The sequence below is a fragment of the Streptomyces sp. NPDC057424 genome, from assembly GCF_042803315.1.
GTDB lineage: Bacteria > Actinomycetota > Actinomycetes > Streptomycetales > Streptomycetaceae > Streptomyces.
On record NZ_JBHVCP010000055.1, the window covers coordinates 1 to 50,294 of the forward strand.

At 70.8% G+C, this 50,294-nt stretch carries 37 protein-coding genes and 5 pseudogenes; 14 read left to right on the forward strand and 28 right to left on the reverse strand.

What is annotated here, in order from left to right; genetic code table 11:
• Nucleotides 1–55: 55 nt before the first annotated feature.
• From ACFU3E_RS31085 to betA, 5 genes are all read right to left on the reverse strand, one after another.
• Nucleotides 56–1,027 carry an ABC transporter substrate-binding protein gene (locus ACFU3E_RS31085; RefSeq protein ID WP_384165666.1) on the reverse strand — a complete coding sequence of 324 codons (972 nt, stop codon included), beginning with the start codon at nt 1,025–1,027 and terminating at the stop codon, nt 56–58.
• Nucleotides 1,028–1,040: 13 nt separating this feature from the next.
• Nucleotides 1,041–3,050 (reverse strand): ABC transporter permease, encoded by a 2,010-nt coding sequence (locus ACFU3E_RS31090; protein ID WP_384165669.1) that lies wholly within the window; start codon nt 3,048–3,050, stop codon nt 1,041–1,043.
• Entirely contained in the window at nt 3,050–4,135 is a 1,086-nt protein-coding gene (locus tag ACFU3E_RS31095) for a glycine betaine/L-proline ABC transporter ATP-binding protein (protein WP_384165671.1), read from the reverse strand. The genes ACFU3E_RS31090 and ACFU3E_RS31095 overlap by 1 nt, the downstream gene beginning before the upstream one ends.
• Before the next feature lie 19 nt (nt 4,136–4,154).
• Complete coding sequence (locus tag ACFU3E_RS31100; RefSeq protein WP_384165674.1) at nt 4,155–5,624, reverse strand: aldehyde dehydrogenase family protein; 1,470 nt, start codon at nt 5,622–5,624, stop codon at nt 4,155–4,157.
• Between the two features lie 210 nt (nt 5,625–5,834).
• Nucleotides 5,835–7,505 (reverse strand): choline dehydrogenase, encoded by a 1,671-nt coding sequence (gene betA, locus ACFU3E_RS31105; RefSeq protein ID WP_384165677.1) that lies wholly within the window; start codon nt 7,503–7,505, stop codon nt 5,835–5,837.
• Nucleotides 7,506–7,714: 209 nt separating this feature from the next.
• Between betA and ACFU3E_RS31110 the strand changes: the two genes are divergently transcribed.
• Nucleotides 7,715–8,461: an IclR family transcriptional regulator gene (locus ACFU3E_RS31110; protein WP_384165759.1), complete on the forward strand. Its 747-nt coding sequence runs from the start codon at nt 7,715–7,717 to the stop codon at nt 8,459–8,461.
• A 64-nt stretch (nt 8,462–8,525) separates the two neighbouring features.
• Here the strand turns inward: ACFU3E_RS31110 and ACFU3E_RS31115 are convergent.
• The 9 genes and pseudogenes from ACFU3E_RS31115 to ACFU3E_RS31155 form a co-directional block, all read right to left on the reverse strand.
• A pseudogene (locus tag ACFU3E_RS31115) lies at nt 8,526–9,655 on the reverse strand (aromatic ring-hydroxylating dioxygenase subunit alpha).
• A gap of 170 nt (nt 9,656–9,825) precedes the next feature.
• Nucleotides 9,826–10,989 carry an NAD(P)/FAD-dependent oxidoreductase gene (locus tag ACFU3E_RS31120; protein WP_384165680.1) on the reverse strand — a complete coding sequence of 388 codons (1,164 nt, stop codon included), beginning with the start codon at nt 10,987–10,989 and terminating at the stop codon, nt 9,826–9,828.
• Nucleotides 10,986–11,348: a bifunctional 3-phenylpropionate/cinnamic acid dioxygenase ferredoxin subunit gene (locus tag ACFU3E_RS31125; RefSeq protein WP_384165682.1), complete on the reverse strand. Its 363-nt coding sequence runs from the start codon at nt 11,346–11,348 to the stop codon at nt 10,986–10,988. The genes ACFU3E_RS31120 and ACFU3E_RS31125 overlap by 4 nt, the downstream gene beginning before the upstream one ends.
• A 169-nt stretch (nt 11,349–11,517) precedes the next feature.
• On the reverse strand, nt 11,518–12,429 hold the full coding sequence (gene folP, locus ACFU3E_RS31130; RefSeq protein ID WP_384165685.1) for a dihydropteroate synthase: 912 nt from the start codon (nt 12,427–12,429) through the stop codon (nt 11,518–11,520).
• A gap of 122 nt (nt 12,430–12,551) precedes the next feature.
• Nucleotides 12,552–13,593: pseudogene (locus ACFU3E_RS31135) on the reverse strand (chorismate-binding protein).
• Between the two features lie 295 nt (nt 13,594–13,888).
• On the reverse strand, nt 13,889–14,524 hold the full coding sequence (locus tag ACFU3E_RS31140; RefSeq protein ID WP_384165688.1) for an MBL fold metallo-hydrolase: 636 nt from the start codon (nt 14,522–14,524) through the stop codon (nt 13,889–13,891).
• Complete coding sequence (locus ACFU3E_RS31145; RefSeq protein WP_384165691.1) at nt 14,524–15,609, reverse strand: S-(hydroxymethyl)mycothiol dehydrogenase; 1,086 nt, start codon at nt 15,607–15,609, stop codon at nt 14,524–14,526. Before ACFU3E_RS31145 ends, ACFU3E_RS31140 begins: the two co-directional genes overlap by 1 nt.
• A gap of 240 nt (nt 15,610–15,849) precedes the next feature.
• Nucleotides 15,850–17,346, reverse strand: coding sequence for a SulP family inorganic anion transporter (locus ACFU3E_RS31150; protein ID WP_384165694.1), 1,497 nt, complete (start codon nt 17,344–17,346; stop codon nt 15,850–15,852).
• A gap of 158 nt (nt 17,347–17,504) precedes the next feature.
• A pseudogene (locus ACFU3E_RS31155) lies at nt 17,505–17,681 on the reverse strand (carbonic anhydrase); the annotation flags it as partial.
• A 1,259-nt stretch (nt 17,682–18,940) separates the two neighbouring features.
• On the opposite strand from ACFU3E_RS31155, the gene ACFU3E_RS31160 reads away from it, so the two are divergent.
• From ACFU3E_RS31160 to yicI, 6 genes are all read left to right on the forward strand, one after another.
• The gene (locus ACFU3E_RS31160) at nt 18,941–20,068 is read left to right on the forward strand and encodes a LacI family DNA-binding transcriptional regulator (protein WP_384165697.1); all 1,128 of its coding nucleotides are present in this window, start codon (nt 18,941–18,943) and stop codon (nt 20,066–20,068) included.
• Nucleotides 20,069–20,443: 375 nt separating this feature from the next.
• Nucleotides 20,444–21,607, forward strand: coding sequence for an extracellular solute-binding protein (locus ACFU3E_RS31165; protein WP_384165762.1), 1,164 nt, complete (start codon nt 20,444–20,446; stop codon nt 21,605–21,607).
• A 14-nt stretch (nt 21,608–21,621) separates the two neighbouring features.
• Nucleotides 21,622–22,581 carry a carbohydrate ABC transporter permease gene (locus tag ACFU3E_RS31170; RefSeq protein WP_384165765.1) on the forward strand — a complete coding sequence of 320 codons (960 nt, stop codon included), beginning with the start codon at nt 21,622–21,624 and terminating at the stop codon, nt 22,579–22,581.
• A 6-nt stretch (nt 22,582–22,587) separates the two neighbouring features.
• Complete coding sequence (locus tag ACFU3E_RS31175; RefSeq protein ID WP_384165700.1) at nt 22,588–23,427, forward strand: carbohydrate ABC transporter permease; 840 nt, start codon at nt 22,588–22,590, stop codon at nt 23,425–23,427.
• A 14-nt stretch (nt 23,428–23,441) separates the two neighbouring features.
• On the forward strand, nt 23,442–24,884 hold the full coding sequence (locus ACFU3E_RS31180) for a GH1 family beta-glucosidase (RefSeq protein WP_384165702.1): 1,443 nt from the start codon (nt 23,442–23,444) through the stop codon (nt 24,882–24,884).
• The gene (gene yicI / locus ACFU3E_RS31185) at nt 24,881–27,226 is read left to right on the forward strand and encodes an alpha-xylosidase (RefSeq protein WP_384165705.1); all 2,346 of its coding nucleotides are present in this window, start codon (nt 24,881–24,883) and stop codon (nt 27,224–27,226) included. The genes ACFU3E_RS31180 and yicI overlap by 4 nt, the downstream gene beginning before the upstream one ends.
• 186 nt (nt 27,227–27,412) lie before the next feature.
• Here yicI and ACFU3E_RS31190 read toward each other — a convergent pair whose 3' ends face one another.
• Nucleotides 27,413–28,348, reverse strand: a complete 936-nt coding sequence (locus ACFU3E_RS31190) for a MerR family transcriptional regulator (RefSeq protein WP_384165708.1) — start codon at nt 28,346–28,348, stop codon at nt 27,413–27,415.
• A 128-nt stretch (nt 28,349–28,476) separates the two neighbouring features.
• On the opposite strand from ACFU3E_RS31190, the gene ACFU3E_RS31195 reads away from it, so the two are divergent.
• Nucleotides 28,477–30,000: an alpha/beta hydrolase gene (locus ACFU3E_RS31195; protein WP_384165711.1), complete on the forward strand. Its 1,524-nt coding sequence runs from the start codon at nt 28,477–28,479 to the stop codon at nt 29,998–30,000.
• Between the two features lie 207 nt (nt 30,001–30,207).
• Here the strand turns inward: ACFU3E_RS31195 and ACFU3E_RS31200 are convergent.
• Together ACFU3E_RS31200 and ACFU3E_RS31205 are read right to left on the reverse strand one after the other, a co-directional pair.
• Nucleotides 30,208–30,444, reverse strand: a pseudogene (locus ACFU3E_RS31200) (response regulator transcription factor); the annotation flags it as partial.
• Nucleotides 30,392–30,610, reverse strand: coding sequence for a hypothetical protein (locus ACFU3E_RS31205; protein ID WP_384165714.1), 219 nt, complete (start codon nt 30,608–30,610; stop codon nt 30,392–30,394). The gene ACFU3E_RS31205 and the pseudogene ACFU3E_RS31200, both read right to left, overlap by 53 nt.
• A 324-nt stretch (nt 30,611–30,934) precedes the next feature.
• On the opposite strand from ACFU3E_RS31205, the gene ACFU3E_RS31210 reads away from it, so the two are divergent.
• A complete protein-coding gene (locus tag ACFU3E_RS31210) occupies nt 30,935–31,306 on the forward strand; it encodes a hypothetical protein (protein ID WP_384165717.1) in 372 nt (123 codons plus the stop codon).
• Between the two features lie 177 nt (nt 31,307–31,483).
• Here the strand turns inward: ACFU3E_RS31210 and ACFU3E_RS31215 are convergent, their stop codons facing one another.
• The gene (locus ACFU3E_RS31215) at nt 31,484–31,924 is read right to left on the reverse strand and encodes a MarR family winged helix-turn-helix transcriptional regulator (RefSeq protein WP_384165720.1); all 441 of its coding nucleotides are present in this window, start codon (nt 31,922–31,924) and stop codon (nt 31,484–31,486) included.
• Between the two features lie 92 nt (nt 31,925–32,016).
• Between ACFU3E_RS31215 and ACFU3E_RS31220 the strand changes: the two genes are divergently transcribed.
• Nucleotides 32,017–32,556, forward strand: a complete 540-nt coding sequence (locus ACFU3E_RS31220) for a phenolic acid decarboxylase (RefSeq protein WP_384165723.1) — start codon at nt 32,017–32,019, stop codon at nt 32,554–32,556.
• Between the two features lie 229 nt (nt 32,557–32,785).
• Entirely contained in the window at nt 32,786–33,826 is a 1,041-nt protein-coding gene (locus ACFU3E_RS31225) for a vWA domain-containing protein (protein ID WP_384165726.1), read from the forward strand.
• Nucleotides 33,827–33,993: 167 nt separating this feature from the next.
• Here the strand turns inward: ACFU3E_RS31225 and ACFU3E_RS31230 are convergent, their stop codons facing one another.
• Nucleotides 33,994–35,058, reverse strand: coding sequence for an enoyl-CoA hydratase/isomerase family protein (locus ACFU3E_RS31230; RefSeq protein WP_384165729.1), 1,065 nt, complete (start codon nt 35,056–35,058; stop codon nt 33,994–33,996).
• Nucleotides 35,059–35,477: 419 nt separating this feature from the next.
• Nucleotides 35,478–36,179: a 2-phosphosulfolactate phosphatase gene (locus ACFU3E_RS31235; protein WP_384165768.1), complete on the reverse strand. Its 702-nt coding sequence runs from the start codon at nt 36,177–36,179 to the stop codon at nt 35,478–35,480.
• A 174-nt stretch (nt 36,180–36,353) separates the two neighbouring features.
• Here ACFU3E_RS31235 and ACFU3E_RS31240 point away from each other — a divergent pair, with 174 nt between their 5' ends.
• From ACFU3E_RS31240 to ACFU3E_RS31250, 3 genes are all read left to right on the forward strand, one after another.
• A complete protein-coding gene (locus ACFU3E_RS31240) occupies nt 36,354–36,776 on the forward strand; it encodes a DUF350 domain-containing protein (RefSeq protein ID WP_384165732.1) in 423 nt (140 codons plus the stop codon).
• A gap of 304 nt (nt 36,777–37,080) precedes the next feature.
• Complete coding sequence (locus ACFU3E_RS31245; protein WP_384165735.1) at nt 37,081–39,003, forward strand: protein-arginine deiminase domain-containing protein; 1,923 nt, start codon at nt 37,081–37,083, stop codon at nt 39,001–39,003.
• Nucleotides 39,004–39,244: 241 nt separating this feature from the next.
• Nucleotides 39,245–40,396, forward strand: a complete 1,152-nt coding sequence (locus ACFU3E_RS31250; RefSeq protein WP_384165738.1) for a S1 family peptidase — start codon at nt 39,245–39,247, stop codon at nt 40,394–40,396.
• A 411-nt stretch (nt 40,397–40,807) separates the two neighbouring features.
• On the opposite strand, the gene ACFU3E_RS31255 is transcribed toward ACFU3E_RS31250, so the two are convergent.
• From ACFU3E_RS31255 to ACFU3E_RS31290, 8 genes and pseudogenes are all read right to left on the reverse strand, one after another.
• The gene (locus tag ACFU3E_RS31255) at nt 40,808–42,100 is read right to left on the reverse strand and encodes an ABC transporter substrate-binding protein (RefSeq protein ID WP_384165741.1); all 1,293 of its coding nucleotides are present in this window, start codon (nt 42,098–42,100) and stop codon (nt 40,808–40,810) included.
• Nucleotides 42,097–43,236, reverse strand: a complete 1,140-nt coding sequence (locus tag ACFU3E_RS31260; protein ID WP_384165744.1) for a branched-chain amino acid ABC transporter permease — start codon at nt 43,234–43,236, stop codon at nt 42,097–42,099. The genes ACFU3E_RS31255 and ACFU3E_RS31260 overlap by 4 nt, the downstream gene beginning before the upstream one ends.
• On the reverse strand, nt 43,229–44,125 hold the full coding sequence (locus ACFU3E_RS31265) for a branched-chain amino acid ABC transporter permease (RefSeq protein WP_384165747.1): 897 nt from the start codon (nt 44,123–44,125) through the stop codon (nt 43,229–43,231). The genes ACFU3E_RS31260 and ACFU3E_RS31265 overlap by 8 nt, the downstream gene beginning before the upstream one ends.
• Nucleotides 44,122–44,922: an ABC transporter ATP-binding protein gene (locus ACFU3E_RS31270; RefSeq protein ID WP_384165750.1), complete on the reverse strand. Its 801-nt coding sequence runs from the start codon at nt 44,920–44,922 to the stop codon at nt 44,122–44,124. The genes ACFU3E_RS31265 and ACFU3E_RS31270 overlap by 4 nt, the downstream gene beginning before the upstream one ends.
• Nucleotides 44,919–45,740 (reverse strand): ABC transporter ATP-binding protein, encoded by an 822-nt coding sequence (locus ACFU3E_RS31275; protein WP_384165752.1) that lies wholly within the window; start codon nt 45,738–45,740, stop codon nt 44,919–44,921. The genes ACFU3E_RS31270 and ACFU3E_RS31275 overlap by 4 nt, the downstream gene beginning before the upstream one ends.
• Before the next feature lie 284 nt (nt 45,741–46,024).
• Nucleotides 46,025–47,302: a PucR family transcriptional regulator gene (locus tag ACFU3E_RS31280; RefSeq protein WP_384165755.1), complete on the reverse strand. Its 1,278-nt coding sequence runs from the start codon at nt 47,300–47,302 to the stop codon at nt 46,025–46,027.
• A gap of 192 nt (nt 47,303–47,494) precedes the next feature.
• Nucleotides 47,495–49,144: pseudogene (locus tag ACFU3E_RS31285) on the reverse strand (LuxR C-terminal-related transcriptional regulator); the annotation flags it as partial.
• Between the two features lie 325 nt (nt 49,145–49,469).
• Nucleotides 49,470–50,291, reverse strand: a complete 822-nt coding sequence (locus ACFU3E_RS31290) for an alpha/beta hydrolase (RefSeq protein ID WP_384165771.1) — start codon at nt 50,289–50,291, stop codon at nt 49,470–49,472.
• Nucleotides 50,292–50,294: the final 3 nt, after the last annotated feature.

Sequence of the window (50,294 nt, forward strand, 5' to 3'; positions counted from 1 at the left end):
GAATCCTCAGCCTGCCGGGCCTTGCCGGCGGGGTTCACCAGGGCGGTCGTGCGCCCTACTTGATCCAGGCGTCGACCTTGTCGCGGTTGGCCTCGACCCACTTCTTCGCCGCCGCCTCGGGCGACATCTTGTCCACCGCGATGTACTTGGCGACGGTGTTCTGGTCGTCGTTCGTCCAGGTGAAGTTCTTCACCAGGTCATAGGCCGGGCTGCCCGACTTGGCGAACTTCGCGCTGACGATCTTGTCGAGTTCGTACACCGGGTAGTCGCACGCGACCTTCTCGGTGTCGGCGTCGCAACCTTCCTTGTACTCGGGAAGGCTGACCTTCTTCAGCGGCACCTCGGACAGGAACCACTGCGGCTCGTAGAAGTAGCCGATCACCCATTCCTTGTTCTTCTCGGCGTTGCGGAACGCCTGGATGAGCGCGGTCTCACTGCCCGCGTACACCACCTTGAAGTCGAGCTTGAGGTTCTTCACCAGCGCCCCGTCGTTGGTGACGAACGACGGGTCGCCGTCGAGGAGCTGCCCCTTGCCACCGGACTCCGAGGTCTTGAACTTCGACGCGTACTTGTTCAGGTTCTTCCAGTCGGTGATGTCCGGGTGCGCCTTCGCCAGCCACGGCGGCACGTACCAGCCGATGAGGCCCTTGTTGCCGGTCGGCCCCGCGTTGACGGCGGTCTTCTGCTCGTCGATGTACTTCTTCTTCAGATCGTCGTGGCCCCAGTTCTCGACGACGGCGTCGACCTCGCCCGTCCCGAAGCCCTGCCAGGCGATCTCCTCCTTCAGGTTCTTCTTCTCGACCTTGCAGCCGAGGTCGTGCTCGGCGACGTAGGCGAGGACCGCAGCGTTCGCCTCGTAGCCCACCCACGGGTTGATCGCGAGATTGAAGGTGCTGCACTTGCCCGAGCTGCCCGAGCTGCTTGAACCGCCCGCGCTGTCGTCGCCGACCTTGGCGCCGCCGCAGGCCGTGAGGGTGAGGCCGAGAACGGCCAGGCCGGCCGCGCCGGCTCTCCAGTGTCGTGCCATGGTGTGGTGCTCCTTATGTACCGGCGCGGCGAGCCGCTGCCTGTGTGATCCGGTCGAACATGACTCCGAGCAGGACGATGGCGAGTCCGGCCGCGAGTCCCTTGCCGTACAGCTGGCCCTGCGAGAACCCGGCCACGACGTCGTAGCCGAGGGCACCCGCGCCCACCAGGCCGCCCACGACCACCATCGACAGCACGTAGATCAGGCCCTGGTTGGTCGCGAGCGTCAGCGCGCCGCGCGACATGGGCAGCTGGACCTTGGTGATGATCTGCCAGGTGTTGCACCCGGTGGACGTCGCCGCCTCGACGGTGGTCGCGGGCACCGCCCGCACCCCGTCGGCGATGATCTTGATGGCGACCGGCGCCGCGTAGACGACGGCGGCGACGATGGCCGTGAACCGTGTCGCGCCGAACAGCGCGAGGAACGGCACGAGATAGACGAACGGCGGCATGACCTGGGCCGCGTCCAGGGTGGGCCGGACCAGCCGGTCCACCAGCGCGCTGCGTCCCATCCACACCCCGGCGACGACGCCGAGCAGCATCACCAGCACCGTCGCCACGGCGGTGGACGCCAGTGTCGTCATGGCGTCCGACCAGAGACCCGTGCCGACCAGAAGGCCCACGCACACGACGGTGGTGGCACCGGCGCGCCACCCGCCGAGCACCGTGCCGACCGCGACGAGGGCCGCGCCGACGAGCCACCACGGGGAGTCGGTCAGCAGGGTCTGGAACGGATTGAGCAGGCCGTTGGTGAGGGCGTCACGGAAGGCGTTGGTCATGCCCGACAGGTTGTCCTGTGCCCAGGACGTCACATCGGCCGCCGTCCTGGCGATGGCGCTGCCGACCCGGCCCTCGCCGGGGAACTCCGCCGCCCACACGTAGGTGTGCGACAGATACACCAGCACCAGCGCCACCACTCCCCCGGCCGCCAACAGGTGCCGCCGCCACTTGAGTAGGGGACTGCCCGAACGCCTGGCCGCCTCCGCCCGGCCGCTCGCCGCGGTGGTGACGCGGTCCAGGACGATCGCCAGGACGACGATCGCCAGACCCGCGTTGAAGGCCGTGCCGACGCTCAGCGACTGCAGGGCCTGGATGACGGTCGCGCCGAGGCCGGGCGCGTTGATCAGGGCCGCGATGGTCACCATGGCCAGGGCGGCCATGATGGTCTGGTTGATGCCCATCACCACGGTCCGCTTGGACATCGGCAGCAGGACCTTCAGCAGCGCCTGCCGCCGCGTCGCTCCCATCGAGTCCGCCGCCTCGACCGTGGCCTGTGGCACGGAGCGGATGGCGTGCGCGGTGATGCGGATCGCCGGTGGTGCCGCGTAGATCGTGGTGGCGATCGTGGCGGAGGCGGGACCGATCAGGAAGAACAGCGTCAGTGGCGCCAGATAGACGAAGGTCGGCATCGTCTGCATGAAGTCCAGGAACGGCGTCACGATCCGGTTGACCCGGTCCGACAACCCGGCCCACACGCCGAGGGGAATGGCGAACAGCAGCGCCACGCAGACCGCCGAGAGGGTCAGCGCCAGGGTGTCCATGCTCTCCTGCCAGAGCCCCTGCAGGCCGAGGAAGGTGAAGCCGGCCACGGCCAGCAGCGCCACGCGCCAGTTGCCCACGGCCCAGGAGACGTAGCCGACGACGCCGACGACGCCGAGCCAGCCGACTTGCGGAACCGGGCGGCCCGGGGTCGGCTGCGAGATCAGATCCTGCACGAAGGTCACCAGGGTGTCGATGACCAGGCGGATCTCGTTGAAGAAGTAGAGGAAGAGCGGGTTGGAGTTGCGGTTCGCGCCGATCGAGTCGTTGACGTCGTTGAACCAGCGGTGCAGATCGGTCAGGTCGGCCGCGGCCAGGGTCAGGGTCTGCTTGCCGCGCAGCACGGCGAAGAGCACCAGCCAGACGACCAGGATCGCGGCCACGGCCATGGACCGGCTGATCCTGCGCTCACGCCGGGCGGGAGGGGGTGACTCCTCGGTCCCGGTTCTCTCCGGCTTCTGCGTCTTCCGCACGGCGACGGTCATCACGCGTCGCCTTCCTGCCCGGCGACGATCGTGAGGATCTCCTCGTCACCGACGATGCCGAGCAGCTTGCCGTTCTCGACGACCTTGACCGGTCGGTCGGCCGCGAGCACCGCCCGTGTGGCCTCCTTCACCACGACGTCCGGGCCGAGTTCGGGGCCGTCCAGGGGGTCGTCGGGCTCCGCCGGGCGCATGATCCACCGCAGGGTCAGGACGTCACCGCGGGGCACGTCCCTGACGAAGTCGCGTACGTAGTCGTCGGCGGGGGCCCCGACCAGTTCGTCGCCGGTGCCGCACTGGACCATCCCGCCGTCGCGCATGATGAGGATGCGGTCGCCCAGGCGCAGTGCCTCGGACAGGTCGTGCGTGATGAACACCATCGTCTTGCCGACCTCGCGGTGCAGGCGGACGACCTCGTTCTGCATGTCACGGCGGATCAGCGGGTCGAGCGCGGAGAACGGCTCGTCGAAGAGGAGTACGTCCGGGTCGCCGGCCAGCGCCCGGGCGAGACCGACGCGCTGCTGCATACCGCCGGAGAGCTGGTCGGGGTAGGAGTTCTCGTAGCCGGAGAGCCCGACGAGTTCGACGACCTCCAAGGCCCGTCTGGTGCGCTCGGACCGGCTCATACCGCGGATCTCCAGTCCGAACGCCACGTTGTCGACGACGCGGCGGTGGGGCAGCAGACCGAAGTGCTGGAAGACCATGGAGAACTTGCTGCGGCGCAGTTCGCGCAGGCGCTTCTCGTCGGCGCCTCGGATGTCCTCACCCTCGAAGACGATCTCGCCGGCGGTGGGTTCGATGAGCCGGGTCAGGCAGCGCACCAGGGTGGACTTTCCGGAGCCGGACAAGCCCATGACGACGAAGACCTCGCCGGGCGCGACATCGAAGCTCACGTCGCGCACGGCGGCGGTGCACCCGGTGCGGTCCAGGAGTTCGAGCCGGGTGAGCCCGCGCAGTTCCCCGGAGGCCGGTACCTGGTCCGCTTTGGGCCCGAAGACCTTCCACAGATCGCGTACGGATATGACCGGGGTGGGTGCCGGATCCTGGGGAGTGTTGCGCCGCGGCGCCTCTGTTGTTGCTGGGGTCATGTTCGACCTCTTTCGCCGTTCAGCCGCGGAACCAGTGCTGCGGCCGCGGGTGGATGTTCTGCCAGATGTGTTTCGCCTCGCGGTACTCCTCCAGTCCGGTGGGTCCCAGCTCGCGGCCCACGCCGGAGTGCCCGAACCCGCCCCATTCCGCCTGCGGGACATAGGGGTGGTAGTCGTTGATCCACACCGTGCCGTGGCGCAGCCGGCGGGCGACCCGCTGGGCCTTGCCGGCGTCCTGGGTCCAGACGGCGCCCGCGAGTCCGTACTCGGTGTCGTTGGCGATGCGCACCGCGTCGTCCTCGCCGGTGAAGCGCTCCACGGTGAGCACGGGCCCGAAGGACTCCTCGTGCACCACGCGCATGTCCTGACCGCACTCGTCGAGCACGGTCGGCGGGTAGAAGTGGCCGTTCGCCAGGGCCGGGTCGTCGGGGCGTTCGCCTCCGCAGCGCAGGACGGCACCTTCGGCGAGTCCGGCCGCGACATACGCCTCGACCTTCGCCAGGTGCTGTGCGGAGATCAGCGCTCCGGTGTCCGCCTGCGGGTCGAAGGGGCCGCCGAGGCGGATCAGCCGGGCGCGGCGGACCACCTCGTCGACGAACCGGTCGTGCAGCGAGTCCTCGACGATCAGCCGGGCGCCGGCCGAGCAGACCTGCCCGGAATGCAGAAAGACGGCCGTGAGCGCGAAGTCCACGGCCGTCTCGAAGTCGGCGTCGGCGAAGACGACATTGGGGTTCTTGCCGCCGAGTTCCAGCGCGACCTTCTTCACGGTCGCCGCGGCGGTGGCCATGATGCGTCTGCCGGTGTCCAGGCCGCCTGTGAAGGAGACCAGGTCGACGGCGGGGTCTTCGGCGAGGGGCGCGCCCACCTCGGGCCCGGCCCCCAGGACCAGGTTGGCCGCTCCGTCCGGGAGCCCGGCCTCCTCGAGGGCCCGCATCAGCAGGATCGAGGTGGAGGGGGTGAGCTCACTGGGCTTGAGGACGATCGTGTTGCCCGCGAGGAGAGCGGGGGCGACCTTCCAGCTCGCCTGGAGGAGAGGGTAGTTCCAGGGGGTGATGAGTCCGCACACGCCGATCGGCTCGTATACGACGCGGCTGACGGCGTCCTCCCGGCCGGTGTCGATCACCCGGCCGGCATCGGTGCCGCCGAGCCCTCCGTAGTAGCGGAGGCAGGAGACGACGTCGGCTACGTCGTACTCGCTCTCCACCAGCCGTTTGCCGGTGTCCAGCGATTCGGCGCGGGCGAACGCGTCGGCGTCGCGTTCGAGGATCTCGGCCGTGCGCAGGAGGAGCGCGCCGCGCTCGCGCTCGGGGGTGCGCGGCCAGGGCCCGTGGTCGAAGGCCCGGCGCGCCGCGGTGATGGCCGCTTCGGCGTCGGCGCGTGTCCCCTCGGACACGGTGACGGAGAGTGTTCCGTCGGCCGGGCAGCGGATGTCCCGGTGACCTCCGGCCACGGGATCCCGCCACTTTCCGTCCACGTACAGATCTGCCACTTCGGGGAGTTCCTTCGAGCGTAGTGCGTTGCGTATCACGCACCGAATTGCTTGTGATGGAACACTCTGAAGAAGGCGGGAACCCAACGTCAAGGGGTGACCGATGACAGTTTGGACAAGGTGACGGCCTGGAGCGGCCGCCGAACGCGGGCTTGGTACGTCTCCGTTTCCCTACCAAGCCGCGAACGGAAAACGCCACGTTACCGCCACTCACCCGGTCTGTTTCCGGGCGTCTCGATGGCGGTGGTACGCGGCCGCGGAGGGCGGCAACGGCTCCTTGCCGAGGATGAGGTCGGCCGCCTTCTCCGCGATCATCATCACCGGCGCGTAGATGTTGCCGTTGGTGATGTAGGGCATCACCGACGCGTCGACGACACGAAGTCCCTCGACACCGTACACGCGCATACTGGAGGGGTCCACAACGGCCATCTCGTCGGTGCCCATCTTGCAGGTGCATGACGGATGCAGCGCGGTCTCGCCGTCCTTGGCGACCCAGGCGAGGATCTCCTCGTCGGTCTCGACGGACGGCCCTGGCGAGACCTCCCCGGCGTTGTACGGGGCCATGGCGGGCTGGTTGAGCAACTCGCGGGCGACCCTGACGGCCTCGATCCACTCGCGGCGGTCCTGCTCGGTGGACAGGTAGTTGAAGCGCAGCGCGGGGTGCTCGGCCGGGTCCTTGCTCTTGATCTTCACCGAGCCGATGGCGTCCGAGTACATGGGCCCGACGTGCACCTGGTAGCCGTGTCCGCCGGCGGGCACGGAGCCGTCGTAGCGGACCGCGATGGGCAGGAAGTGGAACATCAGGTTGGGATAGGCCACGTCCTCGTTGCCGCGGACGAAGCCGCCCGCTTCGAAGTGGTTGGTCGCCGCGGGGCCCGTGCGGAAGAGCCACTGCAGGCCGATGAAGGGGGCGCGCCACTTCGCGAGGTACGGCTGCATGGAGACGGGCTGCTTGCAGGCGTACTGGATGTACACCTCCAGGTGGTCCTGGAGGTTCTCGCCGACACCCGGCAGATCGTGTACGACGTCGATGCCGAGTGCGCGCAGTTCCTCGGCGTTGCCGACGCCCGAGAGCTGGAGCAGCTGCGGGGAGTTGACCGCGCCTCCGCAGAGGATGACCTCGCGGGCGCGCACCTGCTGGGGTCTGCCGCGGCCGCGCCGGTACTCGACGCCGACGGCCCGCTTGCCTTCGAAGAGGACGCGAGTGACGAGACTGCGCGTCCTGACCGTGAGGTTGGGGCGCTTTCGCACGGGTTTGAGATAGGCCTTGGAGGCCGACAGGCGGCGGCCTCGGTGGACGTTGCGGTCAAACCTGGCGAAACCTTCCTGCCGGTAGCCGTTCACGTCGTCGGTGGGAGCGTGGCCCGCCTCCTCGGTGGCCTTCAGAAAGGCCTCGAAGAGCGGGTTGGTCCCCGGCCCGCGTTCCAGGACGAGAGGACCGTCGTGACCGCGGAACTCGTCGTCCGGGTCGGCGGCGAGACAGTTCTCCATCCGCCGGAAGTACGGCAGGCAGTGCGCGTAGTCCCAGGTCTTCATACCCGGGTCGGCCGCCCAGCGCTCGTAGTCCATGGGGTTGCCGCGCTGGAAGATCATGCCGTTGATGCTGCTGGAACCGCCCAGCACCTTGCCTCGCGCGTGGTAGACGCGCCGGCCGCCCATGTGGGGCTCCGGTTCGGACTCGTACTTCCAGTCGTAGAAGCGGCTGCCGATCGGGTAGGTCAGTGCCGCGGGCATGTGGATGAAGACGTCCCAGGGGTAGTCGGGCCTGCCCGCCTCCAGGACCAGTACCCGGTTACCGGGGTCCGCGGAGAGCCGGTTGGCCAGTGCGCTGCCGGCCGATCCGCCACCGACGATGACGAAGTCGTACTGCACGTGAGCCATGAGGCCTCGTCTCGCTCGCGCCGTTGAGAATGCGCGGCATGCTAGTACCCGTATCACTATGTGCACCAGGTTGCGAACCGCGCAACTTCTACCAGGTTGATACCAAGCCCGTGACCTGCACCGCTGTCGCCTATGTTTAACGCCCGTATAGTTGCGTTGTGAGCAACTACCATCCGGATACCGAAACGACAACTGCCCCGACCGGTGGGGTGCAGTCCGTCGACCGCGCCATCACCGTGCTGGAGATTTTGGCCCGGCGCGGCGAGGCCGGGGTCAGCGAGGTGGCCGCCGAGATCGATGTCCACAAGTCCACCGCGTTCCGGCTGCTCGGCGCCCTGGAGGTGCGCGGCTTGGTGGAACAGGCAGGCGAGCGCGGCAAGTACCGCCTCGGTTTCGGCCTCGTCCGTCTCGCCGGCTCGGTCACCGGCCGCATCGACATCACCCAGCAGAGCCGCCCGGTCTGCGAGCGTCTCGCCGAGGAGATCGGCGAGACCGTGAACCTCGCCGTGATGCAGGAGCAGTACGCGATCAACCTGTACCAGGTGCGCGGTCCCGGTGCCGTCACAGCGTTCAACTGGGTCGGCCAGCTGACGCCGCTGCACGCCACCTCCAGCGGCAAGATCCTGCTGGCCCACATGCCGACGAAGGAGCGTGCCGCGCTGCTGTCGGCGGCCGGCCTGAAGAAGGTGACCCCCCGCACCCTGTCCGCGAGGACCAAGCTCGAGAAGAACCTCGCCGAGGCGCTCGAGCGTGGCTACTCCTGGACCCTGGAGGAGTTCGAGATCGGACTGCACGCCATGGCAGCCCCGATCCGCAACAGGGACGGGGACGTCGTCGCGGCGATCAGCGCCTCCGGGCCGGCGTACCGGCTCACCGAGGACCGTATGCACGACCTCGCTCCGGTGCTGGTCAAGGGCGCGGACGAGATCAGCCATCGCATGGGCTACCTGGGCTGACCCCGCCGCGCCGCCTTTCGACGGGCGCCCGCACTCCAGGTGCCGCCCCGCCCGTGAACCGCCGCTACTGCGGCCGACCCGCGCCCAGCCGCTCCTGGACGAAGGCGTGGAACTCGCCGATGTGATGCTCGCTGGGGACGAGGACCCCGCCCTTGGCGTACAGCCGGGAGCTCATCGCGGGCTGACAGCGCTCGCACGCGTCGAAGTCCTGCCGGTTGACCCGGTCGAAGAGCTCCACCGACCGGCTGACGTCCTTACCGCTTCCACGACGTGCTTGAGATAGAGCCAGTCGCACTCGACGATGGTGCGATCCACGGCGACCGGGTACATCCGGTGGAAGATCACATGGTCGGGCACGAGGTTGATGAACACCTGCGGCCGGACGGTGATCGCGTAGTAACGGCGATCCTGGTCCTCGGTGACACCCGGAATGCGGTCGAGGCCTTCGGAGCCGTCGACGGTGAAACCCTTGACCTCGTCGCCGAACTCGGCGCCGTGTCCCACGTAGTACTGGGCGGCGTATCCGTCGGCGAACTCGGGGAGCACCTCGGTCAGTTCGGGGTGGATCGTCGCGCAGTGATAGCACTCCAGAAAGTTCTCGACGATGAGTTTCCAGTTCGCCTTCACGTCGTAGACGATGCGTTCACCGACTTCGAGGTGGTCGATGTCGTAGTGCTCGATCGACTCCGTGTCGCCCAGGCGCGCGACCACATCCCCCACGACCTCGTCGAAGGGGGGCGGGTTCTCCGCGAGGCACACCCACACATAGCCGAGCCATTCCCGCGTGGCCACTGCTGCCAGGCCGTACTCGGTGCGGCTGATGTCGGGCATCTTGGTGAGGTTGGGTGCCGCGACGAGTTTGCCCGTCAGGTCGTACGTCCAGGCGTGATAGGGGCATTGGAAGGCGCGTTTGACCTCGCCGGTCTCGGTCGTGCAGAGCTTGGCTCCGCGGTGCCGGCAGACGTTGAAGAAGGCGCGTATGGAGTTGTCCCGTGCCCGGGTGATCAGGATGCTCTCGCGGCCCACCTCGACGGTCCGGAAGGCACCGGGCCTGGCGAGGTCGGCGGAGCGCACGGCGCAGAACCACATCGCCTCGAAGATGTGTTCCTGCTCCTGGGCGAAGATCTCGGGATCCGTGTAGGAGGAGCCGGGGAGGGTGGCGATGAGGCTTTCCGGCAGGCCGGTCGAAGTCACAGTGCACTCCTCGGGATACGTCGTGGATCGGGCATGCACGCGCCGGGAAGAGCGCCACCGGACGGCGTTGGGTAAGGAGCAGCGCCGCCCCCGGTGCAGGAGCGGCTGTGAGAAGGAGCAGCGCCGCTCCCTGTGCAGGAGCGGCAGTGAGCACGAGGCCTGCGCCCCTGTCAGGGCGCCTGGGCCGCGAGATGCTTGCGCCAGCGCATGAACAGCCGCGGCTGGTTCATCCCGAGTACGGCGACCGGATGTCCGGCGCGCCGGTAGACGGCCAGGACGTTGCGATCGTCCGCGGTGCCTTCCTCGATCGTCACGCTGTCGGCGCGAGCCGCGTTGCCGACGAACTGGATCTTCACGCCGTACTGGTCGGACCAGAAGTACGGAGCCCGGGGCAGGCCCGGTTCGGACTCGCCCCAGGACAGCAGGGCGGCCACGGCCGCGTCCGGGCGTTCCCGGGCGCCGGTCCAGTGCTCGACCCGGCGGTGGGCGCCTGCGCGCGGGTCGTACCAGGAGGCGCAGTCACCGACCGCGACCACCCCGGCCAGGCTGGTACGGCCGTCCGCACCGCACTTGACACCGTCGTCGAGTTCGACTCCGGATCCGGCCAGCCACTCGACGCAGGGACGGGCCCCGACCCCCACGACCACGATGTCGGCGGGGATGCTCCGGCCGTCCTCCATCAGGACGGCGTCGACGCGGGTCTCGCCGCTCAGCCCCTTGACGCCCACGCCGCACGACAGGCGGACGCCGTGGTCCGCGTGGAGGGCGGAGACGATGCGCCCCATGGCCGGGCCGAGCGGTCCGGCCAGCGGTGTGGGCGCCGCCTCGACGATGGTCACGTCAAGGCCGAGGGCGCGGGCGGTGGAGGCGACCTCGGCACCGATGAAGCCGCCGCCGATCACGACCAGGCGTCCGCCCCGGGCCAGTTCGTCCCGCAGGGCGCGGGCGTCGTCCAGTGTGCGCAGGGTGTGCACACCGGCCAGTCCGTCCATGCCGGGCAGGGTCCGGGCGGCGGCGCCGGTGGCGATGACGATGCCGTCGGCCCGCACCTCCCTGCCGTCGGTGAGCCGCACCGCGCGGGGCGTGGCGTCGAGTCCGGCGGCGCGGGCTCCGAGCAGCCACTCCGCTTGCAGGTCCTCGCCGTCCGGCTCCAGCGCGAGATCGGCTTCGCCGATGCCGCCGGCCAGGAACTCCTTGGACAGGGGCGGCCGGTCGTACGGGCGGTGGATTTCGTCGCCGATGACGACCAGCCGTCCGTCGTACCCCTGTTTCCGCAGCGAGCGCGCCGCCGACAGACCGGCCAGCGACGCGCCCACCACGGCCACGGTCCTCACGCGACGCCCCCGGCGAGCCGGGCGGCGATGCAGGGAGGCAGGTTCGGGGCTGCCATGGACAGCTGGACGTAGATCATGCCGTCCTCGACGAAGACCTCGTGCGTGCGCACCGGGAGCTTGGCCGGCGGGGCGTCGACAGCTCCGGTCTTGAGGTTGAACTTCGAGGCGTGCAGCGGGCATTCGACCTCGCAGCCCTCCAGCCAGCCGTCGGCGAGCGAGGCGTCCTGGTGGGTGCATGTGTCGTCGATGGCGAAGAGTTCGCCGTCATCGGTGTGGAACACCGAGACCGGCGGGTCGATGTCGAGCCTGTGGGCCTCGCCTCGGGGCAGATCCACGAGACGGCACGCGGCAATCATCATGACACCTCGGTGCGTATAGCGAAACGGATTGCGGTGAACGCAACGCCAGTTTGAGGGCGCCCGCGAATCCTTGTCAAGGAGTTCGATGGACGGTCGACGCCAATATTTTGCGTTGCGTACTGCACAACGCCCTGCATCATAAGAAACGCAGGTCGGAGCGGGCCGCCCCTCAGAACCGGAGCGTGGACTGCTGGGTCGCGGTGGATTCAAGACCCCACCGAGCGGTCACGCGCACCGCGTCGGCCGTCGAGGCGACGTCGTGGACGCGCACACACCAGGCGCCCTGCGCGGCGGCCAGGACCGACACCGCGGAGGTGGCCGCGTCCCGCAGGTGCGCCGGCCGGGGCCGGCCCGTTTCCGGGTCCGCCAGCAGGTGACCCAGAAACGACTTGCGCGCCGCACCCACCAGTACCGGCCGGCCGAGCGCGGCAACCTCCCGGAGGCGGCCGAGCAGCCGCCAGTTGTGCTCGGCGTGCTTGGCGAAGCCGAGCCCCGGGTCGACGATGAGACAGTCCACCGGGATCCCGGCGCGCAGGGCCGCGTCGACTCTCGCCCCCAACTCGTCGACCACGTCGGTGACGACGTCGTCGTACACGGCGTTCGCCTGCATCCCCGTCGCGTGCCCGCGCCAGTGCATGAGCACGTAGGGCGTACCGGCCCGCGCCATCAGCGGGAGCATCGCCGGATCGGCGAGTCCGCCGGAGACGTCGTTGACCAGGGCGGCGCCGGCCTCCATGGCGCGGGCGGCGACCTCGGCCCGCATGGTGTCGACGCTGACCGTCGCACCCGCGGCGGCGAGTTCGCGGACGACCGGCAGCACGCGCCGCAGCTCCTCCTCGACGGCGGGGCGCGCGGCGCCGGGCCGGGTCGACTCGCCCCCCACGTCCAGGATGTCCGCGCCCTCGTCGAGCAGCGCGAGGCCGTGCGCGACGGCCCGTTCCGGGTCGAACCACCGCCCGCCGTCGGAGAACGAGTCGGGTGTGACGTTCACGATGCCCATCACGAGGGCCCGGTCAGGGCGGGGAAGACCTCGCGGATGGAGCGCGGGAGCGGCCTCGCCGGGCCCGGCGGCAGTACTCATGCGACTCGGGCCGGGTCGGCGAGGGGATGTGCGGGAATCATCATGGGGCCGATTGCCTCGTTGCATATAGAGGAACAACGTGCGATTTGAGCAACGAGTCTGAGGACGCCCGTGCGGCACTGTCAAGACAGGTGGGAGGCCCCGGCCGCCCTCTGCGGCCTCGACGCCAGAGCGACCAGCCGAGAGGTCTTCAGCTCGGTCTCGTCCCACTCCCGCCCGGGGTCGGACCCCCAGGTGTTGCCGGCACCCGTGCCGAAGCGCAGCACCGGCCCCGCCGGAGCGGCACGGTCGATCCAGAAGGTGCGGATCGCCACGGCCAGTTCACCGGTCCCCCGGTCGGCGTCGACCCGGCCGACGGCACCGCAGTAGGGGCCGCGGGGCGCGGTCTCCAGGGCGTCGATGACGCGCAGTGCGCTGGATTCGGGCGCGCCGGTCACGGAACCCGGTGGGAAGGTCCCGGCCATCAGCTCGGGCCATCCCGCGCCCTGCGCCTTCCCCGCGCACGGTGGAGACGAGATGCACCAGGCCCGGGTGCCGCTCGACGGCGCACGGGGCCGGAACGGTCACGGATCCGGTGGCGCAGACCCGCCCCAGGTCGTTGCGGACCAGGTCCACGATCATCACGTTCTCGGGATGGTCCTTCTCCGGCAGGTCCCGCGCGGTACGTCCCGTGCCTTTGATCGGTCCGGACTCCACGGTCCGGCCGGTGCGTCTCAGGAAGAGTTCGGGCGACGCGGTGCCCACCTCGACGCCGTACGCGGGAAGCCGGACCGTACCGGCACAGGGGGCGGGGTTGCCGCGGGCGAGCAGCGCGGTCAGCGCGTCGATGTCGGCGGCGGCCGGGTCGGGCAGGGGTGTGGAGAGCACGCGGCAGAGATTGGCCTGGTATACGTCGCCCGCCGCTCTGTGGGCGCGGATGCGGCGCACGCCCGCGGTGCAGGCGGTGCGGTCCAGGGACGAGGTCCAGTCGCCGGAGGCCGGTCTCCGCCAGGCACCGGTCCGCGGAGCGGGCACGTGCGCGCGACGCAGCCGGCCGAACCGCGCGCAGACCAGGTGTCCTTCGAAATCCGCGACAACGGCCCGGAAGCCGGAGGAATCCAGGGCGGCGGGATCGCTGGTCACCTCGCACAGATCAGTGGCGACGAGGCCACCGATGAGGGCCATCGGGGCGGGAGTGTACACGGCGGTTCGTCCAGGGGCCGACGGGGCGGCGGATGGTCCTCAGTCTTGAAGGTCGTTCCTGGCCACGGCGGCCGGAGACACGACCGACACGGCCGAGGCCCCGACCACCACGGCTGGAGTCAAAGCCACCACGGCTGGGGTCATGGGCTTGCCTGCCAGGTACACCGGGGTGCCGACGGGGTCGCGGGCAACCGACCGGGGCGGGCTTCCGTTCGCGGGTCTCGGGCGAGGAGACACACGGGCAAGCGCTCGCCCCTGTCGGCATGGCGGTCCCCTGTCACCAGCCGCGGGCGGCCCACTCCTCCAGGTGCGGTGCCTCCGCCTCGACGGTCGTCGTCCCGCCGTGGCCGGTGTGCACGACCGTCTCGCCCGGGAGGGTCAGCAGCCGGTCACCGATGGAGCCGATGATCGTGCCGAAGTCGCTGTACGAGCGCCCGGTCGCGCCGGGGCCTCCGGCGAACAGCGTGTCACCGCTGAACAGTGCGCCCAGGTCGGGTGCGTACAGGCACACGGCACCCGGAGCGTGTCCGGGCGTGTGGAGGACACGCAGGCCGATGCCCGCCACCCTGAGTTCGTCACCGTCGGCGAGCGGCCTGTCGGGCCGCTGGCCGGGGTGCACCATCTTCCACAGCACCTGGTCGTCGGGGTGCAGGAGGATGGGCGCGCCCGTGGCCAGAGCGAGGTCGGGTGCGGCGCGCACATGGTCGTCGTGGGCGTGGGTGCACACGATGGCCGACAGGCGACGGTCACCGACGGCTTCCAGGACGGCGTCGGAGTCGTGCGCCGCGTCGATGACGACCACCTCGTCGTCGTCACCGATGATCCAGACGTTGTTCTCGACGTCCCAGGTTCCGCCGTCGAGGCTGAAGGTCCCGCTCGTGACGAGGTGTTCGATGCGCGGTACGCCGGCCATCACAGCACCACCACCGAGCGCAGCACGTCGCCGCGGTGCATCTTCTCGAAGGCCTCCTCCACGTCACCGAGGCCGATGGTCTCGGAGACGAACGCGTCCAGGTCGAAACGGCCTCCCAGATACAGGTCGATGAGGGCCGGGAAGTCGCGCGAGGGCAGGCAGTCGCCGTACCAGCTTGACTTCAGCGAGCCGCCCCGTCCGAAGACGTCGAGCAGGGGCAGCTCCACCTTCATCTCCGGGGTCGGCACGCCGACCAGCACGACCGTGCCGGCCAGGTCGCGGGCGTAGAAGGCCTGACGGTACGTCTCGGGGCGGCCGACCGCCTCCACGACGACGTCCGCGCCGAAGCCGCCCGTCAGCTCGCGCACCGCTTCCACGACGTCGCCCTCGGCTCCGTCGACGATGTGGGTGGCCCCCATGGCCATGGCCCGGTCCAGCTTGCGCCGGTCGATGTCGACGGCGATGACCTTGCTCGCTCCGGCCAGCCTCGCCCCCGCGACGGCGGCCATTCCGACGCCGCCGCAGCCGATGACGGCGACGGAGTCGCCCCGGCCGACGGCGCCGGTGTTCACGGCCGCGCCGAAGCCCGCCATGACGCCGCACCCGAGCAGACCGGCTGCCGCCGCCGGGGCCGCGGGGTCCACCTTGGTGCACTGCCCGGCGGCGACGAGCGTCTTCTCCGCGAACGCACCGATGCCGAGGGCCGGCGAGAGCGGGGTGCCGTCGAGCAGCGTCATCGGCTGGGTGGCGTTGTGGGTGGCGAAGCAGTACCAGGGCTTGCCCTTGCTGCAAGCCCGGCACTGGCCGCACACCGCACGCCAGTTGAGGATGACGAAGTCGCCGGGCTCCACGCCGGTGACCCCCTCTCCGACCGCCTCGACGCGACCTGCCGCCTCGTGCCCCAGAAGGAAGGGGAAGTCGTCGTTGATCCCGCCCTCGCGGTAGTGGAGATCGGTATGACAGACGCCGCAGGCCTCGACCTTGACCAGCGCCTCACCCGGACCCGGATCCGGGACGACGATCGTCTCGACGGAGACCGGTGCGCCCTTCTTCCGGGCGACGACGGCACGAACCTCGTGAGCCATGAGCTGCTCCTCAAGCGGGATACCCTCGCGAGTGCGTTGCCTCATTCGACACAAGCACCGCTATACGCAACTGAGCATCGTGGAGGAGCACGCCGAGGGTCAAGGGGTTGGCGCCAACCGTGTCGACTCGGCCGGATCCGCCGGAACGGGGACGGCCACGTGTCAGCATCTTCCGTCCACGCCCTCCGACCGTGGCGCTCACCACCGCGTCTGCGGTGCCCGCCCGGCTGCTCTTGGCGGTCAGGGGTTCGCCGTGGCCTTCTTGGCCGACGCGGCCTTCACCGGCTCAGTGATCTTCACCGGTTCCGTGCCGGCCGCGCTGTGCCGCTCCGCCCACGACTCCAAGGCCGTACGGCAGGCGTGGTCGAGGTGGTGCAGACCAGACAGGTCCAGCTCGACCGGGCGGTCCTGCGGCAGGTTCTCCAGGCTCTCGAGGATCTTCGGCAGCCGCAGGAACGTCGCATTGCCCGACAGGTAGACCTGGACCGGACCGGCGCCCTTGTCTATGACCTCCAGCTTGATGTGCGAAGCCTCCCAGGCCGTCTTGACGACCGCCAGAGCCAGACCGATGAGCACGCCCTCGAACATGTTCACGGCGACGATCGACACGGCCGTGATCACGAGGATCAGCGCCTCGCCCTTGTGATCCCGCCACAGCGCCGCGATCTGACGGAACGGGATCAGCTTCCAGCCCGCGTACATGAGGATGCCGGCCAGGGCGGGAATCGGGATCAGGGCCAGGACCCACGGCATCGCGGCTGCGAACAGCAGCAGCCACACGCCGTGCAGCACCCGGGACGCCTTGGTCTTCGCGCCGGCGTGGACGTTGGCTGAGCTACGCACGATCACCGCCGTCATCGGCAGCGCGCCGAGCAGACCGCACACGGTGTTGCCCGCGCCCTGGGCAACCATCTCCTTGTCGTACCGGGTGGGCGGACCGTCGTGCAGCCGGTCCACGGCCGCCGCGCTGAACAGGCTCTCCGCGGAGGCGATCAGTGCGAACGCGATGATGGTGCCCCAAATGGCCGGGGCGGCCAGCTCGCTGAGGGCTTCGGAGCCGGGCGGCTGGATGACGCCGAGCAGACCTTCGACCCGGACGGTGGCGACCGGGAGGTCGAGGACGATGGTGGCGACTGTGGCCAGGACGACCGCCGCCAGCGCGCCGGGCACGGTCCGCACCGCCTTCGGCATCTTCTTCCAGAGCACGACGACGGCGATGGTGCCGGCGCCGATCGCGAGAGAGGTCAGGGCCTCTCCGCTGCCGAGCGCGTCCGCGAACGCCCCGGGCAGAGCCGCGATCTTTCCGATACCGGTCTCCGGGGCCTTCAGGCCCGCCGCCGCATAGATCTGGCCTGCGATGATCACCAGGCCGATACCGCAGAGCATGCCCTCGACGACGGAGACCGAAATCGCGCGGAACCAGCGGCCCATCTTGAACAGGCCCATGGCGAGCTGGAGCAGACCGGAGAACAGCACGATCAGGCCGAGCGCTCCCGCGCCGAACTCGCTGACGGCCTCGAACACGATCACGGTCAGGCCCGCGGCAGGTCCGGATACCTGAAGACTGCTGCCGGGCAGGAGCCCGGTGACCAGGCCGCCGACGATGCCGGTGATGAGGCCGAGTTCGGCCGGAACGCCGGAGGCGACCGCCACGCCGACGCACAGCGGCACGGCCACCAGGAAGACGACGATGGACGCGAGGAAGTCCTGTCGCAGGTAAGGGAACTTGGACGGCATGGTCACCAACTCCCCTGCAGCAACTCGGAGGTGCCGGGCCGAGTGCGGTCGTGCCCGGTGTACGGGCGGGCGCGCAGCCGGGTCAGCACGTGGCTCTGCACGACGTGTTTGACGCCGGGCACCTGCACGGCGTACTCGGCCGTGGCCGTCTCTCCAAGGGGGATGGTGCGCGGTTCGAAGAGCCGGCCGGGCCGGGTGCCCGTGATCAGAGCCGGTACGTCCCGGGAGTCGGAGCACCTGATGCACGAGGCTTGAGGAGATCCGCCCTCGGCGAGGTGAGCGAACGTCTCAGGGCGCTGTCCTAAAGGGCGGGCGTTTTCGATGAGGGGTTGCATGGTGTGGGACCTCCTGGCGCGCCGTGGGGTGCGCGTCGGACCGGGCAGGGGTGTGGAGCGGTCTGCGGATCAGCAGCGGAGGACCTGCAGGAACGACGAGTGGGCTGCGGCCCGGCTCGACGTGCCGTGGTAGGCGAGGCGGGGCGTGGTCGGCCCGGACACGGCCGAGACGCATGCCTTCGTCAAAGGGCGGTCCGGCACTTCGTGAACGCAGTCGGCGGCGCGGTGCCGGTCACCGATGCACAGGGCACCGGACTTTGGCCTTGGCATGACGGGTTGTGCACGCGCAGGTGAAAGGCGCCGTGAATTCGAACTACCGGAGAGCGGCGAAAAGGGCGGCGAGAGCGGAACCACGGTCCGGGACTTCACACCTCGGAACATGCGCCCCCCTTTAGGCAGCCCAATACCCTTTACGCGCACCAATGGCCGGTCAAATGCCGGTCAAGAACACGTTAACTTGGCAAAGTCGCGAGCGGGGTCAACCGAGCGTTCACAGGGCAAGAGAGCCTGAAAACCGAAGTCGACTTGGCCTGAAGCCGTCATCGCCCCGGGAGGGCATATACATGGCCAGAGGGGCCCACGGCCGACCGAGGACGCGGCACTGGTCAGCAGCGACCGGCGTCCTGGCGCTCGCCCTTCACCCCTACCGCCCTTCCCGCTCCCCATGGATCAACAAGACACGGGCTCGGGCAGGGTGATCATCAGACCGCACTGTCGGGGGTGGTGATCCGGTGCTGTCGCTCTCAGGGGTGACTTCGTCCGGGCTGCCTGCTGGACGAGGGAAGAAGAGGTCCTCGAGGGCGTCTGCAGCGAAGAGGAAGGCCATCATCACGACCGGTAGAAGCAGGGCAAGCAGAATCACAGAACCTCCCGGCAGGTCGGTCCGTGGGCTTCGTGACCCGCTTTCAGGATGGGGCCGAATGGCGGCGAGCGCACGGTGGGCCCCGGGCAGTCGCCACGGCGGGCGGGGCGGGTGGTGCCGTGCACGCCCTGTCCCGCACCCGGCCCAGGCAGGCTCGGTGCGCGGGCCGCAGCCCGATGCCGCGCCGGTGGAACAGGGACGCGGCCGACGCAGCCGCACCCTCTGACCGTGGTGAATCGTCCAGCTCGGCCTCGGCGCCGAAACCCCCGGCGCGGAACCGCCCCGGCGACCGCCGCCCGCGGGCAACCGCCGCCGACCCTCGGCCGCGGCAAAGACCGCCGGGCGTATCGCTCAAGGTATTGCCCTTCCCGACCCGCCATGCTTAAGGTCACCCCGTTTGTCGAATCGATTCGATGGAATCGAGGAAGCCGAGGGCCCCGAGACGGGCCGGGTGGAGGTGGAGATGACCACGATCAAGGACGTCGCGGAGCGGGCAGGCGTCGCGCCGAGCACCGTGTCGTACGTCCTGAGCGGGTCGCGCAAGATCTCCGAGGACACACGGCACGCGGTCCAGACCGCGATCGACGAGCTCGGATACCACCCGCGCGCGAGCGCCCGTACGCTGCGCAGCGCCCGGACCCGGGTGCTCGCGCTGGCCACGCCGCGCGTGCCCGGGGCGTACCGGGCGATCGACGGGCGGTTCGCGATCGACGTCACCGACGCCGCCCGTGTGCAGGGGTACGACGTGCTGCTGATGACGGACAGCGACGGCGTCGGTGGGCTGCGCCGGGTGGCCCGCAGCAGACTCGCGGACGCGGCGGTGCTGATGGCGGTCGAGGACCGCGACCCCCGTGTCGAGGTCCTGCGCGAACTGGGCTTCCCCGGGGCGCTGCTCGGTCGCGACGATCACGCGGCGCTGCCCTGGACCGACCTCGACTGGGAGGCCGCCGTCGCCCTCGCCGTGCGCGAGACCGCCGCAGCCGGCCACCGGCGGATCCTCTTCCTCTCGTCGGCCGAGCACGAGGTCGCCGCACGCCGCGGCTATGCCCTGCACGGCCTCGACGGCGCCCGTCGAGCGGCGGTCGAGACCGGGGCCGATGTCCGCGTGCTCCCGTCCCACCGCGACCCGGACGTCCTGGCGCGGCGGCTGGGCGAGGCGCTGGCCGCGCGGCCCGTACCGACCGCGCTGGTCGTCCAGCACCTGATCCTCCTCCCCCGCCTGCTGGACGCGGTGGCGGCGGCCGGGATGCGGGTGCCTCACGATCTGACCGTCGTACTCGTCGGCAGTCTCCCGGACGAGCTCGGGATCCGGCATCTGCCGCGGATCGATCTGCCCGTCGCGGAGATGTCCACGGCCGTGGCCCGGCTCGCCATCGCCGCGATCGGCCCTGGCCGCGACGACCGGTCGGCGACTTCGCAGGAGTCCGTCGCGGTACCTGCCTCGAGCATGCCCACCGCCGCGCCGCACCACCTGATCCAGCCGCGGATGGCCGGGCCCGTCATCGCCCCGCCGTCGCCCGGCTGACCACTCGGACCGCCCGTAGGACGCGGCCGGCCGGGACCCATCGCCGGACCACCGCTTGTCCGCAGCCGCACAGGTAACGGAGGACCCACCATGCCGTTCATGGCAGGACGCATCGGAGCTGGTGCCGCAGCAGGCAACGTTTGCCCGTCGAGGAGCGGCGTCCGGTGCGTGCTCTCGGCGTGCCGGCCGGAAGTCCTCGGACTGGTTGTACTCGGGCTTTCGGCCGGTGCGGCGAGTGGGGGTCCCCCCTGCTCGAAGAGCTTGGGGGAGCGTGCCGGGCGTCGCGACGGGGCGAACGTTGCCTGTCGCGGCACTAGACGTGGACGCGTTCCCGCGCTCGCCGCCACTCTTGCCTGTGCCGTCGTCGCGCCAGGGCTGACCGGCTGCGCGGCGGAGCCCGACCCGGGCACGGTCACCGTGCTCAACTCGGCGACCGACACCGCCGAGCACACCGCCAACCAGCGGTTCTTCGACCGCTGCGCCAGGCCGCTCGGCCTGAAGGTCGAGCAGATCAGCGTGCCCGCCGACCAGATCGCCTCCAAGGCGCTGCGGATGGCGTCGTCCGACTCGCTCACCGACATCCTGGAGCTCGACGGCTCGGAGCTGCCCCAGTTCGCGCAGACCGAGGGCCTGCGGCCGCTCGACGAGGTGGGGGTCGACACCTCCGGCCTCTCCGCGAGCGCGAAGTCCCTCGGCTCGTACGACGGCACCCAGTACGGCATCGCCCGTTCCGTCAACTCCCTCGCGCTGATCTACAACACCAGGCTCCTGGGGGACGCGGGCATCGCCGTGCCCTCCACCTGGAAGGAGCTGCGGGCCGCCGCGAAGAAGCTCACCGCGGGCGACACGTACGGGATGGCCTTCAGCGCGAGCCCGAACGCGGACGGCGTCTACCAGTTCCTGCCGTTCTTCTGGTCCGCCGGCGGTGACGAGACCAGGATCGGCAACGGCAAGGGTGAGGCCGCGCTCCAGCTCTGGAAGGACCTGGTCACGGACGGCTCCGCCTCCAGGTCCGTCGTCAACTGGAACCAGCAGGACGTCAACGACCAGTTCGTCGCGGGCCGCGCCGCCATGATGATCAACGGGCCGTGGCAGGTGCCGGTCCTCGAGGCCCAGAAGAACGTGGACTGGGCGGTCGCGAGCATTCCGGTGCCCGAGGCGGGCAAGCCGGCGGTGCCGCCCATCGGCGGCACCGTCATGGCCGTACCGAAGAACGACGATGACCCGGCCCGGGAGAAGAACGCGGGCAAGGTCCTGAACTGCCTCAACTCCGAGAAGAACCAGCTCCAGTGGGGCGAGTCGGTCAACAACGTGCCCACCCGCGCCACGGCCGCACAGGCGTACGCGAAGCAGAACCCGAAGCTCGCCGCCTTCGCCGAGCTCGTCACCACCGCCCGCTCCCGTACCGCGAAGGTCGGCACCCGCTGGCCGGTCGTCGGCGACGCGCTCGCGGGCGCCTTCCAGTCCGTGCTGACGGGCCGGACCGGTCCCGAACAGGCCCTGCACCGGGCCCAGCAGCAGGCCTCGGCGGGGAAGTGAGGGAACCGGCCATGATGACCACCATCCCCCAGGCGCCCGGTACGGGCGGCGCCGCCGGAGCGAAGTCCGCAACCAACCGTGCTCCGCAGCGCCGTGGGCTGCTGCGCTGGCTCTTCGTCGCTCCCGCGCTCGCCTATATGGCGCTCTTCTTCGGCTACCCGCTCGTCCGCAACATCGTGATGAGCTTCCAGCACTACACGCCGAAGACGTACTTCACCGGTGAGGCACCGTTCAACGGTCTCGACAACTGGCGCGCCGTCTTCGCCAACGAGCTGTTCACCGACGCCCTGTGGCACACGGCCCTGTTCACGGTGGGCTCGCTGCTCGGCCAGTTCACCGTCGGCCTGGCCCTCGCCGTCTTCTTCTCCCGCCGCTTCCGGCTCTCCGGCTTTGTGCGCGCCATCCTGCTGCTGCCCTGGCTCGTGCCCATGGTCGTCTCCGCCGTCGTCTGGCGGCGCATCCTCGACCAGGACCACGGCATGCTGAACACCGCCCTCCACGCGGTCGGCCTGGTCCCGCAGGACGGCGTGCCGTGGCTGAGCAGCCCCGGCGTGGCACTGCTGTCGGCGGTCCTGGTCAACATCTGGATCGGCATCCCGTTCAACATGGTCATCCTCTACGGCGGTCTCCAGGAGATCCCGCGCGACCTGTACGAGGCCGCGTCGCTCGACGGCTCCGGCCCATGGCGCACGTTTCGCAGCATCACGCTGCCGATGCTGCGCCCGGTGATCACCGTCGTGCTCGTGCTGGGCTTCATGTCGACGGTGAAGATCCTCGACCTGATCCTGGCACTGACCTCGGGCGGGCCCGCGGACTCCACACAGACGCTGGGCACGGTCACCTACCAGCTCTCCTTCCTTCAGCTCGACTTCGGCCAGGGCGCCGTGGTGGGCAACGTCCTGATCGTCATCAGCGCGGTCTTCGCCGTGCTGTACCTGCGGGCCGACCGCGCCGACTTCGGCAAGGGGAAGTGACCGACGATGAACCGATCGACGAAACGACCGGCGAGCGTTCTCCGCATTCGTTCGGTGGGGAACACCGCCGCCGCGCTGCTGGTCCTCGCCGTGCTGCTCTTCCCCGTGTACTGGATGCTCAACACCGCCCTCCAGCCCGAGTCGAGCATCGCCGCCACCGAGTGGTTCCCCGTCTCACCGTCCCTCAAGAACTTCGACACGGCGATCAGCAGCCAGGGCGGCTCGCTGCTCACCAGCTTCGTCGTCGCACTCGGTGCCGTCGTCGTCTGTCTCGCGCTCGCCGCGCCCGCCGCGTACGGACTCGCCCAGTTCGGACTCCGCGGCGGGCAGGGCATCGTCTTCGGCACGCTCATCACGCAGATGGTTCCCGGCATCGTGATCGCCAACGCCCTCTACAGCGCGTACGCGCAGCTCGGCCTCGTCAATTCCTATCTGGGGCTGATCCTGGCGGACGCCTCGCTCGGTCTGCCGTTCGCGGTCGTGCTGCTGCGGGCGTTCATGGTGTCGATCCCGGGCGAGGTCGTCGAGGCCGCGATGGTGGACGGGGCGAACCGCTTCACCGCGTTCGCGCGGATCGTGCTGCCCATGAGCCGCAACGCCCTGATCACGGCGGGACTGTTCACCTTCCTCTTCGCCTGGTCGGACTTCATGTTCGCGCTCACCCTCAACACCACGGACGACGTCAAGCCCATCACGCTCGGCATCTACCAGTTCGTCGGCGCGCATGTCAGCGACTGGGGCGCGGTCATGGCGACCGCGGTGCTCTCCGCCGTACCGGCGGCGATCCTGCTCGTCGTCGCCCAGAAGTACATCGCCGCCGGGATCACCGGCGGATCGGTCAAGTAGGGCGGTTCCTCCCTGTGAGTTTCTCCGAGTCCACCGAATTCCCCGAGTCCCCCGACTTCCCCGACTTCCCGGCCGGCTTCTTCTTCGGTGCCGCCACGGCCGCTTACCAGATCGAAGGCGCATACGACGAGGACGGCAGAGGCCCGTCCATCTGGGACACCTTCTGCCGCGAGCCCGGGCGCGTCGCGGACGGTGCCACCGGTGACGTCGCCTGCGACCACTACCACCGCTACCGCGAGGACATCGCGCTGCTACGCGAGTTGGGCGTGGACGGCTACCGCTTCTCCATCGCCTGGCCCCGAATCCAGCCGACCGGCTCCGGCCGCGCCAACGCGGCCGGTCTCGACTTCTACGACCGGCTCGTCGACGAGCTGCTGGCATCCGGCATCTCGCCCGCCGCCACCCTCTACCACTGGGACCTCCCCCAGGCCCTGGAGGACCGGGGCGGCTGGCGGGTACGGGAGACGGCGGAGCGGTTCGCCGAGTACGCCGAGGTGGTCGCCGCCCGGCTCGGCGACCGGGTGGACCGCTGGATCACGCTCAACGAACCGTTCTGCAGCGCCTTCGTCGGCTACGCGGCGGGCGCCCACGCCCCGGGCGCCCGCGAGGGCCGCGGCGCGCTCGCCGCCGCCCACCATCTGCTCGTCGGCCACGGGCTGGCCGTGCCGGCGCTGCGCGCGGCGGGGGCACGGGCGGTCGGGATCACGCTCAACCCCGACCGGCTGCTGCCGGCCACGGACTCTCCCGCCGATCTGGCCGCCGTACGCCGCGTCGAGACGCTCCACAACGACGTGTGGTTCGAGCCGCTGTTCGCCGGGCGCTACCCGGAGCACGAAGCCGAGACCTGGGGCGAGCTGCTTCCCCCTGGCGACGGCTCGTTCCGCATCGACGGCGACCTCGGTCTCATCGGCGCACCGCTCGACTTCGTCGGCATCAACTACTACCGGCCGATCACCGTCGCCGACGCCCCGTACCGCGCCCCGGACCCGGCCACCCGCACCGCTGTCGACGTCCGGGCCGAGGAGACCTGGCGCGACGATGTCCGCCACACCACCATGGGCTGGCCGGTCGTCCCGCACACCTTCGCGGATCTGCTGGTGGGCCTGACCGAGCGCTATCCCGCGCTGCCGCCGCTCCTGATCACCGAGAACGGCTCGGCCGAGGCGGACACCGTCGACGCCGACGGCCGGGTCCGCGACGTGGAGCGGGTCGACTACCTCCGCAGCCATCTGGACGCACTCGCCGCCGCCCTGCGCGCGGGCGTCGACGTGCGCGGCTACTACGTGTGGTCGCTGCTGGACAACTTCGAGTGGGCCCGTGGCTACGGTCAGCGCTTCGGCATCGTCCGGGTCGACTACGACACGCAGACGCGCACACCCAAGGACAGCTACCGCTGGTACCAGCAGCTGATCGCCGCCCACCGTGCCCGCACCACCCCTGGTGAGGACCCTCGATGAAGTTCACCGACGGCTACTGGCTGATGCGCGAAGGCGTCCAGGCGTCCTACGCCGCCGAGGTCGCCGACGTCCGCGTCGACGAGGGCCGGTGCACGCTCCACGCGCCCGTGCGGCACGTCACGCGCCGCGGCCAGACCCTCAACAGCCCGCTGCTGACCGTCGAGTGCTGGTCCCCCGCCGAGGGCGTGATCGGCATTCGTTCCACGCACCACGCGGGCACTGCCGAGCGCGGCCCGGAGTTCGCGCTGCGCTCCGTGCCCGGCCACGCTGCGAGGGTCACCCGGGAGGGCTCGCTGCTGGAACTGACGGCCGGGGAACTGTCCCTGCGCGTGGACACCGCGGCCCCGTGGCGGCTGGACTTCACGGCGGACGGTCGCGTCCTCACCTCGGCGAAGGCACGCGGCACCGGCTTCGCGGTCATGGATGACGGAAGCCACTACTCGCTGGCGCAACTCACCCTCGAAGTAGGTGAGTTGGTGTACGGGCTCGGCGAACGGTTCACCCCGTTCGTGAAGAACGGCCAGAGCGTGGACATCTGGCAGGCCGACGGCGGCACCGCGAGCGAGCAGGCGTACAAGAACGTCCCCTTCCACCTCACCAACCGCGGCTACGGCGTCTTCGTCAACCATCCCGGCAAGGTGAGCTACGAGGTCGACTCGGAGGCCGTCGGGCAGGTGCAGTTCAGCGTCGAGGACCAGTCACTGGAGTACTTCGTCGTGTACGGACCGACGCCCAAGGCCGTCCTGGACCGCTACACGGCGCTGACCGGCCGCCCGGCACTGCCGCCGGCCTGGTCGTTCGGGCTGTGGCTGTCGACGTCGTTCACGACCTCGTACGACGAGGAGACGGTCAACCGGTTCGTGCGCGGGATGGCAGAGCGCCACATCCCGCTGGGCGTCTTCCACTTCGACTGCTTCTGGATGCGCGAGTACCAGTGGTGCGACTTCACCTGGGACCCGGAGGTGTTCCCGGACCCGGAGGGCATGCTCCGGCGGCTGAAAGAGGAGCACGACCTGCGCGTGTCGGTGTGGATCAACCCGTACATCGCACAGAAGTCCGCGCTGTTCGAGGAGGCCAGGCGGCACGGCCATCTGGTCCGCAAGGCCAACGGAGATGTGTGGCAGTGGGACCTGTGGCAGGCCGGTATGGCCCTGGTCGACTTCACCGATCCGGAGGCGCGCCAGTGGTACGCGAGCAAGCTGCGCACGCTCATCGCGCAGGGCGTCGACTGCTTCAAGACGGACTTCGGCGAGCGGATCCCGACCGATGTGGTCTGGCACGACGGCTCCGACCCGGAGCGCATGCACAACTACTACACACAGCTCTACAACGAGACGGTCTTCGAGGTGCTGCGCGAGGCGCGGGGCGCCGGTGAGGCCGTGCTCTTCGCCCGCTCGGCGACGGCGGGCGGACAGCGGTTCCCGGTGCACTGGGGCGGCGACTGCGAGTCGCACTTCGGCGCGATGGCCGAGTCGCTGCGCGGCGGGCTGTCGCTCGGCCTGTCCGGGTTCGGCTTCTGGAGCCATGACATCGGCGGCTTCGAGGGCACGCCGACGCCCGAAGTGTTCAAGCGGTGGGTGCAGTTCGGGCTGCTGTCGTCGCACAGCCGGCTGCACGGCAGCAAGTCGTACCGGGTGCCGTGGGACTACGACGAGGAGGCAGTCGCGGTCACCCGCGACTTCACCCGCCTCAAGCACCGGCTCATGCCCTACCTGTCCCGTGCGGCGCAGCAGGCCGCCGAGCGCGGCACGCCGATGATGCGGGCGATGGTCCTGGAGTTTCCCGACGACCCGGCCTGCCACACCCTCGACCGGCAGTACATGCTCGGCGACGACCTGCTCGTCGCCCCCGTGTTCTCGGCCGACGGCGTCGTCGACTACTACGTCCCGGAGGGCACCTGGACGCATGTGCTGTCGGGCGAGCAGGTCCAGGGGCCGGGCTGGCGACGCGAGCGGTACGGCTACGACAGCCTGCCCCTGCTTGCCCGGCCCGGTTCGGTCATCCCGTACGGCGTGAGCGACGACGCGGCGGAGTACGACTGGGCGGACGGGGTGACCCTGCGGGTCCACGCACCCGTCGACGGTGCGACGGTCGTGACGCGGATCCCGGCACCCGGCGCCCGGGGCAGCTCGGCAGCCGTCTTCCGGACGACTCGCGACGGCGACACGCTCACGGTCGACGCGGAGGGGGTACAGGGGCCGTGGCAGGTGCTTCTGGTCGGAGCGCAGGCGGATCCCGGCGACACCGGATCGCCGGCGTCGGCCGAGCGGACCGCGCTCGGCACCCTTCTCGCCGTATCCGCGGGCACGGCCCACCTCACGGCACTACTCACCGGGAGCTGACACGGCCTCACAGACGGCTCAGCCGGTATGCCCGCCATCGTCCTTGAGCGGATCCGTGGTGATCGGAGTGGGAGCGGGTTCGTCGTGGACGCCGGCCCCAGCGCGGTGTGGTGGATCCAGGTCGAACCCACCTTGGTGCGCTCGGATTTGTCCGTGCCCGCGTGGACCAGGTCGTAGCTCCGTGACTCACGTTGCCTCGGCGTTGTCCTGCCGCAGTGCGGCGCGCAGCCAGTCGTCCGCGGAGCCCGGGGTCGGCTGCGGGCGGGCGCCCGGCGGAGTCAGGACGATGGCTGCGAGTTGCCAGTACTGGTCCAGGCGCGGCTCGGCGGCCAGAGTGGCGGCCAGCAGACGGCGGAAGTCGCGGGTGTCGCGGCTGCGGTAGGCGCCGGCGTAGGCAGCGACGTAGGCATCCAGGGCCTCGCCGGGATGCGGGTCGCGTGTTCGGCGCACGTGTGCGGCCGCGAGTTCGAACGCCTCGGCGAGGCCCGCGTACAGCAGAGCCGCGCCGCGGGCCCCTGCCACTCGGTGAACCTCCGGTTGGGGCTGCCGGCCGCCCGGGCAGGGGGCGGTCGTCATGGCGTGCAGCCGGGCGAAGGCGAGCACCTGAGCCGGATGCGGTTCGTCGGGCGGGTGTGGGACGGCCACCTCCAGGAATGCCGCGGTCGCCCGGGACGGCATCCGTGGCGGCAGCCAGGTGCGCCAGAACCTGGCCAGTGGGGCGGTGCTCGGTGGGCTGCCCAGCGCGCCGAGCAGCCTCAGCCGGCCGGCCCGCTGAGCCGGCGGGCAGTCCCGCACCAGTTCGAGTGCCGCCTCCCGCCAGCGCAGGGTCCTCATCTCATTGCCGAGCCGGCGCAGACGGCCGTCGACGGCGTTCTCCAGTGCGCGGCCGGCCGGGTCGTCCTGGAGGATGCGGCGTATCTCGGGCAGCGGCAGGTCCAGGGTGCGCAGGGAACGGATCAGCTGCAGCCGTTGCAGTTGCTCGGGGCCGTAGCGGCGGTGTCCGCCACTGCTGCGGGCGGCCTCGGGCAGCAGCCCCTGGTCGGAGTAGAAGCGGACGGTCTTCACGGTGGCACCGGCGCGCTCCGCGAGCTCCCCGATGCTCCACAACAGCTCGTGCGACATGGACAGTTGAACCTCCCTCCAGGGGAGTTCCTACGGTACCGGCGCGCGGACCGGAGCAACGCAGCGGGCCGCGCGCCATGGCGTACGCGACCGGCGCGACGTCAGGTGACGAATCCGGGGAGGGCTTTGTGCAGGTGTTCATCATGGTGGCGGGTGCGTTCACCGGCGCCCAGATCTGGCGGGAAACGGCCGCGCAGCTGGTCGCCGCGGGCAGCCAGGCGCACACCGTGCCGCTGACGGGAGTCGATGCGGCCCGGCCTGCCCCGCCGGCCCAGGTCGGTCTGCAGACGCACATCGACGACGTGATCGCGGCGATCGACGCGGTGGAGGTGACCTCCGGGCAGGAGATCGTCCTCGTCGGTCACGACTACGGGATCCACCCGGTGCTCGGCGCCGCTGATCAACGGGCGGAGCGCATCACCCGCATCGTGTATCTGGACTGCGGGATGCCGCAGAACGGAGTTCCGGCGCTGGCCGCCGTACCGGACCAGGCACTGCGCGTGCAGGTGGCCGAACGCGCCGGGACAGACGGGCGTGGGGGCGTGCTGGCGCCGCCGGACCCTGGCGAGTGGGAGCGCTGGGGCAGTACCGCCGGCGTCGGCGAGGCGGCAATGGAGCGGCTGAACGCCCTGGCAGCGCCTCAGCCGCTGGGCACCCTGCTTCAGCCGCTGAGGCTGACCGGCGCGGTGGCCGCGGTTCCCGTCACCGGCGTGCTCTGCACCCGGAACGGCGCCAGTATCGACCTGGTGCAAAGGCTCGTCGACTTCGGCGACCCTGCGCTGGCCGTCCTGACGGAACCCCAGGTCACCTTCTTCGAGCTTCCGACCGGGCACTGGCCGATGCTGTCCTGCCCAGCCGGACTGGCGGACGTCCTGCTGCAGGCCGCGGCCGGTGAAGGCCGTCGCCTGCGGCCCGCCGGCGACGACGCGCCGGTGCCCGCCCATCTGCGTCCTTTCCCGTTGGACCTGCCCGGGCCGCCCCGCGACCGCCGGGGCCGAGTCGATCTGTACGTCCCTGACGGCGGGGGCCCGCGACCGGCCGTGGTGTTCGTGCACGGCGGCCCGGTGCCCGCCGGAGCGCGGCCACGTCCGCGTGAGTGGCCGACCCTGGTGGGCCATGCCCGCCTGGCCGCCGCAGCGGGCATGGTCGGCGCGGTCCTCGAGCACGGTCTCCACGATGTCGCGGACTACGAACGCGCCGCCGCGGACATCGCGGCCGGAGTGGAACGGGTGCGGGCCGACGCCCGGGTCGACGCCGACCGGATCGCCCTGTGGTTCTTCTCCGGCAGTGGCCTGCTCACCACGGACTGGCTGGCGGAGCCCCCTGCCTGGCTGCGCTGCCTGGCTGCCTCCTACCCCGTCCTGGCCCCCCTGCCCGCCTGGGGGCTGATCGGCAGCCGCTTCCGACCCGCCCGGGCGGTCGTGAGGGCGGGGACGCTGCCCGTCGTCCTCCTGCGCGCCGGGCGAGAGACACCTCAGATCGCCGCGACCGTCGATGCGTTCGTGGCCGCGGCCAACGACAGCGCAGCGCGACTTGAACTGGTCGACGTGCCCAACGGCCACCACGGGTTCGAAACCCTCGACGCACCTGAGGTGACGCGTCCGGCCCTGCACCATGCCATGCGCTCGGTGGTCACCCACCTGACCCGGTGACACCCGGCACCCCGCCGCGCCGCCTTACGTCCGGATCCGGGCACCAAGTCCCAGCACATCACTGACCTCGGCTGCACCGGGGCGCGGATTCTTCAGGCTGGACCGTGAGGCGGGCGGGGTGGCGAGGAGGCGACGTCCCAGCCCCGCCGCGGGGGACAACGCGTCGGGGCGCGATGAGAGGCACCGGCTGACATCCAGACCTGGTTGTCAGGAGCTGCGGGGGTCTGCCAGGCCGGATTCGTAGGCGATGACCACGAGTTGGGCGCGGTCGCGGGCGTGGAGCTTGGCCATGGCCCGGTTGTGAGTCTTCGCCGTCATGGGGCTGATCACCATGCGGCCCGCGATCTCGTCGTTGGACAGGCCCCGTGCGACCAGGGCGACGGCCTCGCGCTCACGACTGGTCAGCAGGTCCAGTTCCTTTCCGGTGCCGGTGGGCAGCGGCTCCCGTCGCGACCAGCCAGGCGATTTCGAGGACGCCTCGGGCCTGGGCGTACGCCTCGCCCGTGGCGTGCAGCCCCGGGGCCAGGGCCGCGAGCGGCAGCAGTGCCAGCACGCCCACGCTCGCCGCCACCGTCACGGTCCGGCGTCCCGCCCGCACGGCCGCGTACACCGCGAACAGGAACGCGACGGCAGGGACATCGAGAAAGGGATCCCGATCCGGACGGTACGTTCCGTCCCTGTTCCTGGTGCGGTCACTGTCGCTGCGGCTGAAGGGAGCGTGCGGAGCCCGGACTCGTATCGTCGCCTCGTGACCGGGTGCGGGCAAAGCCGTGCGCCCGCTTCCTCTGCGGGACGACCTTCAGCACCGGTCGCCGTCCGCTGAGCAGCTCGTGAGACGCCGGGGTCCGGTCGGCTGGGGGCCCGAAGGTCACAGTCGGGCTCCTTCGCCTCCCGGACGGTGCCGGAACGCGCCATTCCGTGGTGCAGTCGGGGCATGGCCTCACCGCCCACGCATCATCAGGACTCCCAGAATCCGGCCCGACGCGAACGGCCCTCCCGGCTGATCGACATCGCCGTCGCCCTACTGCTCCTGGTCGCGGACGCGGTCATCATCGTCGCCGCCGGGCTGCTGCTCGTCGCGGTCGGTATGGGAAGCGCGCCGTCGCCCCATTCCTCGCGACCCGCGCACTCCCGCGACACCCCCCTTCTGACGTGGCTCGTCGTATGGGGCGTACCGGTCGTGGCGGCGACCGGGGCCTTCGTGCACGCCCGGCTGAGAATGCCCGTCACCGCGGTTGTGCAGAGCCTGTTCACGGTCGCCTGCACGTTCCTGGCCGTCGCATGGACGCGCATGCTGCTGTCGTGACTCCGGCCGCTCCAGGGTCTGCGCTTCTCCACCTGCAGAGCGCCTTTCGCGCGGCGCCGAGTCGTACGAGCGGGCCTCCGCCCTGTAGCGCAACGAGGCAGCCTCGCGGCCCCGGCGGAGAGGGCGAGGGCAGGGGCCACTTCGGCCTCCCCACGCCTCAGCCGCAAGGCTGGAGGGTCAGCCGTGCTGCTCCTCCAGGGCACCGATCAACTCGGTGAGCGCCGGCAGCGCCTCCTCGATGGCCTGCCGGCTGTCCGGCGCGAGGGCTGCCAGGGCGCGGCTCAGTGCCTCCGTGCTCACCCGGTCGTACCGGCCGAGCAGATCGAGAGCGCGCGGGGAGGCCACGAGTGTCACCGTGCGCAGGTCGGTCGACGACGGCCTGCGCTCGACGAGACCCGACGCGGTCATGGCGCGAACCAGATTGCTGACTGTCGAAGGGGCTACTCGTAGGCGGGTGGCAACATCGCGCGGGGCAAGGGCTCCGGCGTCGGCCAGGACTCTCAGCAGCTCGATCTGCGCCTCGGGAAGATCCGGCAGGTCCGCCGCGCTGCGGGTGCGCAGCAGTACGGCCCGCCGGAGGGGACCGACGAGGCGGCCGAGACCGGTTGCGGTGTCCATGCGTCGATGATGCCCCGGTTTTCGCTTTGCTGCAAAATAGTTTTGCGACAAAGTTGTCTGGCACCGAAGTGTGCGACAAGGAGGTACCTCGCATGGTCAGCAACGGAGCACACGGGACCACCGTCCGCAACCCCGTGCCCCCGCAGCAGCTCTCCGGAATCGTCGGCCACCGCTTCATCTACACCTACGCCAACGGCTGGCAGTACGAGATGTACGTGAAGAACCCGACCACGATCGACTACCGGATCCACTCCGGCATGGTGGGCGGTCGTTGGGTCAAGAACCAGGAGGTCGACCTGGTCCAACTGGACGACGATCACTACAAGGTCTCCTGGAACGAGCCGACCGGCACGTCGGTCTGTGTGAACGTCATGCCCGGCAAGCGCCGCCTGCACGGCGTGATCTTCTTCCCGCGCTGGGTCGAGGAGCACGGCGAGCTCACCGTCCTCTATCAGAACGACCACCTCGACGAGATGCGCGGGTACCGCGACGAGGGCCCGACGTACCCGATCCATGTGGTCCCGGAATTCGCCAGGATCACCCTTTTCGAGTTCGTCGGCGCCGACGACGACACCATCATCTCCACGGCCCCGGGCGACCTCCCGCCGGGCTGGTCCGACCGCACCGGCTGACGTGGAGCGGGCCGCCCCGGCCGGTGCGTTCCAGTCCTCCTCCGATGCCGGCTCCCGGCGCGGCGGGCCGACGACGGTGAACGGCCTGCCGGCTGAGGCCGCGAGCCCCCTCCCCCGGCGGGCCCGCCTCGCGGAACGTACCGGGGTTCGTCGGCGCCGGCAGTCAAGATCGATTGTCAGTGGTGGGTGAGAAGGTAGGAACATCAAGCCGGAACAAGGGGGAGCTGTGATGTCCGGAAGCCAGAATTACATCAATCACGTCGCTCTAGTGCTGGATGCCAGCTCGTCCATGTCGCACCTGAGCCGCAAGGTCGTCGACGTCGCCGACCAGCAGATCGCCTATCTCGCCCGCCGTTCGAGGGAGCTGGACCAGGAAACGCGCGTCACGGTGTACGTCTTCGCCGACAAGGTGGAGTGCGTCATCTACGACAAGGACGTGCTGCGCATGCCGTCGCTGAAGCAGCTGTACCGGACCGGTGGAATGACGGCCCTCCTGGCGGCCGCTCTGAAGTCGCAGCGGGAGCTGGCTCTGACGGCCCAGCTGTACGGCGACCACAGCTTTCTGACGTTCGTGCTGACCGACGGGCAGGAGAACGCGAGCCACCGCTGCCAGGACTCCCCCACCAAGGATCCGCGTCAACTGGTCCAGGCCGTGGCCCAGATGATCGAGACACAGCAGGACAACTGGACACTGGCCGTCCTGGTGCCCGACCAGATGGGCAAGCGCGAGGCCATGCAGTGCGGTTTCCCCAAGGACAACATCGCCATATGGGACGCCACCAGCACGCAGGGCCTGGAGGAGGCCGGGCAGGTCATCCAGCAGGCCACCGAGAATTTCATGATGGGGCGCGCCCAGGGCATCCGGGGATCGCGCGCGGTGTTCTCCACGGGCGCGGAGGCGGTCAACGAAGACACCATCAAGGCAGCCGGCCTCAGCCCGGTCGATCCAGCGAAGTACCAGCTGATCCCGGTCGCTCGCGACGCGGCCATCAGGGAGTGGGTCATCGAATGCGGGCACGCCTACCAAACCGGTGGGGCGTTCTACCAGCTGAGCAAGTCGGAGAAGATCCAGGCGCGAAAGCAGATCGCGGTGCTCGAGAAGAAGACCGACCGCGTGTACACGGGACCCGAAGCCCGCGTCCTGCTCGGGCTGCCCGACACGGAGGTCCGCGTCAAGCCGGACCACAACGACCACTTCACCATCTTCGTGCAGAGCACCAGCGTCAATCGCAAACTCGTGCCCAACACGCGTCTGCTGCTCATGCTCTGACGTTGCGTAGGGCCAGGGGGGCGGGGGCTTCGCCGCTCCCCCCTGGCCCACCCGAACCGGACCAACGGCGCCGGCGACGGGTCACCGCCGGGAGGCCTGCCTGGACGAAGATGCCAGGATCTCGAACCCAGGCCGAGCGAGTTGCCTCGGCGTGACGCCCCCTTTCTTCAGGACATGCGCGGCCGCAGACCGAGTTCACGCTCGTGGAGCGGGGTGAAGAAGCGCTCGACATCGGTGTCGGTGACCTCGGCCAGTGTCTGCGGCGACCAGCGCGGCCTGCGGTCCTTGTCGACGACCTGGGCACGGATTCCCTCCACCAGGTCGGGTAGGTCCAGGGCGGCGCAGGAGACGCGGTACTCCTGGTTCAGAACCAGCTCCAGCCGGCCGAGCTTCCGGGCGCGACGCAGGGAGGCGAGGGTGACCTTGAGGGCGGTCGGCGACCTGGTCAGCAAGGTCTCCGCGGTCTCTTTGGCGGCAGGGGCACCGTGCGCGAGCAGCCGGCGCACGATGTCCTCGACGGTGTCGGCGGCGTAGCAGGCGTCGATCCAGTCGCGCTGAGCGGCGAGGACGCCCTGCGGGGGCGTCCGCACATGGCCGGCCAGGGCCTCCCTCACGGGCAGCTCGGCCAGTGCGTCGAGGAGATCACCCAGTGATGCCGACGGCACGAAGTGGTCGGCGAGCCCGCACAGCAGCGCGTCAGCAGCGCCGATCTGAGCACCGGTCAGAGCGAGGTGGGTGCCCAGTTCCCCGGGGGCCGAGGCGAGCAGGTGAGTGCCGCCCACGTCCGGCACGAAACCGATGCCGGTTTCCGGCATGGCGACCCGGGTCCGCTCGGTCACGACACGAACGCTGCCGTGCGCCGAGACGCCGACACCACCGCCCATCACGATGCCGTCCATCAGGGCGACGTACGGCTTGGGGTAGCGGGCGATGCGGGCGTTGAGGCGGTACTCGTCGCGCCAGAACGCGGCGGAGGCCGTGCCGTCACCGTCGCGGGCGTCGTCGTGGATGGCACGGATGTCACCGCCGGCGCACAGGCCGCGCTCACCCGCGCCCGTGATGACGACGGTGTGCACGGCGGGGATCCGCTCCCACTGGACGAGAGCCTCGTCGATGCGGCGGACCATGGTGTGTGTGAGAGCGTTGAGAGCCCGAGGCCGGTTCAGCGTGATGCGAGCCGCGCTCCCGCTGGTGTGGAGGAGGACGGGTTCGGGTTCCTCGGCTCCACTCACCGGAACCCCTCCCCCGGGCCGTGGGCCACGATGACGCGCATGTCGTGTCGATTCCTTTCCGTTCGGGACGAGGACGCTTCGTCCGCCGCTGCCGGCAACGAACCACCACGCCGCTGCGGACCCTACGGTGCCTGACGGCCTTCCTGGACGACCGGGCGGGGGAGGGCTGGCGCCGCCGTGGACGATCGACGGCTTCACGCCCCTCCACCAGGGCCCGCGAACCACTGCTGTTCACCGCCCCCGTGCCGGGGGCGGTGAACAGGTGGCCGTCACCCGACGCCGCGAAGCCGCCGTCGGCACACCCGGGCCGGCCGCCACCCGCCGCCTGCCCGGACTGCCGTCGCCGGAATGTGCAGCCGATGCGGCAATCCCGACCAGATTCCGGCTCCGGCGCGGCGAGGGGTGGACCTCGCGGGCGATCAGATGGGAGCGTCGCCGGTCAGCGGAGGCACGGCATACGGACGGAGGACCATGAGTGAGTCTTCCAAGGCCGCCGTCATGGCGAAGGGGAACCGGTCGAGCTCGAGACAGAGTGCGACGTCATCCGGATGGGCTCCTTGACGCACCCCCTCAGCCAACTCGGCGGCGGCGCGCGACTCGCCGGCGCGTCGGAGGAACTCGGCTGCTTCCGTCACAGGCTCGGTCGCCCTCCGGGCGATGTACTGAGCGCACGCCAGATCTTCATCGGCTTGCCCGCCCTCGCCCGTGACCACGAACGTGACACTGTCACACTCCCGTGCCCGCAGGAGCCGAGCCGTGGCCTCCGCCACCACAAAGCCGGCGCACAGCACCAGTGGCGCATCTTTGACTGCGAGGGCACCGACCGTCCCTGCCGTGGTCTTCTGCACTACCGTCCGTCCGCCAAGGTCGACAGACCGCAGCAGACCCGGCGAGTTGACGGAGTCGAACCCGGGCGCGGGCGGACCGTCTTTGATCGCCACCCAGTCCGGGTGGCATGCCTTGAGCGCCAGGGCGTCGTCGAGTGACTCAGCGAGAACGATTCTTTCCGCCCCTTGGGCAAAGGCCCAGGCCGCCACGGTGAAGGCGCGCATGACGTCGACCACGACCGCCACGGGCGGGGCTTTGACCAGCTCGGCGATGCCGAGGAAACGAGCGTCCATCCAGCCATGATCGCCCATGACCGGCACGAGGCCCGACGGCCCGAGCATGTACCCAAGGTCGATGATCCACTTGAAGGACCGGGCGCCGTTCAGTGGGCGGTACACGTGCGCTACATTTTGCCTCTTCTTGACCGCGATCACTCATGATCTCTACGCTTCGGAGTTGGCAACCCCATGAGCGACATCGTCAACGGACTCGGGCGGGCTGCTGCTTACGGTGGTCTGGGACTGGTTCTCCTGGTCCTCGGCATCGTCCTCGTCGACGTGCTGACGCCTGGAAAGCTCGGCCGTCAGATCTGGGAGCAGCGTAATCGCAACGCCGCCACGGTCCTCAGCTCCGCGCTGCTCGGTATCGGCGGCATCGTGTTCACGTCCATCTGGACGACGTACGAGGACTTCGGCAAGGGACTGGTTTCGACCGCGGCGTTCGGGCTGCTGGGACTGGTGATGATGGCCGTGGCGTTCTTGGTGGTGGACCTGGTCACACCGGGGCGCCTGGGCGCGACGCTGGTCGAGGAGGAGCCTCATCCCGCGGTCTGGGTGACAGCCTCCTGCAATCTCGCCGTCTCCGCCCTGATTTCGGCGTCCATCGCCTGAACTCCCCTGGCGCTGTCGACGTCCAGCGCCTGAAGCCGTCCCGCCGGCCCGGATCCGTCGCCCCGAGCCTCGGATCAGCCCGTTCACTCGGCAGCCGCAGGGGCGCAGCGCGACCGTCGCAGAGGCCCGTGCCGATCATGGCGCCGTCGGCGGCTTCGTGCGAAGTAACTCCCGCCGCACAGTGAACGCGCGGCCGCCGTCCTTCCTCTTGCATGGCGGAGTCCCCAACTGAGAGGAACATGCTGTGCGTTCACGGAGACGTAGGCGTTCGCGCCTGTACCAGGCCGGGTCGGTGGTCCTGGCCATGGCTGCCGCGGGATCCGTCCTGGCGGGGCCTGCCGGCTCCGCATTCGCGGCCGGGTCGGGCGGGCGCGCCGATCTGCGGGCGGATGTGAACCGCGACGGGCGGGTCGACGTCACCGGTGGCAGCGACGAGCGCGGAGAGGACAGCTGGTCCGTCGGGCGTGGGGCCGTGTACCTGCCCAACATCGATGACGACGCCAAGCGGTGCCGGGTGACCGGGCCCGGTGGCGCACCTCTGTCCGATGCCGAGCTGGCCGCCTGCAACGACGGCTCCGACACCAAGGTCAACGGAGCTGAGGACGCCGCCGACCTCGCCCGGGTCCGCTCCGTTCCCCTGCCGGGCCTCCCGGCGAACGCCATGGGCAGCCTGAAGATCGCCTCGGGAGGCAAGCACGCGCACCTCTTCCTCAAGCGTTCCGGCAAGTGGATCCTGGTGACGTCCGGGATCCGGCTGACGGCCGCCGAGTTGCGCTCCGGTGTGGAGTTCGGTGTCGAGGCCACCGACGTCGTCCGGGACACTGCCACATGGGACGGCCGTGCGGTGGTCCGGTTGACGGTGACGACCGGGCAGAAGTCCACCTCCGACGCTGTGACCCTGCGTGTCGCACCGCTGCTGACCCAGCATCACCTTCAGGACACCCAGCAGGTGATGGTGTCCAAGGTCCAGGGTGAGGGCCCGGACAGCCGCCTTCAGCGGGAGTTCGTCACCGCCCTGGAGAGGGAAGTCAGGAAGGCGGGAGTCACCACGCCGCTGGTCACCTTCGAGATGTACGCCGACCGTTGGGCCCAGGACTTCGTCGAACCGGCCTACGTCAGCATGACCGGGCCGGGCGGTCAGCGGCAGGTGATGCGTGTGATGCTGCGCTCCGCGCAGCCCCACCGGGACGCGGGCCGGGAGCTGTTCGAGAGGGTGCGCGGCCGGGACGTCGGTGTCGTGCAGGTGACCGACCGGGCGGAGCCCGACGACTGGTCACTCAACTCCATGGGCAACCTGGAGACCATCCCGCCCTACGCGCACGGCGGGCGCTCCTTCCCGGCCGGCCGGATCATCATGGGTGAACGCAAGGACAGCGGTGCGCGCCCGTCGAAGGTGATGCGGACGCTGCTCACGTCGCAGGGTTTGCAGGACCCGCTGCTGCTGGACACCTCCTGGCTGGGCGTGGGGCACGTAGACGAGTTCGTGCAGTTCCTGCCCGCCGACACCCCCCGCGGCTGGCGCATCGGCGTCGCCGACCCGCAGGCGGGGCTGCAACTGCTGCGCGACGCCAAGCGCGACGGTCACGGCAGGACGAAGATGTTCTCCGTCCCGGGGCGCAGTGACACTCCAGCGCCGAAGGAGACCATCGACCAGGCGCTCGCCTCCCGCCACCTGGTGGCCGACAACGAGATGGCGGCGCGGCGCATCGCGGCCAACCTGGAGATCCTCAAGCGCGAGACGGGGGTCACCGACGACGAGATCGTGCGGGTGCCCGCGCTGTACACCCGCGACTCGGAGGCTTTGACCACCGACGGACAGGAGGTTCCTGTGCCGCGTCTGACGCGCATGGGCGCCGGCTCCGACCTCGTGGACGGTCTCCGGGACCACGGCCAGCAGAAGTGGCTCGCCGGGAGCCCCTCCTCGCGTACGGCAGCTCCGGCGACGGTGACGACCAGCGCATACGTTCCCGGTGCGGTCAACGGCGTGCTCCTGGGCCGCGACCGCTACCTCGCGCCGCGCCAGTGGGGACCCGTCATCGCCGGCAAGGACGTGTTCACGGAAGCCGTCACCGCCGTCTACCAGCGGGTCGGCCTGAAGGTGTCGTACATCGACGACTGGTACACGTACCACCTCGGGATGGGGGAAGTGCACTGCGGCACCAACACACTGCGCGACGCGACGGCCGCGTGGTGGCAGCGCCCGGTCGTGAACGGCAACGGGGCGTAGACACAGGGTGATCGGGGCCCGTCCACCCGGCGCTGGATCGATCGCTGATCACTTCGGCCAAGGCGTGGGGCGGGCCATGCCGTCGACGGCCCGCCGCCGAGGCTCCGCTCCGGGCCCGTCGTCCGGAGATAGGCATAGACCTTTTCATGATCACGGGCTAGGCTCTGCCGCGCGTATCCCGAGAGCGCTCTCAAGCTCTGCTGTTCCACCCCACCCTGCTGGAACAACGAAGGGGCATCCCTTGAGACGCACCACCACCCTGCGCACCGGACTGTCCGCACTCCTCCTCCTCGGCACCTGGGCTGCCGCGGGCACCCTGCCGGCCTCCGCCGCGGACACTCCCGCACACTCCGCCGGTGCACCGGCCTCCCCCGAGCTCCTCTCCGCGATGCAGCGCGACCTCGGACTGAGCCGGGACGCCGCCGCAGCGCGCCTGGCCGCGGAGAAGACCGCGACAGCCGTGGAACGCAAGGCGCGACGTGCCGCCGGATCGGCCTACGGCGGCTCCTGGTTCGACGCCCGCACCGGCAAACTCACCGTTGCCGTCACCCGGGCCGCGCGAGCCGACGCCATACGCGCGACCGGTGCGGCCGTGCACCTCGTGCGGTACAACGCGCGGCACCTCGACGCGGCCAGGAAGAGCATCGACGCGCTGCCCGCGCCCACCGGCGTCGGGAGTTGGCACGTGGATCCGAAGGCCAACAAGGTCGTCGTGAACATCGTCGCCGCGCACCGGGACGACAACGATGTCCGTGCCTTTCTCGCCCGGGCCCGTCAGGCCGGTCCCGTCACCGTGCGGCAGACCCCCGCCGCACCGCGTACCTTCGCCGCCGGCACCGTGGGTGGCGATCCCTACTACACCGGCAACGTCCGCTGCTCCATCGGCTTCTCGGTGCACGGCGGCTTCGTCACCGCCGGCCACTGCGGCTCGCCGAGCGGGGCGGTGTACGGCTGGGACCGGTCCTACATCGGCAACTTCCAGGGGTCGTCGTTCCCGGGCAACGACTATGCCTGGGTGAACGTCGGCAGCGGCTGGTGGACCGTACCGGTGGTGCTCGGCTGGGGCACGATCCCGGACCGGCTCGTCCGCGGCTCCGCCGAGGCCCCGGTGGGTGCCTCCGTCTGCCGTTCCGGTTCCACGACCCACTGGCACTGCGGCACCGTACTGGCGAAGAACGAGACGGTGAACTACAGCCAGGGTGCCGTCCACCAGATGACGAAGACGAACGTCTGCGCCGAGCCCGGTGACTCCGGTGGCTCCTTCATCAGCGGCGACCAGGCCCAGGGTGTCACCTCCGGCGGCTGGGGCAACTGTGGCAGCGGCGGTGAGACCTGGCACCAGCCGGTCAACGAGATCCTCAACCGGTACGGGCTGACGCTGCACACAGCCTGACCGCTCATCAGCACGCCGAGCGGGCCCCGGCGCGGAACGGCCGCCGGAGCCCGCTCGGACCGCCCTCCTCCTCGGACCTCGAGGATCACCGGACCAGATGGCCGCCCGGCGCCGGGTGTTGCCGGCTCACGGCTGCGGGGTCGGCTGTACTGCTGGTCGGTGACGGACTCCGACCACCGGGGGCTCGGGGCCCGCTGGTGAGGGACCGGATGGGTTCACCGCTCCGGTGGACGAGTTCACCGGAGCCTCGGCAAGCTCCGGGAACTGCACGCGTCGCAACGGGATCGATCGGCTCGGCCACGGCCACGGGTCACCTGACACCCACGGAGCGGACGGCCTGCCGGAACGGCACGGCTCCGCCAACTCCGGCCGGGTGGAACAGTGTTCAGCTCCGCTGCTCGGGCCCCGGCGTCACCGGGTTCGAGAGGCGAGGTACTGCTCGACGCCTGGCGCGGTGTGGGCGTCTTCCACGTTCACCGCGGCTCCGACCGCCTTGGCGTCCGGCTTGTGCACGTAGGCCGACGTGCTCGCGGGCTGTGACTTGTCGGAGAAGTTCTGTGCGGTGCCGAGGCCGACGTCGACGCCGGACTGGGAGCGGTGGGCTTTGATCACGTCCTCGCGGGCCAGGCTGCCGCTCTCGCAGGCCTTCTCCAGGTCGCGGCCCATCAACCGGGCGGCGTTGTAGCCGGAGAGCACGCCTGAGTCGACGAGGGAGTCCGGGTGCTTCTTCTTGTAGGAGGCGACCATTTTGCGTACGCCGGCCAGGTCGGAGCTGACCGCGGGCGCGGCGCTGACCACGTTCAGCATGGCCGCCAGGGCGGGGGCGGCCGGTGTCTTCATCAGTTGCGGGGCATAGCCGGGGGCACTGCTGACGACGGGCACCTTCAGGCCCCGGGAGGCCGCGACCCCGACCAGTGAGGCCGTCTGGGCCGGTCCGGCGCTGATCAGGATCGCCTTGACGCCCTCCTTGCGCAGCGCCGAGACCTGCGCGGACAAGTCGGTGTCCGTCGCCTTGATCTTCTGGCCGGCGATCTTCAGGCCGGCCTTCTTCGCGGCCCATCGCGAGCCTTCGAACGCGTTCGCGCCGTAGTCGCCCTCGAAGTAGACGTGGCCGATCGTGTCGCCCTTCGCCAGCCCCTTGGTGCGGGTGAGGAAGTCGACGGCCGCGATCATGTCGATGTCGTAGGTGGTCCCCAGGACCTGGACCGCGTCGCGGTCGAGCAGAGAGGCGGCCCATGCCTGCGGGAAGGTGAGCACCTCGTCCCGCTCGATGTCGTCGAGCAGGGCGGCCATCACGGGCGAACCGATGACCTGGGGCAGCGCTACCACGTCCGCGGAGAGGTCGGCGTAGGCGGTGACGGCCTTCTGGACGTCGTAGCCGTGGTCCTTGACGACGATCTCGATGCGCCGGTCGCAGATGCCGCCGCGGGCGTTGACCTCGTCCGCCCACATCTGCTGGGCCTGCACGATGCTCTTGCCGAGGGTCGCGTAGGGGCCGGTGAGGTCCGTCAGGGCGCCCAGCTTGATGGCCTTGTCGGTCACCCCGGGTCCGGTCTTGACGCCGTCGGCGCCGTCGTCGGTGCTCCCCGAGGAGCCGGCCTTGGAGCTGCATCCGGTACCCACGAGCAGCAGGGCCGCGAGGCCCGCGGCCAGGAGCGTCTTGGTGCGTGTGGCGCGGTGCGTGTGGTGGTGCGTGAACTTCACGGGGTGGGCTCCTTGGCTCGTGCGGCCGACGTGGGCGGTCGGGACGGGGAGGTGGTGTTCGTGGGCGGTGGGGCGGCCCGGCGGCTGCGCAGGCGTGCGCGCAGGCGGCGGACCAGGCCGTGCAGGCCGTCGGGGGCGAAGAGGAGGATGAGGACGATCGCCGCGCCGTAGAGGTAGCGGGCGGCCTCGGTGGGGCCGACCGAGCCGTCGGTCGTGCCGGGGGCGGCCACCAGGGGGAGCTGGTCGGCGTAGCGGGTCATCAGCAGGGGCAGGGCGGTGACGAAGACGGCGCCGGCGGTGGCTCCGGCCACCGATCCCAGCCCGCCGATGACGATCATGGCGAGGTAGTCGACCGACAGCACGAGGCCGAAGTAGTCGGGCACCACGCGGCGGAAGGAGAGGGCGAGCATCACCCCGGCCAGGCCCGCGTACATCGACGAGACGACGAAGGCCGCCGAGCGGTAGCGGGAGACGTGCACGCCCATCACCGCGGCCGCGGTCTCGCTGTCACGCAGCGCCACCAGGGCGCGCCCGGGACGGCCCCGGAGCAGCCCGCGGGCGGTGATCCAGGTGACGGCGAACAGCGCGAGTCCCAGGTACCAGAGCCGTTCCTCGGCGCCGAACGGCACGCCCAGCAGGGTCAGTTCGGAGTCCGCGGAGAAGGAGAAGCCGCCCAGGTCCAGCGGCGGCACCGAACGGCCGTTGAATCCGCCCGTGACGGAGTCCGCGGTCAGCAGGACGTGGTGCCCGAGGAAGACCAGGGCCAGGGTGGCGACGCCCAGGTAGATGCCGCGCACCCGGCCGGCGACTGGACTGAACAGCCCGCCGGCCGCCCCGGCGAGCAGGACCGCCAGCACGGCGGCCACGGCGGTGGGCAGGCCGGGGCCGGGCTCGCCTGCCAGCCATACGTAGCCGTAGGCGCCCACGGCCAGGAAGAAGGCGTGACCGAGGGAGAGTTGACCCGCCGTGCCGGACAGCAGGCCGAGGCCCACCGCGCCCACGGCCGCCGCCATCGAGAACAGACCGACGCGCAGCCAGAACGCGTCGAGATAGAAGGGCAGCGCGCACAGGACGAGGACGGCCGCCGAGATCCAGCTCACGCGGACGGCGCGGGTACGGGAGAGTCGCTCAGACACGGACCGCCGCCTTTCCGCCGAACAGCCCGGTGGGCCGCACCAGCAGCACCAGCACCATCACCGCGTAGGGAGCGACGTCGCCGAAGCCCTCGCCCAGGACGTGCAGGTCGGACTGGTAGCCCGCCACGAGTGCCTCGGTCATGCCGATCAGCAGGCTGCCCGCGAGGGCTCCGGGCGGCGAGGCCATCCCGCCGAGGATCGCCGCGGGGAACGCCTTCAGGGCGATCTGCCCGGTGGTGCGCTCCAGGCCGGGTGCGGGGAACGCGGCGAGGAAGACCGCCGCCAGGGCGGCCAGCCCTCCGGCCAGGCACCAGGCCAGCGTGCGGACCCGCACCAGCCGTACGCCCATCAGGGAGGCCGCCTCGACGTCCTCGGCGGAGGCGCGCAGCGACAGGCCCCAGGAGGTGTAGCGGAACAGGGCGAAGACCACGGTGATGACCACGGCGGAGACCACGATCGCGGCGATCCGGCTGTCCGCGACGGTCACCGGACCCAGCCCGCTGACCGCATCGCCCCAGGGGTCGCCGAGCGAGAGCAGGTCGCCGCCGATGCGCCGCGACAGGTCGGTGAGGATGAGGATGTCGACGCCGATGGTGACGATGGTCTGTACATGGGCGGTGTGCGGGTCCGGCCCACCGGCCTGGAGCAGGAAGCGGTCCATGGCTCCGGCCACGGCCGCCGTCACCAGGACGGACACCGCGAGTGCCGCGGCGAAGCCGAGGTCGTCGTGGAGTACGGCGGTGAGGTAGCCGCCGAGCAGGAGCAGGGAGCCGTGGGCGAAGTTCATGACGCCGGAGGCCTTGAAGATGATGACGAAGCCGAGGGCGACGAGGGCGTAGACCGCGCCCAGGGCGAGACCGTTGAAGACGGTGTCCAGGAGGGTGGTCATGCCGCGTCCTCCTGTTCGGCGCCGGTGCCGAGGTAGGCGCGCAGCACCTCGGGGTCGTTGCGGACCTCGTCCGGCGTGCCGTGCGCGATGGCGCGGCCGAAGTCGAGGACGGTGACCTCGTCGGCGAGCCGCATCACCAGTCCCATGTCGTGCTCCACCAGCACGACGGACAGGCCGAGTTCGGCTCGTACGGTGTGCACGACCTCGACCGTGCGGGCCCGTTCGGCCGCGTTCATCCCGGCGACCGGCTCGTCCAGAAGCAGGACGCTGGGCTCCAGGCAGAGGGCACGGGCGAACTCCACGCGCTTGCGGTCGCCGTAGGAGAGCAGGGCGACGGGGTGATCGAAGAGCTGTGCGAGACCGGTGAGTTCGGCGATCTCGCGGGCCCGGGCGAGGTGTGCGCGCTGTTCGCGCCGTACGTGCGGCAGGCGCAGGGCGCTGGCGGCGAATCCGGCCCGGGACAGGGCGTGGCGGCCGAGCATCAGGTTGTCGGCGACCGTGCCCTGGGTGGTGACGATGTTCTGGAAGGTACGGGCAACGCCGAGGGCGGCGATGCGGTGGGACGCCAGCCGGGTCAGGTGGGCGTCGCCGAGCCGTACGGTGCCCGTGGCCGGACGGCACAGGCCCGACAGCACGTTGAAGCAGGTGGACTTGCCCGCTCCGTTGGGTCCGATGAGGGCGTGGACGGAGCCCGGGGCGACGGTGAAGGACACCGCGTCCAGGGCGGTGAGCCCGGCGAACCGGACGGTCACGTCCGTCACGGTGAGTTCGGGCGGTGCGGTGGTGCGGACGGTCACGCGGCTCCCTGCCCCTCGGTGGTCCCGGCTCTCTGCGCGGACTCGGGTCGCTGTTCGGTGCTCTCGCCCAGGTACAGGCGCTTCACGGCGTCCGTGCGGGCGAGTTCGTCGGCGGGCCCGGAGAGCCGGACCTCGCCGACCTCCAGGACGTGGGCGGTGTCGGCGAGCGACAGCGCCATGCCCGCGTTCTGCTCGACGAGCAGGACGGCCGTGCCCTGGGCGTTGATCTCGCGGACGACCTCGGCGATCCGGTGGACCATCTGCGGGGCAAGGCCCAGGGAGGGCTCGTCGAGCAGGAGCAGGCGGGGCGCGGCCATCAGGGCCCGGCCGATGGCGAGCATCTGCTGCTCGCCGCCGGAGAGCAGCCCTGCCGCCTGCCGGGTGCGTTCGGCGAGGCGCGGGAAGAGCGTGAAGACCCGCTCCCGGGCCCCGGCGACCTGGTCCGGGCGGCGCCGCCCGAGGCCGAGGCCGCCTGAGCGCAGGTTCTCGTCGACGGTGAGCCCGGCGAAGACCCGGCGCCCCTCGGGTACCTGGACGACTCCGGCACGCACCGCGGCGACCGGGTCGCGCCCGTCGAGTTCCGTGGCGCCGTAGCGGATACGGCCGGCCGTGACCGCGCCGCGGTGCAGGCGCAGGGTGCCCGACACCGCCCGCAGCAGGGTCGTCTTGCCCGCGCCGTTGGCGCCGAGCAGTGCGACGACCGTGCCGTGCGGGACGGTGAGGGACACGGAGCGAAGGGCGGACAGGGCGCGGCCGTAGGTCACGTCGAGGCCCTCGACGTGCAGGGCGGGCTCTTCGTCCGGTGGTGCTTCGGGCATCACGGCTCCTCGGATCCGTGCCGCCGGGCACGGGTGCTTCGGGGGAAGGGCAGCTCACGACAGCACGGGCACGGGAGGGCGGTACAGGTGTTCGGGCCGGGTGGCTGCGTGGTCCCAATGCGGATCGCCGGGGATTGTGCGGCTGCCCAGGGGCGGGGATGCGGGCGCCGGGGGCCCGGCAGGGGTGCGCGCTGCCACAGGACTCGCCGGGTGGGTGACGGCGCTGCGCCGTGGCACAGCGGCGTACGGGTCGCGCGCCCCGGCCGCGCCGGCGGGAGGTCCGGTCAGCCGCGCAGCAGCCGGCGCGCCGTCAGTGCGAGGCTGATCTCCACCACGTCGTGAGGGCGCGCCAGGGAGCGGCCGATGAGCTGTTCGCAGCGGCGCAGCCGGTTCAGCACGGTGTTGCGGTGGCAGTACAGCCGTTCGCCGGCGCGCTGGGCGGAACCCTCGCAGGCGAACCAGGCGGCCAGGGTGTCCAGCAGTACGTCCCGGTCGGCCGGTTCGAGGCGGAGCAGGGGTCCGAGCACGCATTCGGTGAGGGTCGCGCCGAGTTCCGGGCAGGAGACGACCAGCGCCTCGGGCAGGTGCTCGGTGAGCCGGACCGTGCCGCCCTCGGGCGGGCAGATCCTCAGGGCCAGGTCGGCCAGGCGCCGGGCGTCGCCGACGGCGGCGAGTCCCGTCACGGTGCTGCCGACGCCGATCCGGCATCCGGCCGGGCGGTCGTCGGGCAGGGCGGGCGTCGCTGCGCGGTCATGGTCGTCCTCACCGCTCTCCGGGCCCCCCGCGCCGCGGACCAGGACGATGCCGTAGTCCACCTCCACACCTGAGTGCCAGTAGGTGCTTTCGCCGATCTGGGGGTCCTGCGGCCTGCCGCCGGCGACCGCGACGACGACGTACCGGCCGTGCTCCGGCAGGCACAGCCTCTCGGCGGTCTCGGGCAGGTCGGCGATCCGGCTCGTGCCGTCCAGGAGGGCCGCTGCCAGCAGGCGCACCCTGTTCTCGCGCCGCCAGGCAAGCTGCCGCTCGGCCTGCCGGTAGGCGTCAGCCACGAGGGTGCAGTGCTCGTCGACGAAGTTCCACACGTCGGTGGCCACGTGCACGAGAAGCCGGGTGTCCTCGGGTTCCGAGCGGGTGGTCTCCTCGACCAGCCGCTGCCACACCAGGGACCCGCCCAGCCGGAACGCGTGCAGCAGGGCGTCGAGCGGCAGCCCCTGCTCGGCCCGGGTGACGCCGATCCGCCAGGTGCAGCGGTGGGCGGCCTCGCGGGTGCCGCGCGGGTCGAGCAGGGAGGTCACGCTGTGCCGCAGCGAGCGGTAGACCTCCTGCCAGGTGGCGGCATGGTCGTTCTCCAGCGCGGTCCGGTACGCCGGTTCCTGCTCGCGCAGGACCGCCAGCAGCCGGTCGGTCAGATCCGGCAGGTCGTCGAGCAGGATGCGGGCGGCCCGGTGCAGGACGCGCAGCGCGTCGGCGTCGATCAGCGACCTGATCCGTCGTGACCGTGGCTGCGGAACGGGTGTCGGCCCGGTGCGGAACGTCGTACGTGTGCGTGCGGCAGGATGCATGGCGGTCCTCCCCCGACTTCGGCCTTCCGGCGGCCCCCGGCGCCGTCCGGGCGCAGCGGCGTCCGGCGGGTGCGCTGCCCGTACGGCCGTCGTCACCCGCGTAGTGCTGCTTCGAAGAATGGCATACCGTCCGGTCGGTCCCCAGAGGTGTGCGGCGTCTTCTCCACGCGGCCGCTGGTTTTTTCCGGGGGCTCAGCGGTGTTCTTGGTCGACCATGCGGGCCAGCTCGATCCGGGAGCGCACGCCGAGAGCGGCGAAGACATTGCGCAGGTGGTAGTCGACCGTGCGGGTGCTGACGGCCAGCCGCTGGGCCACCTCCCTGTTGGTGGCGCCCTCGGCCACGTGGCGTGCGATCCGCAGTTGTTGCGGCGTCAGCCGCGAGAGCCCTGCGGCCGGCTCCTTCCCGGGGGCGGCTCCGTTGGCGCGCAGTTCGCCGCGCGTCTGGTCGGCCCAGGCGCCGGCGCCGCAGCGTTCGAAGGCGACCAGAGCGGCTCCGAGCCGGCTGCGGGCCTCCCGCAGCCGACGGCGCCGGCGCAGCCACCGGCCGTACAGGAGCTCGGTGCGGGCCCGCTCGAAGTCGCCGCCCGACTCGTCGTGCCGGGAAAGCGCCCGCAGGTAGAGGGCGTCGGCTTCACGGTCGTCCGCGGCGAGCAGGGCACGGCAGCGCGCGAGCTGGGCCGACGCGTGCGGGTCGGCGCCGAAGGCCGCCCACCGGGCGAGGCCGGCGACGGCCTCCCGGGCTTCCTCCGGCTGCCCGGCGAGCACCGCGGCCTCCACGAAGCAGGGCACGGCGAGCATCCAGACGGCGAAGTGACCGCGCCGGGGGCCGGGTCCGACGAGTGGACCGAGCCGGTCGGCGGCGTCCAGGGGCCGGCCGCGGGCCAGGTCGGCGCGGGCGATGGCCCACTCGGCCAGGGCCGCGGCCTGGGCCAGGCCGTGGCGACGGGCGGTGACCAGGGCGGCCGAGGCGTGTCCGGCGACCGCTGCGGTGTCCCCCTCGATCGAAGCGGCCAGGGCGAGCATCGCGTGGTGGCTCGCCGCGGTGTTGCGATGACCTGCCGTCAGCGCCGCGTGCACGCCCTCCTCCGCGTGGGCGCGTGCCTGCGCGTGGCGGCCGGCGCGCAGTTCGCCGTAGGCCAGGTATTCGAGGGCGCGCGCTTCGGACGCGGCGCACTCCGCGGTGCGGGCGGCCGCCAGGGCACGGGCTCCTGCGGTGCGGGCCGCCTGGACGTCCCCGAGCAGCAGGGCCGCTGCCGCGGCGCGCAGCAGCCGCTCCGGCCGGCCGTCGCGCCGCGCTTGGCACAGTACGCGCCGCAGCGGCTCGGCGGCGTGTTCCGGCCTCCGGGCCAGCAGGGCCCGCATGCCGTCGCGGTAGTCCCGGAAGAAGGGGTCGCGGGCCCACCCCGGCCCGGGGCCGGGCGATCGCGTCCGCGGCTGCCCGCTCTCGGCTGGAGGAACCACGAGGTTCGTGGTGCCGGGCGGTGGCGGGCCGTCGACCTCCCGCACCATCGTCGGGGCTCCGTCCTCGCCGGCCGTCGGGGCGCCGTATGCGTCGGTGGCCGAGGCACCGCCCTCGTCGGCGAAGGCCCTGATCGTGACGGCGTCCGGTGCGGCGTGCCCGTCTGCCGGCCCTGCGGTGTCTGTGCCCTCGAGGGTGGTCAGACAGAGCACGGCGTCGCCCGACGCCCAGGCGGCGTCCACCGCGCAAAGGCGTGCCGCCTCGGCCCTGTCCGGGGCGCCGGCGGCCAGCAGGGACGCGGCCAGCAGCAGGGTCTCGTGCGCGTCGCCGACCGGACCGTCGAACAACTGCCTCGTACCGCGCGCGAGTTCGGCATGACCGCGGCCCTCGGCGGACGACCGGGCGGCGTCCGGGCCGCCGCGGCTCCCTGCGCGAGGGGCCGACCGCCCCTTGCTGCTGTCTCCGGTCATTCCACGGAGGTTACTTGCGCGTAAAGAAGACCGGAAGGCTGACGTCCGCACGCCTCGGCGCGCGAACCCGCGGCCCGCCTGCGCGTTGACCGGCCCGGCCGGTGGACGGATTGTGCCGCGGCCCAACGGCCGCCCGTCTCGTGTGTGCCCCGGCACGACACCGGCGGCGGACGCGTCGCACGCCTCCGCCGCCGGTTCCCGTCGCCGCCGTGGTTTCCGCAGCCCGGGGCGCGGGTTGTCAGGAACCGTGCGGGCAGTTGCCCCGGTACTCCTCGATGGTCAGACTCGGCCGGGGTTGCGGGCACAGGAACTGCTCGTAGCGGGTGTCGTTGTCGATGAACCGCTTGAGCCAGGAAATGCTGTACTTCGCGATCGTCGTGTTCGACGCGTTCGGGGTGAAGTGCGTCGCCGAGTTCAGCTCCAGGTAGCCCCGGTCCAGCGTGGAGGGCAGGCTCGAGTAGAAGGGTTCGGCGTGGGAGGCGACCGGGGCGATGGTGTCTCCGTCGGCTCCGAAGATCAGGGTCGGCGTGGTGACCTCGGGCCAGGTCTTGTCGAGGTTCCACGGGGTCAACGGGATGGCCGCCTGGAGGGCCGGGCGTGACGTGGCGGCCTCCAGGCTGCCGCCGCCGCCCATCGAGTGGCCCATGACGCCGAGGCGAGAGGCGTCGACACGGGTACGCACCGAGCTGCGCTCGGTGAGGTGGTCCAGCGCCGCCAGCAGCTGGCGGCCGCGGGAGTCGGGCTGGTCGAGCGTGGTGAGGGTGTCGATGGTGAACACCACGAAGCCCTGCGAGGCCAGGCGTGGACCGAGCCACGCGATGGACGACTCGTAGGCGGTGTAGCCGGGCGAGATGGCAACCGCGCCGAAGGTGCCGTCGCTCGTGCTCGTCGGGTAGTAGACGGTGCCGCCGCCGAAACCGGTGGCGGACAGCGAGGAGACGGACGTCTGCGACACGGCGTACGGGCCGCGCAGCGCCTCGATGCCGGAGGTGGTGGGGGCCGGGCCGCGCTCGTAGGGGTTGTCCGCGGCGTGGGCCCCCGGGCTGTTCAGGGGGCCCACGCC

Coding starts and splice junctions, on each gene's coding strand:
- folP (WP_384165685.1), bottom strand. CDS start 12,429: ATGAGTACTGCCGCCGGGCCCGGCGAGGCCGCTCCCGCGCTCCATCCG.
- ACFU3E_RS31220 (WP_384165723.1), top strand. CDS start 32,017: ATGGTCAGCAACGGAGCACACGGGACCACCGTCCGCAACCCCGTGCCC.
- ACFU3E_RS31245 (WP_384165735.1), top strand. CDS start 37,081: ATGGCTGCCGCGGGATCCGTCCTGGCGGGGCCTGCCGGCTCCGCATTC.
- ACFU3E_RS31175 (WP_384165700.1), top strand. CDS start 22,588: ATGAACCGATCGACGAAACGACCGGCGAGCGTTCTCCGCATTCGTTCG.
- ACFU3E_RS31095 (WP_384165671.1), bottom strand. CDS start 4,135: ATGACCCCAGCAACAACAGAGGCGCCGCGGCGCAACACTCCCCAGGAT.
- ACFU3E_RS31085 (WP_384165666.1), bottom strand. CDS start 1,027: ATGGCACGACACTGGAGAGCCGGCGCGGCCGGCCTGGCCGTTCTCGGC.
- ACFU3E_RS31215 (WP_384165720.1), bottom strand. CDS start 31,924: ATGGACACCGCAACCGGTCTCGGCCGCCTCGTCGGTCCCCTCCGGCGG.
- ACFU3E_RS31240 (WP_384165732.1), top strand. CDS start 36,354: ATGAGCGACATCGTCAACGGACTCGGGCGGGCTGCTGCTTACGGTGGT.
- ACFU3E_RS31225 (WP_384165726.1), top strand. CDS start 32,786: ATGTCCGGAAGCCAGAATTACATCAATCACGTCGCTCTAGTGCTGGAT.
- ACFU3E_RS31235 (WP_384165768.1), bottom strand. CDS start 36,179: ATGGACGCTCGTTTCCTCGGCATCGCCGAGCTGGTCAAAGCCCCGCCC.
- ACFU3E_RS31140 (WP_384165688.1), bottom strand. CDS start 14,524: ATGGCCGGCGTACCGCGCATCGAACACCTCGTCACGAGCGGGACCTTC.
- betA (WP_384165677.1), bottom strand. CDS start 7,505: ATGGCTCACGTGCAGTACGACTTCGTCATCGTCGGTGGCGGATCGGCC.
- ACFU3E_RS31210 (WP_384165717.1), top strand. CDS start 30,935: ATGGCCTCACCGCCCACGCATCATCAGGACTCCCAGAATCCGGCCCGA.
- ACFU3E_RS31150 (WP_384165694.1), bottom strand. CDS start 17,346: ATGCCGTCCAAGTTCCCTTACCTGCGACAGGACTTCCTCGCGTCCATC.
- ACFU3E_RS31170 (WP_384165765.1), top strand. CDS start 21,622: ATGACCACCATCCCCCAGGCGCCCGGTACGGGCGGCGCCGCCGGAGCG.
- ACFU3E_RS31145 (WP_384165691.1), bottom strand. CDS start 15,609: ATGGCTCACGAGGTTCGTGCCGTCGTCGCCCGGAAGAAGGGCGCACCG.
- ACFU3E_RS31275 (WP_384165752.1), bottom strand. CDS start 45,740: ATGCCCGAAGCACCACCGGACGAAGAGCCCGCCCTGCACGTCGAGGGC.
- ACFU3E_RS31090 (WP_384165669.1), bottom strand. CDS start 3,050: ATGACCGTCGCCGTGCGGAAGACGCAGAAGCCGGAGAGAACCGGGACC.
- ACFU3E_RS31190 (WP_384165708.1), bottom strand. CDS start 28,348: ATGTCGCACGAGCTGTTGTGGAGCATCGGGGAGCTCGCGGAGCGCGCC.
- ACFU3E_RS31125 (WP_384165682.1), bottom strand. CDS start 11,348: ATGATGATTGCCGCGTGCCGTCTCGTGGATCTGCCCCGAGGCGAGGCC.
- ACFU3E_RS31280 (WP_384165755.1), bottom strand. CDS start 47,302: ATGCATCCTGCCGCACGCACACGTACGACGTTCCGCACCGGGCCGACA.
- yicI (WP_384165705.1), top strand. CDS start 24,881: ATGAAGTTCACCGACGGCTACTGGCTGATGCGCGAAGGCGTCCAGGCG.
- ACFU3E_RS31265 (WP_384165747.1), bottom strand. CDS start 44,125: ATGACCACCCTCCTGGACACCGTCTTCAACGGTCTCGCCCTGGGCGCG.